This window comes from Chloroflexus sp., from assembly GCF_056331925.1.
On sequence record NZ_JBWGQH010000002.1, the window covers coordinates 1 to 56,710 of the forward strand.

At 55.6% G+C, this 56,710-nt stretch carries 58 protein-coding genes, 1 pseudogene and 1 riboswitch (1 of these 60 cut by a window edge); of the genes and pseudogenes, 30 read left to right on the forward strand and 29 right to left on the reverse strand.

The annotated features are described in order from the left end of the window. The first annotated feature begins 428 nt into the window (after positions 1 to 428). The 14 genes from AC01ZF_RS01410 (at position 429) to AC01ZF_RS01475 (ending at position 15,553) form a co-directional block, all read left to right on the forward strand. Complete coding sequence (locus tag AC01ZF_RS01410) at positions 429 to 788, forward strand: response regulator (RefSeq protein WP_424676751.1); 360 nt, start codon at positions 429 to 431, stop codon at positions 786 to 788. 349 nt (positions 789 to 1,137) lie between these two features. Then, positions 1,138 to 2,577, forward strand: coding sequence for an ATP phosphoribosyltransferase regulatory subunit (gene hisZ, locus AC01ZF_RS01415; RefSeq protein ID WP_424676750.1), 1,440 nt, complete (start codon positions 1,138 to 1,140; stop codon positions 2,575 to 2,577). Further along, complete coding sequence (locus tag AC01ZF_RS01420) at positions 2,574 to 3,260, forward strand: hypothetical protein (RefSeq protein ID WP_424676749.1); 687 nt, start codon at positions 2,574 to 2,576, stop codon at positions 3,258 to 3,260. The genes hisZ and AC01ZF_RS01420 overlap by 4 nt, the downstream gene beginning before the upstream one ends. Continuing rightward, positions 3,257 to 4,270, forward strand: coding sequence for an ATP phosphoribosyltransferase (hisG, locus tag AC01ZF_RS01425; RefSeq protein ID WP_424676748.1), 1,014 nt, complete (start codon positions 3,257 to 3,259; stop codon positions 4,268 to 4,270). The genes AC01ZF_RS01420 and hisG overlap by 4 nt, the downstream gene beginning before the upstream one ends. Next, positions 4,267 to 5,292, forward strand: coding sequence for a phosphoribosylformylglycinamidine cyclo-ligase (purM, locus tag AC01ZF_RS01430; protein ID WP_476575058.1), 1,026 nt, complete (start codon positions 4,267 to 4,269; stop codon positions 5,290 to 5,292). Before hisG ends, purM begins: the two co-directional genes overlap by 4 nt. 32 nt (positions 5,293 to 5,324) lie before the next feature. Beyond that, on the forward strand, positions 5,325 to 6,068 hold the full coding sequence (locus AC01ZF_RS01435) for a phosphoribosylaminoimidazolesuccinocarboxamide synthase (RefSeq protein ID WP_424676770.1): 744 nt from the start codon (positions 5,325 to 5,327) through the stop codon (positions 6,066 to 6,068). A 113-nt stretch (positions 6,069 to 6,181) separates the two neighbouring features. Then, entirely contained in the window at positions 6,182 to 6,442 is a 261-nt protein-coding gene (locus AC01ZF_RS01440; protein ID WP_424676746.1) for a GlsB/YeaQ/YmgE family stress response membrane protein, read from the forward strand. Positions 6,443 to 6,589: 147 nt separating this feature from the next. Next, positions 6,590 to 7,636, forward strand: coding sequence for a [LysW]-lysine hydrolase (locus AC01ZF_RS01445; protein WP_424676745.1), 1,047 nt, complete (start codon positions 6,590 to 6,592; stop codon positions 7,634 to 7,636). Between the two features lie 173 nt (positions 7,637 to 7,809). After that, positions 7,810 to 7,950, forward strand: a riboswitch (cobalamin riboswitch). A gap of 171 nt (positions 7,951 to 8,121) precedes the next feature. Beyond that, complete coding sequence (locus tag AC01ZF_RS01450; RefSeq protein WP_424676744.1) at positions 8,122 to 9,183, forward strand: cell wall anchor protein; 1,062 nt, start codon at positions 8,122 to 8,124, stop codon at positions 9,181 to 9,183. Between the two features lie 31 nt (positions 9,184 to 9,214). Continuing rightward, entirely contained in the window at positions 9,215 to 10,024 is an 810-nt protein-coding gene (locus AC01ZF_RS01455; protein WP_428113251.1) for a hypothetical protein, read from the forward strand. Positions 10,025 to 10,112: 88 nt separating this feature from the next. Continuing rightward, positions 10,113 to 10,724 (forward strand): histidine phosphatase family protein, encoded by a 612-nt coding sequence (locus tag AC01ZF_RS01460; protein WP_424674528.1) that lies wholly within the window; start codon positions 10,113 to 10,115, stop codon positions 10,722 to 10,724. Positions 10,725 to 10,739: 15 nt separating this feature from the next. After that, complete coding sequence (cobS, locus tag AC01ZF_RS01465; RefSeq protein WP_476575059.1) at positions 10,740 to 11,495, forward strand: adenosylcobinamide-GDP ribazoletransferase; 756 nt, start codon at positions 10,740 to 10,742, stop codon at positions 11,493 to 11,495. A gap of 85 nt (positions 11,496 to 11,580) precedes the next feature. After that, a complete protein-coding gene (locus tag AC01ZF_RS01470) occupies positions 11,581 to 12,705 on the forward strand; it encodes an energy-coupling factor transporter transmembrane component T (RefSeq protein ID WP_428113255.1) in 1,125 nt (374 codons plus the stop codon). A 160-nt stretch (positions 12,706 to 12,865) separates the two neighbouring features. Beyond that, positions 12,866 to 15,553, forward strand: coding sequence for a cation-translocating P-type ATPase (locus tag AC01ZF_RS01475; protein WP_424674531.1), 2,688 nt, complete (start codon positions 12,866 to 12,868; stop codon positions 15,551 to 15,553). A gap of 133 nt (positions 15,554 to 15,686) precedes the next feature. On the opposite strand, the gene AC01ZF_RS01480 is transcribed toward AC01ZF_RS01475, so the two are convergent. The 10 genes from AC01ZF_RS01480 to AC01ZF_RS01525 form a co-directional block, all read right to left on the reverse strand. After that, entirely contained in the window at positions 15,687 to 16,499 is an 813-nt protein-coding gene (locus AC01ZF_RS01480) for a hypothetical protein (RefSeq protein ID WP_424674532.1), read from the reverse strand. 128 nt (positions 16,500 to 16,627) lie between these two features. Next, the gene (locus tag AC01ZF_RS01485; RefSeq protein WP_424674533.1) at positions 16,628 to 17,755 is read right to left on the reverse strand and encodes a glycosyltransferase family 4 protein; all 1,128 of its coding nucleotides are present in this window, start codon (positions 17,753 to 17,755) and stop codon (positions 16,628 to 16,630) included. Between the two features lie 62 nt (positions 17,756 to 17,817). Then, positions 17,818 to 18,447, reverse strand: coding sequence for a uracil phosphoribosyltransferase (upp, locus tag AC01ZF_RS01490; protein WP_015940910.1), 630 nt, complete (start codon positions 18,445 to 18,447; stop codon positions 17,818 to 17,820). A 135-nt stretch (positions 18,448 to 18,582) separates the two neighbouring features. Continuing rightward, the gene (locus AC01ZF_RS01495) at positions 18,583 to 19,320 is read right to left on the reverse strand and encodes a response regulator transcription factor (protein WP_424674534.1); all 738 of its coding nucleotides are present in this window, start codon (positions 19,318 to 19,320) and stop codon (positions 18,583 to 18,585) included. A 62-nt stretch (positions 19,321 to 19,382) separates the two neighbouring features. After that, complete coding sequence (gene clpX, locus AC01ZF_RS01500) at positions 19,383 to 20,672, reverse strand: ATP-dependent Clp protease ATP-binding subunit ClpX (protein WP_424674535.1); 1,290 nt, start codon at positions 20,670 to 20,672, stop codon at positions 19,383 to 19,385. 56 nt (positions 20,673 to 20,728) lie between these two features. Then, positions 20,729 to 21,394, reverse strand: a complete 666-nt coding sequence (locus AC01ZF_RS01505) for an ATP-dependent Clp protease proteolytic subunit (protein WP_424674536.1) — start codon at positions 21,392 to 21,394, stop codon at positions 20,729 to 20,731. A gap of 9 nt (positions 21,395 to 21,403) precedes the next feature. Beyond that, positions 21,404 to 22,858 carry a trigger factor gene (gene tig / locus AC01ZF_RS01510; protein WP_428113260.1) on the reverse strand — a complete coding sequence of 485 codons (1,455 nt, stop codon included), beginning with the start codon at positions 22,856 to 22,858 and terminating at the stop codon, positions 21,404 to 21,406. Between the two features lie 168 nt (positions 22,859 to 23,026). After that, positions 23,027 to 23,458 (reverse strand): NUDIX hydrolase, encoded by a 432-nt coding sequence (locus AC01ZF_RS01515; RefSeq protein WP_424674538.1) that lies wholly within the window; start codon positions 23,456 to 23,458, stop codon positions 23,027 to 23,029. 7 nt (positions 23,459 to 23,465) lie between these two features. After that, complete coding sequence (locus tag AC01ZF_RS01520) at positions 23,466 to 24,386, reverse strand: cytochrome c biogenesis CcdA family protein (RefSeq protein ID WP_424674539.1); 921 nt, start codon at positions 24,384 to 24,386, stop codon at positions 23,466 to 23,468. Then, positions 24,383 to 24,688, reverse strand: coding sequence for a hypothetical protein (locus tag AC01ZF_RS01525; protein WP_476575060.1), 306 nt, complete (start codon positions 24,686 to 24,688; stop codon positions 24,383 to 24,385). The genes AC01ZF_RS01520 and AC01ZF_RS01525 overlap by 4 nt, the downstream gene beginning before the upstream one ends. A 220-nt stretch (positions 24,689 to 24,908) precedes the next feature. Here AC01ZF_RS01525 and AC01ZF_RS01530 point away from each other — a divergent pair, with 220 nt between their 5' ends. After that, positions 24,909 to 26,042, forward strand: a complete 1,134-nt coding sequence (locus AC01ZF_RS01530; RefSeq protein WP_424674541.1) for a glycosyltransferase family 4 protein — start codon at positions 24,909 to 24,911, stop codon at positions 26,040 to 26,042. A 31-nt stretch (positions 26,043 to 26,073) separates the two neighbouring features. On the opposite strand, the gene AC01ZF_RS01535 is transcribed toward AC01ZF_RS01530, so the two are convergent. The 4 genes from AC01ZF_RS01535 to AC01ZF_RS01550 all read right to left on the reverse strand — a co-directional run bounded on the left by AC01ZF_RS01535 (position 26,074) and on the right by AC01ZF_RS01550 (position 28,464). After that, positions 26,074 to 26,646 (reverse strand): hypothetical protein, encoded by a 573-nt coding sequence (locus tag AC01ZF_RS01535; RefSeq protein WP_424674542.1) that lies wholly within the window; start codon positions 26,644 to 26,646, stop codon positions 26,074 to 26,076. A gap of 437 nt (positions 26,647 to 27,083) precedes the next feature. Continuing rightward, positions 27,084 to 27,494 carry a hypothetical protein gene (locus AC01ZF_RS01540; RefSeq protein WP_476575061.1) on the reverse strand — a complete coding sequence of 137 codons (411 nt, stop codon included), beginning with the start codon at positions 27,492 to 27,494 and terminating at the stop codon, positions 27,084 to 27,086. Between the two features lie 193 nt (positions 27,495 to 27,687). Next, positions 27,688 to 27,786: a helix-turn-helix domain-containing protein gene (locus tag AC01ZF_RS01545; RefSeq protein WP_428113270.1), complete on the reverse strand. Its 99-nt coding sequence runs from the start codon at positions 27,784 to 27,786 to the stop codon at positions 27,688 to 27,690. Between the two features lie 96 nt (positions 27,787 to 27,882). After that, positions 27,883 to 28,464: a PH domain-containing protein gene (locus AC01ZF_RS01550; protein ID WP_424674544.1), complete on the reverse strand. Its 582-nt coding sequence runs from the start codon at positions 28,462 to 28,464 to the stop codon at positions 27,883 to 27,885. A gap of 262 nt (positions 28,465 to 28,726) precedes the next feature. Between AC01ZF_RS01550 and AC01ZF_RS01555 the strand changes: the two genes are divergently transcribed. The 3 genes from AC01ZF_RS01555 to AC01ZF_RS01565 all read left to right on the forward strand — a co-directional run bounded on the left by AC01ZF_RS01555 (position 28,727) and on the right by AC01ZF_RS01565 (position 34,115). Beyond that, positions 28,727 to 29,608: an alpha/beta fold hydrolase gene (locus AC01ZF_RS01555; RefSeq protein ID WP_424674545.1), complete on the forward strand. Its 882-nt coding sequence runs from the start codon at positions 28,727 to 28,729 to the stop codon at positions 29,606 to 29,608. Between the two features lie 80 nt (positions 29,609 to 29,688). Further along, complete coding sequence (locus AC01ZF_RS01560; protein WP_424674546.1) at positions 29,689 to 32,505, forward strand: helicase C-terminal domain-containing protein; 2,817 nt, start codon at positions 29,689 to 29,691, stop codon at positions 32,503 to 32,505. 314 nt (positions 32,506 to 32,819) lie between these two features. Then, positions 32,820 to 34,115 (forward strand): PQQ-dependent sugar dehydrogenase, encoded by a 1,296-nt coding sequence (locus AC01ZF_RS01565; RefSeq protein ID WP_424674547.1) that lies wholly within the window; start codon positions 32,820 to 32,822, stop codon positions 34,113 to 34,115. Between the two features lie 26 nt (positions 34,116 to 34,141). On the opposite strand, the gene AC01ZF_RS01570 is transcribed toward AC01ZF_RS01565, so the two are convergent. Then, positions 34,142 to 34,915, reverse strand: coding sequence for an alpha/beta fold hydrolase (locus AC01ZF_RS01570; protein ID WP_424674548.1), 774 nt, complete (start codon positions 34,913 to 34,915; stop codon positions 34,142 to 34,144). Positions 34,916 to 35,014: 99 nt separating this feature from the next. Between AC01ZF_RS01570 and AC01ZF_RS01575 the strand changes: the two genes are divergently transcribed. Next, complete coding sequence (locus AC01ZF_RS01575) at positions 35,015 to 35,665, forward strand: Crp/Fnr family transcriptional regulator (RefSeq protein ID WP_424674549.1); 651 nt, start codon at positions 35,015 to 35,017, stop codon at positions 35,663 to 35,665. 20 nt (positions 35,666 to 35,685) lie between these two features. On the opposite strand, the pseudogene AC01ZF_RS01580 reads toward AC01ZF_RS01575, so the two are convergent. Further along, positions 35,686 to 36,475, reverse strand: a pseudogene (locus AC01ZF_RS01580) (IS5 family transposase). Between the two features lie 162 nt (positions 36,476 to 36,637). Beyond that, positions 36,638 to 36,820, reverse strand: a complete 183-nt coding sequence (locus AC01ZF_RS01585) for a Flp family type IVb pilin (protein WP_424674550.1) — start codon at positions 36,818 to 36,820, stop codon at positions 36,638 to 36,640. Positions 36,821 to 37,003: 183 nt separating this feature from the next. Here AC01ZF_RS01585 and AC01ZF_RS01590 point away from each other — a divergent pair, with 183 nt between their 5' ends. The 8 genes from AC01ZF_RS01590 (at position 37,004) to AC01ZF_RS01625 (ending at position 45,296) form a co-directional block, all read left to right on the forward strand. After that, complete coding sequence (locus AC01ZF_RS01590; protein WP_424674551.1) at positions 37,004 to 38,137, forward strand: DegT/DnrJ/EryC1/StrS family aminotransferase; 1,134 nt, start codon at positions 37,004 to 37,006, stop codon at positions 38,135 to 38,137. After that, positions 38,134 to 39,147 carry an NAD-dependent epimerase/dehydratase family protein gene (locus AC01ZF_RS01595; protein ID WP_424674552.1) on the forward strand — a complete coding sequence of 338 codons (1,014 nt, stop codon included), beginning with the start codon at positions 38,134 to 38,136 and terminating at the stop codon, positions 39,145 to 39,147. Before AC01ZF_RS01590 ends, AC01ZF_RS01595 begins: the two co-directional genes overlap by 4 nt. 82 nt (positions 39,148 to 39,229) lie before the next feature. Beyond that, complete coding sequence (locus tag AC01ZF_RS01600) at positions 39,230 to 40,180, forward strand: UDP-glucuronic acid decarboxylase family protein (protein ID WP_424674553.1); 951 nt, start codon at positions 39,230 to 39,232, stop codon at positions 40,178 to 40,180. A 29-nt stretch (positions 40,181 to 40,209) separates the two neighbouring features. After that, entirely contained in the window at positions 40,210 to 40,983 is a 774-nt protein-coding gene (gene rfbF / locus AC01ZF_RS01605; RefSeq protein WP_424674554.1) for a glucose-1-phosphate cytidylyltransferase, read from the forward strand. Positions 40,984 to 41,041: 58 nt separating this feature from the next. Continuing rightward, a complete protein-coding gene (locus tag AC01ZF_RS01610) occupies positions 41,042 to 42,070 on the forward strand; it encodes an NAD-dependent epimerase/dehydratase family protein (RefSeq protein WP_424674555.1) in 1,029 nt (342 codons plus the stop codon). Between the two features lie 3 nt (positions 42,071 to 42,073). Next, positions 42,074 to 42,604 (forward strand): dTDP-4-dehydrorhamnose 3,5-epimerase, encoded by a 531-nt coding sequence (gene rfbC, locus AC01ZF_RS01615; RefSeq protein WP_424674556.1) that lies wholly within the window; start codon positions 42,074 to 42,076, stop codon positions 42,602 to 42,604. 114 nt (positions 42,605 to 42,718) lie between these two features. After that, positions 42,719 to 44,080, forward strand: a complete 1,362-nt coding sequence (locus tag AC01ZF_RS01620) for an NAD(P)H-dependent oxidoreductase (RefSeq protein WP_424674557.1) — start codon at positions 42,719 to 42,721, stop codon at positions 44,078 to 44,080. Between the two features lie 430 nt (positions 44,081 to 44,510). Beyond that, positions 44,511 to 45,296 (forward strand): DUF4397 domain-containing protein, encoded by a 786-nt coding sequence (locus AC01ZF_RS01625; protein WP_287905978.1) that lies wholly within the window; start codon positions 44,511 to 44,513, stop codon positions 45,294 to 45,296. Between the two features lie 78 nt (positions 45,297 to 45,374). On the opposite strand, the gene AC01ZF_RS01630 is transcribed toward AC01ZF_RS01625, so the two are convergent. The 7 genes from AC01ZF_RS01630 to AC01ZF_RS01660 all read right to left on the reverse strand — a co-directional run bounded on the left by AC01ZF_RS01630 (position 45,375) and on the right by AC01ZF_RS01660 (position 51,292). After that, on the reverse strand, positions 45,375 to 45,812 hold the full coding sequence (locus AC01ZF_RS01630) for a hypothetical protein (protein ID WP_424674558.1): 438 nt from the start codon (positions 45,810 to 45,812) through the stop codon (positions 45,375 to 45,377). Between the two features lie 104 nt (positions 45,813 to 45,916). Next, complete coding sequence (gatC, locus tag AC01ZF_RS01635; protein ID WP_424674559.1) at positions 45,917 to 46,207, reverse strand: Asp-tRNA(Asn)/Glu-tRNA(Gln) amidotransferase subunit GatC; 291 nt, start codon at positions 46,205 to 46,207, stop codon at positions 45,917 to 45,919. Positions 46,208 to 46,229: 22 nt separating this feature from the next. Next, positions 46,230 to 46,868: a CDP-alcohol phosphatidyltransferase family protein gene (locus AC01ZF_RS01640; protein WP_424674560.1), complete on the reverse strand. Its 639-nt coding sequence runs from the start codon at positions 46,866 to 46,868 to the stop codon at positions 46,230 to 46,232. A 57-nt stretch (positions 46,869 to 46,925) separates the two neighbouring features. Then, on the reverse strand, positions 46,926 to 47,834 hold the full coding sequence (locus AC01ZF_RS01645) for a PfkB family carbohydrate kinase (RefSeq protein ID WP_424674561.1): 909 nt from the start codon (positions 47,832 to 47,834) through the stop codon (positions 46,926 to 46,928). A 3-nt stretch (positions 47,835 to 47,837) separates the two neighbouring features. Further along, positions 47,838 to 48,941, reverse strand: coding sequence for a ParB/RepB/Spo0J family partition protein (locus AC01ZF_RS01650; RefSeq protein ID WP_424674562.1), 1,104 nt, complete (start codon positions 48,939 to 48,941; stop codon positions 47,838 to 47,840). Then, entirely contained in the window at positions 48,938 to 49,735 is a 798-nt protein-coding gene (locus AC01ZF_RS01655; RefSeq protein ID WP_424674563.1) for a ParA family protein, read from the reverse strand. Before AC01ZF_RS01655 ends, AC01ZF_RS01650 begins: the two co-directional genes overlap by 4 nt. Positions 49,736 to 49,891: 156 nt before the next feature. Next, the gene (locus AC01ZF_RS01660; RefSeq protein ID WP_424674564.1) at positions 49,892 to 51,292 is read right to left on the reverse strand and encodes a peptidoglycan DD-metalloendopeptidase family protein; all 1,401 of its coding nucleotides are present in this window, start codon (positions 51,290 to 51,292) and stop codon (positions 49,892 to 49,894) included. A gap of 165 nt (positions 51,293 to 51,457) precedes the next feature. Between AC01ZF_RS01660 and AC01ZF_RS01665 the strand changes: the two genes are divergently transcribed. Then, positions 51,458 to 52,033: a bifunctional nuclease family protein gene (locus AC01ZF_RS01665; protein WP_424674565.1), complete on the forward strand. Its 576-nt coding sequence runs from the start codon at positions 51,458 to 51,460 to the stop codon at positions 52,031 to 52,033. A gap of 352 nt (positions 52,034 to 52,385) precedes the next feature. Beyond that, positions 52,386 to 53,000 carry a phosphoribosyltransferase family protein gene (locus AC01ZF_RS01670; protein ID WP_424674566.1) on the forward strand — a complete coding sequence of 205 codons (615 nt, stop codon included), beginning with the start codon at positions 52,386 to 52,388 and terminating at the stop codon, positions 52,998 to 53,000. A gap of 37 nt (positions 53,001 to 53,037) precedes the next feature. Here AC01ZF_RS01670 and ruvA read toward each other — a convergent pair whose 3' ends face one another. Beyond that, complete coding sequence (gene ruvA, locus AC01ZF_RS01675) at positions 53,038 to 53,625, reverse strand: Holliday junction branch migration protein RuvA (protein ID WP_476575062.1); 588 nt, start codon at positions 53,623 to 53,625, stop codon at positions 53,038 to 53,040. A 41-nt stretch (positions 53,626 to 53,666) separates the two neighbouring features. On the opposite strand from ruvA, the gene AC01ZF_RS01680 reads away from it, so the two are divergent. Next, positions 53,667 to 54,113, forward strand: a complete 447-nt coding sequence (locus AC01ZF_RS01680) for a methyltransferase family protein (protein WP_424674568.1) — start codon at positions 53,667 to 53,669, stop codon at positions 54,111 to 54,113. 16 nt (positions 54,114 to 54,129) lie between these two features. Here the strand turns inward: AC01ZF_RS01680 and AC01ZF_RS01685 are convergent, their stop codons facing one another. From AC01ZF_RS01685 to AC01ZF_RS01700, 4 genes are all read right to left on the reverse strand, one after another. After that, on the reverse strand, positions 54,130 to 55,401 hold the full coding sequence (locus tag AC01ZF_RS01685) for an MgtC/SapB family protein (RefSeq protein ID WP_424674569.1): 1,272 nt from the start codon (positions 55,399 to 55,401) through the stop codon (positions 54,130 to 54,132). Between the two features lie 145 nt (positions 55,402 to 55,546). Next, positions 55,547 to 55,966, reverse strand: a complete 420-nt coding sequence (locus tag AC01ZF_RS01690; RefSeq protein ID WP_424674570.1) for a CPBP family intramembrane glutamic endopeptidase — start codon at positions 55,964 to 55,966, stop codon at positions 55,547 to 55,549. After that, positions 55,967 to 56,170, reverse strand: a complete 204-nt coding sequence (locus AC01ZF_RS01695) for a hypothetical protein (RefSeq protein WP_428113414.1) — start codon at positions 56,168 to 56,170, stop codon at positions 55,967 to 55,969. Positions 56,171 to 56,438: 268 nt separating this feature from the next. Next, positions 56,439 to 56,710 carry the 3' end of a DUF429 domain-containing protein gene (locus AC01ZF_RS01700; RefSeq protein ID WP_424674572.1) on the reverse strand. 514 nt of this gene lie beyond the right edge of the window, so only the last 272 of its 786 coding nucleotides appear in the window; its start codon lies off the right edge, out of view — the gene reads right to left on this strand; the stop codon is at positions 56,439 to 56,441.

Below are 56,710 nucleotides of genomic sequence, written 5' to 3' on the forward strand. Positions count from 1 at the left end.
TCAGTTGCAACACACCCGCACCATGCCAACGACTACCGGCTACACCAAGCGCAACCCTGGCAGATCGAGGTCATAGCAAGCGCAACACCCTCTGTCATGTCGAGCGCAGCGAGACATCTTGCAGCCTACTCAGTCGCAACACACCCGCACCATGCCAACGACTACCGGCTACACCAAGCGCAACCCTGGCAGATCGAGGTCATAGCGAGCGCAACACCCTCTGTCATGTCGAGCGCAGCGAGACATCTTGCAGCCTACTCAGTCGCAACACACCCGCACCATGCCAACGACTACCGGCTACACCAAGCGCAACCCTGGCAGATCGAGGTCATAGCGCACACAACACCCTCGGTCATGGCGAGCGCAGCGAGATATCTTCTCTACGTTTTACCATCGGCGGTATGAGATTAGCGAAGGAGCCTGGAACGATGGCCAAAGTCTTACTTGTCGATGACGTTTATACAGCCCGTTCGATGTTTGAACGTGTGCTTCGTCATGTTGGACGACACGAAGTGCTCTCGGTCAGTAGCGGTGCTGAAGCACTGGCAAAAGTTCACGAATTTGCTCCTGATGTGATCGTCCTTGATATTAGCATGGCCGACCGCGATGGTCTGATGGTGTTGCGCGATCTGCGTGCACAAGGGATTACATGCCCGATTATTGCCCACACCGCACGTACCGAAAAGACACCGGGAGAGTTTGTCGCCCAAGGGTTTGATGCGTATGTTCCCAAGACGGGGAATCTGACCAATCTACTGAGTACGGTGCGCGATTTGGCAAAGCGATGACCTCCCGTGAGGTAGCAGCGATGCCTGCCTCCCCCCGTAACGCATACCGACGTCGGCGGATTGAAGATCACGTGAGCGTATCCTAATGATGTCGCGCACGGTCGTATTCTTTCCGCCGGCAAGACGTCTCTCCCCCCCAGCTCGAACTGTAACCTCCTGCTGAATAGCTCGCCTGCCGTTGTACGCACACCGAGCTACAAAAGACTGTTGTTTCGCGCGTCGCGCTTCCGCTTGTTATAAAGTAGAGTGAAGCCGAGCGGTAGACTGCGACCTTCGGCGCGCCAATCAATTCTTGTTCATATCTGAATCGGTTACAATAAACGCAGGAACGGCCAACCGAGGAGGAGCTGTGACCGTTGATCTTGTACGCGGTATGCGAGACGTGATGCCGGCGGAATATCTCACCAGCCGGCATATACAAACGATATTAGAGCGAACGATAGCCAGCTTTGGTTATCAAATGATCGATGCTCCGATCATCGAGCATCGTGAATTGTATCTGCGCAAATTAGGTGAAGATCTCGTCGGCAAAGTGTATGAATTTAGCTTTGGTGGGCGTGATTTAGCGTTGCGTCCCGAATGGACAGCATCGGTGCTACGGGCCTACGTGGCCAGGATGCAAGACCAACCGCTCCCGCTGCGGCTGAGCTATGCCGGACCGGTATTCCGCTACGAACGGCCTCAACGTCACACCTACCGGCAGTTTACCCAAGTCGGTGGCGAGATCATCGGTGGACTGCCACCACGGGCCGATGCTGAGGTGATAGCCCTTGCCTGTGCCGGGCTTAACGCAGCCGGAGTAACCGATTACACAGTACGGATCGGTCATATTGGGCTGGCCCGCGAGCTGCTCAGCCGGTTTGACTTACCCGAACGAACCCGCGGGTTATTGGTTTGGAGCCTCGAACGGTTACGCGCCGAAGGCCTCGCACCAGTACGCGAGCGTGTCTTGACCAATCTTGGTACACCACCGGAGGGTCTAGAATTGCCGGCCGGGCTTGATGACGCGCAGGCCGCACTCTGGCTTGAACGGGTGTTAGCCGCAATGGGGATCGATTTACGCACCGGTACGCGCAGTCCGGCTGAAGTTATCCAACGGCTGTTACGGACTCTCCGCCGCGCCGATGAACAACCGTTGGTCGAAGCAGCATTGGCACAATTGGCCCGCTTAGCCGCCATCACCGGTACGCCGCACCACACCTTGCCGGCCCTTACCGATTTACTCGGTACCGAATCAGCAGCGTTTCGCGAATTGCAAGCGATCCTCGATCTGCTCATCGCCCACGGCGTATCCCCCCAACAGGTGATCATCGATGGTGCCTTGGGCCGTGGTCTACATTACTACACCGGCTTGATCTTTGAAGTCTACGACAGCGAAGGTAATCAACTCTGCGGTGGCGGGCGCTACGATGATCTGGTCGGCGCACTCGGTGGGCGGCAATCTGTACCGGCGGTAGGTTTTGCCTATGGACTGGAGCGGGTGGTTGCAGCCGCAACACCCCCAGAGCCAACCGATCCGCCCACCGTCTTGGTGGCCGCCGTGAGTGATGAAGACTACCCGTATGCCGTGCTGGTTGCCAACCTCCTGCGAATGAGTGGTCATACAGTCGTGCTCGATGTGCGCAAACGCAGCATCAAAGACAACTTGCGTGATGCCACGCGCCGTGGCTTCGCCGCAGCGGTGATCGCCGGAGCTGCCGAACGCGAAGGGGAGTATGTCGTGTGGCGCGATTTAGCGACCCGTACTGAGCGGCGCATTACCCTTGCTGAGCTAGGAGAGGGGCTATGAGTACAACACTAGCATGGGGGCGTTACACCGAGCTGCTGCCGCTCCAGCAACAACAGCTCGTGCAGAAGTACCCCATTGCATGGTTGCCATGGGCAACGTTGGTAGCGCGCGGGTTGCATCTCGCCCAAGGCGCCGCCGGCTTGATCGCCGAAACTGTGGCTGAACGAGCAATGCACCGTCTAGGCGGCGTGCTGTATCCCGTTTTGTGGCGCGATCCTAGCCTAGATATACCTCTGTTTCGCCAATTGCTAACGGCACGGCTGCAATCGATCGCCGATCAAGGGTTTCAAATAGCCGTTGTAATCGGCTTCCCCGACAACGCCGAGGTTGATCTGATGTTGATCGAAACCGCTGAAGCGATGCTACGTCAGCACCATCTGCTCACACTCGCCGTATCCCCCCTCGAACTGGTCGATACCACGATGCAAGACCGCGGTGCACTCTGGGAAACATCGCTCTTGCTGGCAATTCGACCAACGCTGGTCAACTTGCATCAACTTGACACCAACGACGAACGGAATGTCCGCGATCTCGCCAGTCCATCGCTTGGTCAACAAGTGCTCGTGCTAGCCGGCGAACGGTTAGCCACCGCCGTGCATGACGTTTACACACGGCAGAATGTCGCCGCAGTAACCGCACTCTACCAACAACGCCGTGTACAGTATCAGAGGTCGATACCATGACGCTGCGCTTTGCCATTCCCTCAAAGGGTTCCGGGTACGATGCCACCATTGCTTTACTTGAAAGTTGCGGTTTGCGTGTCACCCGTGCCAACCCGCGCCAGTATACGGCTATCCTCCGCGGCCTGCCCAACACCGAGGTCTTGCTCCACCGCCCTGCCGATATTGTCGCCAAAGTAGCCGAAGGAGCAATTGATCTTGGTATCACCGGCTACGACTTGTTGCACGAACAGTACGGCGACGACGACAATGATGTGCTCATCATCATTGATGATCTTGGCTTCTGGCGGGTGGAGCTTGTCTTTGCTGTGCCGCAAAGTTGGATCGACGTCACCTCGTGGGCCGATCTAGCCGATCTCGCGGTTGAGTTTCAAGCCCAAGGCCGCCGACTACGGATCGCAACGAAATACCCGAATACGGTGCGGCGGTTCTGCTACACCCAAGGGATCAACGTCTTCGAGCTGGTTGAGTCGCAAGGCGCTACCGAAGCAGCTCCCAGCCTTGGCTATGCCGACATTATTGCCGACATTACCGAAACCGGTACGGCCATTCGCGAGAATCAACTCAAAATCGTCGGGGGACCGATCCTCCGATCACAAGCGATCCTGATCGGTTCACGCCGCTCACTCCGTGGCAATCCGGCCCGACTCGAATTGGTCCGACAGCTTTGCGACCTGATCGAAGCGCGCCGACGTGGGCGCCAGTTCTATTCGCTGACGGCCAATCTGCCCGGCACCTCCGTAGAAGAGGTGGGACGCAAGGTTACGGCACGCCACGAGCTAGCCGGTTTGCAGGGACCAACGATTGCACCGGTATGGAGCAAGTTCGCCGGTGCGAGTGGTTGGTACGCCGTCAATATTGTCGTGCCACAAGAGGAATTGTTACCGGCCATCGATTATCTGCGCAGCATTAGCGCTAGTAGCATTACAACCGTTCAAGTACAACATGTCTTCCAAGCCGAAAGCGAGGCGTTTGCGCGGCTCAGCGCTCGCCTTAGTGAGGAGCGATCATGAAATATAGTGCCGCCGGAGTTGATATTGCCGCCGCCACCCGGGCCAAAGAACTTATGACTACCGCCGTGCGCAGCACCCATGGGCCGGCCGTCTTAGCCGGAATGGGAGCGTTCGGTGGTTGTTTTGATGCCGCACTCGCTCTCGCCGGTATGCAGGCCCCGGTGCTCGTGAGCAGCACCGATGGTGTCGGGACCAAAACCTTAGTCGCCGCTGCTTTAGAACGCTACGATACGGTTGGGCAGGATTTAGTCAACCATGCCGTAAACGATATTTTGGTGCAGGGTGCGCGACCCCTCTTCTTTCTTGATTACATTGCCGTCGCCAAGCTTGATCCAGTCCAGATCGCAGCTATTGTCAACGGTGTGGCTGAAGGATGTCGCGCCGTCAGTTGTGCGCTGATCGGTGGTGAAACGGCTGAAATGCCCGATGTCTACGCACCCGGTGCCTTCGATCTGGCCGGTACAATTGTCGGTGTGGTCGAACGGGCCGATCTCTTGCCGCGCCCTGATGTGACTGTCGGAGATGCGATCTTGGCCCTCCCTAGCACCGGTCTACATACCAATGGCTACTCCCTGGCCCGTCGGATCGTCGCCCAACACTTCGCTACCGAAGGCTACCACGCGCGTCCGTCATTGCTCGGCGGACAAACCATCGGCGAGGCGCTCCTGGCTATTCACCGCTGTTATCTCTCTGAAGTGAACGCACTGCGCGCAGTTGTCCCGGTGAAAGCTCTCTGTCACATCACCGGCGGCGGGATTTACGACAATCTCCCCCGTGTGCTTCCCAAAGGAATGGGCGCAGAAATCGTGCGCGATAGTTGGACCGTTCCTCCGATCTGTCAGCTGCTTGTAGAAGTCGGTGGACTCGCCGAGCACGAGGCGTTTCACGCACTCAATATGGGGTTAGGCATGCTGGTGATCATCCCCGTCGAGTCGGTTGCCGCCGCTCAAAAGGTCGTTGCCGAAGCACAACTGGTCGGTAGAGTAACGGCCACACCAACAGTGCGCTTGGTCGACGGATAACATCTGAACATTCAGAGGAAAGAGAGACGATGATGGAGCTTGGTCACGTCCTTAGCGAAGGCAAAACAAAGATCGTCTACGCTCACCCAACCGATCCCGATCTCGCGATCCTCTTTCACAAAGACGGCATTACCGCCGGCGATGGTGCTCGCCGACACGTGATCGCCGGTAAAGGAGCCTTGGCAGGGCAAACGACGGCGAACGTCTTTCGCTTACTCAACCGGGCTGGAATTGCTACCCACTTCGTAGATGCGCCGGAACCGACGCTGACGGTAGTGCGGCGCTGTGTCATGATTCCACTCGAAGTGGTTATGCGTCGCGTACCGGCAGGATCGTATCTGCGCCGCCACCCGGAAGCTGCCGGACAACGGTTTGATCCGCCATTGGTCGAGTTTTTTCTGAAAGACGACGCACGTCACGACCCGCAGATCACACCCGACGAGATAGTAACTCAAGGCATCGCCACGCCCGCTGAAGTCGAACAGATGATAACGACCGGACAAGAGGTGTTTACGACGCTCGAAGCAGCATGGGCAACACTTGACGTAACGCTCGTCGATCTCAAGATCGAGTTTGGTCGGGCAAGCGACGGTACATTGCTGGTCGCCGATGTAATCGATAACGATTCGTGGCGGATCTGGCCGGGTGGTGATCCCAACCGTATGCTCGACAAGCAGGTATATCGGAACGCGCAGGTTGTTGATGAAGATGTATTGGCCGACGTATACGCACGCTACGCGCAAGTCGCCGAACTGACCGGACGATGGGAGGTTTGAATCAGAACAATTGATGCAACAGCCAATTGCCTTACAGTGCCGGGCCATGCTATAGTGTGGTTGTATGAGTCATCAGAGTTGCCAATGCAAGACGACAAGAAGGAGGATAAGTGATGACGCTCGATCCCGGCGGTATCATCGCATGGCTTTTAGTCGGGCTTATTGCCGGTTGGCTGGCCGGAAAGGTCACGGGCAGCTCGCGTGGGTTGGTCAGCGATCTTGTACTCGGTTTGATCGGAGCATTTGTGGGTGGTTTCATCTTCGGTCTGCTCGGTATTAGCGGGAATGCCGGTTTTTTCGGCAGTATAGTAGTCGCTACGATTGGCGCGGTCATTTTAATTTCGCTGAGCCGTGTCATATACGGCAAACGCTAAGTGACAGCGAACCAACTGCGTAGTCGTATAACCCCTTCACCGGTAGCGGTGAGGGGGATTTTGATATTTACAAACAGTTCCTGCTACTATAGGAACTGAGGATACACACTTGCCTCACAGGTTACAAAACACCGGTCAGGAGGTGGTATGAATGACGCAATCGAGTTTCTGATGCGACTATTACGCACACCGTCGGTCTCCGGACAAGAAGCGGCAGCAGTGCAGGTCATGGTCGAGCAAATGGCGGCGTTTGGCTGGGAAGCTTTCGTCGATGAGTCGGGCAGTGCAGTTGGGTGTGTGGGAACAGACGGGCCATTGGTCGTACTCCTCGGACACATCGACACTGTACCCGGCGAGATACCGGTACGGATCGTCGACGATAAGCTGTATGGACGAGGAGCGGTCGATGCCAAAGGGCCGTTGGCAACATTTGTGTGGGCGGCACGGCAAGCCGAGTTAGCCGGAACCTTACGTTGTCGCTTAATCATTATCGGCGCTACCGAAGAAGAGGCAGCCAGTTCACGTGGGGCACATGCAGCCCGCGATCGTTACCGTCCCGATTTTTGCATCATTGGGGAACCGAGCGGCTGGGATCGGGTTACGCTCGGTTATAAGGGACGGTTACTCGCTCACTACCACTACCACCAACCGGCAGCGCATAGCGCCGGTGAACAACGAGCTGCGCCGGAAGTGATGGTCGACTTCTGGCGTGCAGTTGAGAACTATTGCCAAACGGTCAATGCCGGACGTGAGCGATTGTTCGATCAACTCATCCCCTCACTGCGCCGGGTGAGCAGCGGTAGCGATGGAATAACGGAATGGGTAGAAGCAACCATCGGCCTACGTTTACCACCCGGTCTTGACCCAACAGTACTCGCCGAGACTCTCCGTCACTTGGCCGGCTCAGCCGACATCTCTTTTGAAGGTGCATGTCCCGCATTTCAAAGCTCACGCACCACGCCACTCGCCGGCGCTTTTGTCCGCGCCATCCGGCAACATGGTGGTCAACCGGCCTTTCTGCATAAAACCGGTACCGCCGATATGAACGTCGTCGGACCGGTGTGGCAATGTCCAATTGTTGCCTATGGACCGGGTGATTCACGACTCGATCACACTCCCGACGAACATATCGTGTTATCCGAGTATGGACGGGCCATTGCCGTGTTAGCCGATGTCTTGACGCAACTGCGCTGAGTATATTTTGGGAAAACACCTAATAGCAAGCAATTATCGAACACTTATTGTTGATAACGGTAATATACAGTTTATTTAGACTTGCAAATTCACAACAATATCTATTCGTCGTTGACGAACAGATGCATGTGTGGTACTATTGCCACAATTGAATATAAGCAACTGCGGGGTGTGTATCACCCCGCCGGTAGGGAGCCCGGAGGAAGCGAAGGGCTTAATTGGGGGAAGTCCGGTCAAAGGCCGGCGCAGTCCACGCTACTGTAGGTCGCCATTGGCGACGAGCCAGAATGCCCGTCCCTACTCGTTCGCTATCACACCCGCGTTGGTAAGGGAGTGAGGCGGTCGCAAGATTGGCATGCATTCTTGCCTTCGTCGATTCACACCCTCCACACGGCGTGGAGGGTATTTTGTTGCGATCAACGGGCGTGATCTGCGCGTGAGATGGAAGGGTAGGTTCGATCTGCAACGAAAGGACATGATTTGCTATGCGCCGCATATATGCCCTGCTCGTCACACTCATTGTGAGTCTCGTCGTCTGGCAACCGGTAATTGCCCAGACCAACGCCATTGAGGCGGCATTAACATGGGTTGCCGGTCAACAACAAGCTGATGGCAGTTTTGCCGGTTTTGGTCCCGGTGATACCGCCGATGCAATCGTTGCCTTTGTCGCCGGCGGGCAACAACCACCGGCGAACGCCGTTACCTATCTCGCCGGACAAGCGGCCACGTATGGAACCTCTTCGGCCGGCGCGACTGCGAAGGTCATTTTGGCTGCCGTCGCCGCCCAGCGCGATCCACTCACCTTCGGTGGCGTGAATTTAGCCCATCAACTCGGCACCTTCTACGATCCGGCAACCGGCCAATACGGGAGTGATGTCTACGGGCACGCCTTGGCATTGCTCGCCATCAAAGCGATGGGGGTTGAACCACCGGCAGCCGCCATCAATCGGTTGATCGCGTTGCAATTGCGCGACGGTGGTTGGAGCTTTGATGGGGCAGCAGCAACCGGCAGCGACACCAACACCACGAGCCTGGCGGTGATGGCATTGAGTGGCTATGCCCGCACCGCCGATGCACTGACGGCAGCACGATCCTATCTGCGCGGTCAGCAAAACCCCGATGGTGGGTTCCCCTACTCACAAACGTCGGCGTTCGGTAACGCCAGTGACGCCAATTCGACAGCAGCGGTCGTTCAGGCCATTCTTGCACTGGGCGAAAACCCGGACGACGCAGCGTGGAAGCAAGGTGATGCCACTCCGTTGAGCGCTTTAGCCGCATTTCAGAATAGTAGTGGCGCGTTCCGCTATCAAGATGCAATGCCCGACGACAACGCACTTGCCACCTATCAAGCCATTCCGGCGCTGGCCCGTCGGACGTTGCCGGTCGCAACCACGACGATCCCGACCGCGCAGAGCTTGATCGCACCTGCCGGCACGTTACCACGCACCGGTGGCGAACCGATTATACCCCTACCGTTGTTGGTTGTCGGCGGGTTGGGATTACTGGTTGCCGGGGTAGCGCTGCGACGCACATCGGCCCAAGTATGAATTTGTGACCGAAAGCTCTTACCAGTTACCTATGCGATCACTGCGATTTCTGTTGATTTTGTTCGCCGTCGCCCTCCTCTCCGGCGTAGCCGCCGCGCAACCGGCGGTCAACCGCGCCGGGATAGTAGTTCGCTTTGGTAACGGTGAAGTCTTTACAGCATGCGTGACGTTTAGCGAACCGAGTATCAGCGGTCTCGAACTCCTTGAACGCAGTGGCTTGCCGGTGATTAGTCAGCAGAGCAGGATTGGCGCTGCGGTTTGCAAAATCGGGGACGAAGGGTGTGACTACCCGGCTACAAGCTGCTTCTGTGCCCGCGAGCAGGGTCGAGTAGTTTACTGGGCTTTTTACCTGCGTGATCAAGATGGGTGGCGCTATTCTAACCTCGGTGCGAGTAATGTGCGGGTCGGTGATGGTGATTTACATGGTTGGGCATGGGGTCCAGGTGACACCAGTGGTGGGGCCGTTCCACCCGATCTTACCTTCGCCGACGTTTGTCTGCGGGAGACGGTAGCAGACTCGACGACAGCACCGACGGTTACGCCCAAACCGACCGCGAAGGCAACTGTCGGGCCAACGCTGACACCACCGCCAACCGCGACGGCACCGGTCATGCCCACGTCCACGCCCGTACCATCACCATCGGCAACTGCGACGGCACCGGTCATGCCCACGTCCACGCCCGTACCATCGGCAACTGCAACTGTGCTGCCGGCAGGCGGAGTTTCTCAAGAGACATCGACTACTTCAGGCGATAGCAGCCAGTGGTGGGGTTTTGTAGCATTAGTAGCCCTCTTGCTCGGAGCAATCGTCGTGACGCTCAGACGAAGGGGTGCCACTTGATCACACAGATGAACGGGTGCAGATGGTGTAGTTGGGGTAGCACGATCTCGTCATCTACCTAACCGTACCGACCTGGAAGAGCTTACTTATGCGCACCAGCATTTGGCTTGTTCGCCACGGCCAAACCGTTGCCAATCGCGCCCGTCGCTATCTAGGTCACGGTGACAGCCCGCTGACTACCTACGGTCAGCGACAGCACGAAGCTGTCGTCTGTCGCTTGCGAGCATTGCCATTCACCCACGCCATCGTTAGTCCGACCGAACGCACCCGCGCGCTGGCGGTTGCCATCACCAAACACCGCCCATCGATTGCTATCGCCGAAGACCCGCGTTGGCGCGAGATCGATCAGGGACAATGGGAAGGATTAACGTACCGTGAGGTACTTCAACGCTTTCCCGGCGATGCCCAAGCGCGCTGGACCGATGGGATCAACGGCAAACCGACCGGTGGCGAGAGTCTGGCCGACGTAGCGACTCGCGTTGGTGAAGCCTGGCACGAACTACGCTCACACTATGTCGGCGAACGAGTGATCGTTATCACTCATGCTACCCCTATCCAATTGGTACTCTGTTTCTGTTGTCAGACACCGGTAGCCGAACATTGGCGTTGGCGGATCGATCTGGGCAGCCTGACTGCCCTTGACATATACGGCTCATCGATCATTATCCGCATGGTTAACAACGTACCACCGATACGCTAGCGCATGGAGCTTTCTATGAACGAAATGCCGGTCCGCTCGGTCAATGGCTTCATCGAAGCGATCCGCTTTTTGACCATTATCCCCCTACCCGGCATACCGCCAATGAATGAACAGAGTGTGGTACGGGCCATCCCGTGGTTTCCGATAGTCGGATTGGTCATTGGCGGTGCGCTGGTAGCTACCGATCGCATAGTCCGCCCACTGTGGGGTGATCTAACGGCGGCAGTGATGGTGATGGCGATCTGGGGCATCATTACCGGTGGTCTCCATCTCGATGGTCTGAGTGACACCTTCGATGCGGTGATGAGTTGGCGGTCGCGTGAACGTAAACTCGAAATCATGAAAGATAGTCGGATCGGGGCGATGGGTGCATTAGCGCTGATCGTACTGATTATGTTCAAAGTAGCACTCATCGCAGAAGCGACAAACGTGTGGCCGGCGTTGCTGTTGGCCCCGATGCTAGGGCGATGGGCCGATTGCTATGGGATCTATCGCTTTCCCGCTGCCCGCGAAGGTGGACTGGGCCGGACCTTTAACGCGCAAGTACGTCAACAAGATCTGTGGTTGTCTTCGGCTATGATGCTCGGTGCGGCATGGCTTGTCGCCGGTATCACCGGAATCGTGGCTGCTGTATTCGTGTTAGGAGTTGCGCATCTGCTGGCAAGCTGGTGGGTACGCGATCTGGGCGGTCTCACCGGCGACACCTATGGTGCGCTCTGTGAAATCGGTGAAGTTGTGGCGCTGGCCGTACTGACGGCAAACCTGTCATAGGAGGTAGTGGATCGGAGACGGTACGTACCGACGATGTAGGCTATCACCCGCCCCGCGCCCAAAAGACAACGAAGAAGGATTGCGCATGCATACCCGCACGTGGCTGGTGTGGTTGGCTGCTACTACAGCGATCGCAATACTGGCCCCACACCCACTTTACCACCTGTTGATCATGTTAGCGGTCGGCTATGTATTCGTAGCGCGCCGTGATGATCGCCCACTGGCACGTAGTTTCCCACTGTTTGCCCGTGCCGGAGCAGTGATCTGGCTCAGTTACATTGTTTTTGCGGTGATCACAGTGGGTGGGCCACGCGGGGCCACAGTTTTGTTCAACGCACCGACATACCAATTACCGGTATGGTTAGGCGGAATTGTCTTGGGTGGACCGATCACCGCCGAAGCATTAGCGTGGGGAGCGACGCGCGGATTGAGCTTATGGACGCTTCTGCTGATCTTCGGTACGTTCAATGCCTTAGTTGATCACCATCGGTTGCTGCGTCTCGTGCCACGCTCACTCTTTCACGCCGGATTAGCCGTCACGATTGCCATCGCTTTCGCACCGGGACTAGTGCGCAGTGGGCAAGAAATTATCGCCGCGCAACGCGCACGCGGCCACCGCTTTGGCAGCATCCGGAGCTGGTGGGCGCTCGTCGGACCACTGTTAGCCGGGAGCCTCGAACGCGCATTGCAGCTCGCCGAAGCATTAGAGGCCCGCGGATACGGACGCACGCTCACCAAACCAAGTACTGGTCGTATGATCGGCCTGCTGCTTGGGCTTAGTATACTCGCTACCACATTGATAAGCTGGCTCTGGGCTGGCCCCACCGTTCTACCGATTATGGCTCCACTTGGCGGCATCGGGCTAGCACTCGTCTGGTGGTCGTCCCACCAACTCAGTCGGACCGTATCCCGAACGACGTATCGCCGTGAAAGGTGGCACCACCACGATACCATCACCTGTCTTACCGCTGTCAGTGCAGCCATCGTGATCGCCACGTTGCGGCTCCTCGAACCAACAGCTCTCGTCTACTACCCGTTTCCTCAAATCATACCCCCCACCTTCGATCTGCGCATCGGCGCTACCATCTTGGCCCTCGCCGTACCGGCCATACCGGCGCGCACATCAGCCCTGCGTCGCGCCCACCGGATCGTCGCCGACCGTCGTGCTGCGCGTCGCGCGGTCCAACAGCAGAGCGCATTTGCCGATTAGAGGCAGATAACCCTCTAACCGCCGGTTAGCAAACCGATCCATACGTATGGGTTGTATCACCACCCCCAACGTGCTATGCTCACAGTAAGGCGTGGCCTACCCTCACGCTGATACGTTTCCAATCGATAGCTCTCTGGCGGAAACACGAGGAGTGTTGATAATGGCAACATCTACCCTTAGGCGTGATGAAACACGCCCAGCTTGGCACAGCACCGATCTTCTTGAAGTGTACACACAACTCAACAGCTCACCAAACGGCCTAAGTAGCGCTGAAGCGGCTGAACGCTTAGCTCGCTACGGCCCGAATGAGTTGCAAGCTGCTATCCGCATCTCGCCATGGAAAATCCTGCTGGCCCAATTCCAAAACGTCCTGATCATCATCCTGTTGATCGCCACCGGACTCTCACTCTTGCTCGGTCACGGGATCGAATCGGTTGCGATTATCGTTATCGTGTTATTTGCCGTCCTTCTTGGCTTTATCCAAGAATATCGCGCCGAACGGGCAATCGAAGCCTTGCGCCGGATGGCGGCACCGAATGCAACCGTCCTACGTGACGGCAGCGAGCAGGCTATTCCGGCGCGCGAGCTGGTGCCCGGCGATGTTGTGCTCTTGCGAGCCGGGGATCGGGTGCCCGCCGATCTCCGGCTCATCGAAGCGGTCAATTTACAGATCGAGGAAGCAGCCCTTACCGGCGAATCGGTGCCGGTTGAAAAGAACGCAGCAGTGATCCTACCACCGACCGCACCGGTGGCTGACCGCAAAAACATGGTCTACGCCGGTACGTCAGTCAGTTATGGCCGTGGCCGCGGGATTGTCGTCGCCACCGGTATGCATACCGAGTTTGGCACTATTGCCACAATGCTCCAAACCATCGAGACCGGACGCACACCCTTGCAAGAAAATCTCGACCGAGTCGGGCACATGCTGGCTCGAGCAGCACTGGTCATTGTGGCAATCATCACCGTGCTCGGCCTTTGGCGCGGCCAGCCGCTGGTCGAGATGATCATCTTCGGGATCGCCTTGGCCGTTGCCGTTGTACCGGAAGCGTTACCTGCCGTTGTTACCATCTCGCTGGCTATCGGCGTCCAGCGTATGGCAAAGCGTAACGCCTTGATGCGCCGCTTGCCGGCAGTCGAGACACTGGGTAGCACATCGGTTATCTGCACCGATAAAACCGGAACCCTTACCAAAGACGAAATGACCGTCCGACGCTTGTTTGTGGCCGGGCGCTGGTGGGAGCTAAGCGGATCAGGGTACGCCCCCGACGGCAAGTTCTACTTTGCCGATCAACCGACTCCCCCTGATCCCGCGGTACAGCAACTGTTGCGGGGTGCCGCCCTCGCCTCCGACGCGCGCGTCGTTTATCGCGATGGACGTTGGCAAGCCCAAGGAGACCCGACTGAAGCGGCGCTCGTCGTAGCAGCAGCCAAAGCCGGTCTTGTCGTCGACGAATTGGTTCGTCAGGCACCGCGTATTGCCGAAATTCCGTTTTCGTCGGAAACTAAGCGCATGATCACGCTGCACACCGAGCAGGGCGTTACCGTCGCGTATGCGAAAGGAGCCCCAGAGGTCATCATCAATGCGTGCAGCCACTGGCTCTCGCCGACCGGCCTCGCCCCGCTCACTGCAGAAGATCGGGTAAGCATACTTGACGCAGCGCAAACGATGGCTAGTACAGCGCTGCGTGTCCTGGCAATCGCCGGCAAGACGCCAGCCACCTTAGACACTGCCGAACACGAATTGACCCTGTTCGGTCTCGTCGGTATGATCGACCCGCCCCGTCCTGAAGCGAAGACGGCCATCCAGACCTGCCAGCGCGCCGGCATTCGCGTGGTGATGATTACCGGTGACCATCCCCTCACGGCAGCCGCCATTGCTCGTGAACTCGGTTTGCTTGTGCATGGTCAGGTGATGACCGGGAGTGAACTCGATGCCATCAGTGATGAAGACTTTGCCAACATCGTCGAAACGGTCGATGTCTATGCACGGGTAGCACCGATCCATAAACTGCGCGTTGTCACTGCATTGCAACAGAAAGGGTATGTGGTCGCAATGACCGGCGATGGTGTCAATGATGCGCCGGCATTGAAGAAGGCCGACATTGGTATTGCAATGGGGATCACCGGGACCGATGTGACCAAAGAAGCATCAGCGATGACCATCACCGACGACAATTTTGCTTCGATTGTTGCGGCAGTGGAAGAGGGAAGGCGCATCTTTGGCAACATTAAAAAGTATTTGATGTATCTGCTCTCATCGAACATTGGCGAGATCACGCTTATGGCCGGCGCAACCTTTGCCGGATTGCCGTTACCCCTCACGGCCACTCAAATTCTTTATGTCAATCTTGCTACCGACGGCCTACCCGCACTCGCCTTAGCGGTTGATCCACCCGACGATGATCTCATGCAACAGCCACCACGCGACCCACGCCGTGGCATTTTCACCCGTCCTGTCGTCGGACTGATGATGGTAGGCGGGCTGTGGTCAGCACTGGTCAACATTGCGCTCTTTGTGTGGGCGATGCAGAGCGGGCGGAGTATGGTTGAGGCGATGACCATGACGTTTGTATCGCTCGTGCTCATTCAATTCTTCAAAGCCTACAACTTCCGCTCCGACCACCTATCGGTCTTTCACCGGCCCTTTGCCAATCACTGGCTGAACCTTGCTATCATCTGGGAATTGCTCTTACTATTGGCAGTGGTGTATCTCCCGTTTCTGCACGAACCGTTTAGTACCTTCCCACTGTCACCGATCGATTGGCTGATCATTACGCTCGTCGCGCTAACGGTGGTACCGGTGTTGGAGATGACGAAATGGGTGTTACGGCGACAAACCAACGGCTAACCACGATGCCCTGCCTAAGCGTACTACAGGCCGGTGAGGTGCTATTCGGGAATGTCGTAACTCAGTACCCGATTGAGAAGGCGGGCCGCCACGCGGGCGGCCCATTCACCCTACCGCTTCACTTGTCCAACACTCACAAAGCGCTCATTTCGGCAGGGTCTGTGGTTGCAAATAACATACGTGCCACCGGCAAATAAGCCGCAGCCCGGCGCACATAGTCGCGTGCTGTTGGATTCGCCCGAATAGCAACTGGATCGACGATGCCCTGATTGTGCCAGGCAGCCAGCGTGCGCCACGAGATAGGCTGACCTTCGATCGCCGCACGCCACACCCCACGTTCAAGGTTGGCGGCAAGATAGTTGATCGCGAGTTCGTCGTGGCTAATTTCGGTCGTAATCGCAGCGAAAAGTGCTCGTTGGTCGTGATATTGTCGCAGATCGATCTGGCTGCCTTCGACTCGTAGCGGTATGTGCAATATGCTGCCATCGGCGAGAGGCACCTCACCGGCCAAAATTTCAGCAGCAACTGAAGGGCGTAGGTTAGCCGGCCAGACACTGAAGTTTGCGCCTATCCCGCTGTTTACCTGTTGTTGCGCCTCTTGATACAACGGCGTCACCATCCGTAACGGCGGCGCCAGCTCTTCAGCCCAACCAAAGTTTTCGTTATAGAGAATGGTCGCCATGACAATGGCAAATTCGCGGTCACTCATCCCCGATAACTGCGGATGATTATGTCGTGCTGCGGCGGCCAGGATCGTACTGCGTGAGCGACGCATACGGGCAGCAAACTCGGGTCGCACATACGCTTCGATAGTGGGACCGGGTCGAGTGGGTGGAGCCGGGCGGACATACAGACCATCCTGGTCGGTATGGGCAGTTGGGGCACTCACGACTCGATCCACACCGATCAGGCAGAGCACAACGACGATCATCAACAAGCGTCGCATAGGTATTGCCTGTTGCTGAGCAATCCGATGTGTAGGACGTAACCCCTCTCATGATATGAGAGGGGTAAGACATACACAACAGTCTGTAGACGGAAGGCTCTATCGCTGCGATGGCAACAGCACTGCTGTTACAGTCGTGCCGCGTGCGTTGTCGGCTTTGGTTGTAAGACGATCAATATCACGAGGACAACCAAGCCCAACAGCACCAACGCAATGAGCTTCATGAGAGGGGTAAAAAAGTCGAGCAAACCAATGGCGCCAAAAGCGATGCTCAACCCGTAATAGCAGGCCACTACCTGCCGCTGACTCAGACCGAGATCGAGGAGTCGGTGATGGAGATGATCACGTCCGGCTTGCGCTGCCGAGCGCCCCCGTAAGGTCCGGGTTAAGATCAGCCAGGTCATATCAACCAGCGGCACCCCAAGCACAAGGAGGACGGTCGCCAATTTAGCTCCACCGATGAGGGCACAAATACCTAGCGTATAACCGATCGTCATCGCCCCAACATCACCCATAAAAATGCGAGCAGGGTGCGAGTTATAGAGGAGGAACGCTGCGCAGACACCGCTTAGCGCCAGCGGGAGCAATGCCACCGTGATTTGTGGTGGTTCGAGGGTGAGGGTATGCAAAGCCAAGACCACACCGGCAATCAACGTCACACCGGCAGCCAACCCATCAAGCCCATCGAGCCAGTTGACCATATTCTGCATCCCCACAATCCAGAACACAGTTGCGGCAATCGCCAACCACGGACTAAGGTTATGGAGATGGATTTGATACACGAAGGGAAAATTGAAGGCCGTAAGAATAATCCCGCGCGCTTCTGTTGGTTGGTCAAGTGCGTCAGAGTAGAGCGTATGATCCCACAAATACGGGCCAATGGCGACGAGCGCCGCAATGATATGGACCCCTAAGCGAGGCAACACCGGCAAGTCATAGAGATCATCGAGCAAACTGACACCGGCAATAATGGCAATACCGATCAGAAGCAAGCCGATCCGTAAGTGTTCAAACGGCGAACGGTGCAATACCGGCGTCAGCAGCTCAAACCCAAGACTGGCGATCAATGCGACGACCAACCCGGCTATCATCGCCAAACCGCCAACAACCGGTGTAGGTTCGCGATGCACGTGGCGTGGGCCGGGCTTTGCTACCCATCCTTCTCGTCGGGCCAAGGTAATCAGCGGTGGGGTGAGCAAGGCCGTAACGACGAAGGCGATCAGCGGTACACTAATCAGAGCCAGAATAACAGGCATGTGATCATCGCTTCACGTTCAAAGTGCGCCATCGGCAACGTATTCCAATACCGGCCAAGCAACTACCCCGTTCCAAACTGTCGGTCACCGGCATCACCCAAACCGGGCACGATGTAACCCCGTTCGTTGAGATGACTATCGATTGCCGCAAGATGGATCGCCACATCGGGATGGGATTCGCTCAGGGCTTTTACCCCTTCCGGTGCGGCAATCAAGCCAAGAAACTTGATCCGCTGCGCACCCCAACGTTTGAGAATATCAACCGCCGCGACAGCCGAGCCACCGGTTGCCAACATCGGATCGACAATGATTGTCAAATCGATATCAGGCTTACTCGGCAACTTATTGTAATAGGTCACCGGCTGTAACGTCTCGTGATCCCGGTAAAGGCCGAGATGCCAGACATGCACTGTCGGCAAAATATCAACAATCGCCTCAGCCATCCCCAAGCCGGCACGCAAGATCGGAATGATACCGATTCGTTCGGCTACCTCGAAACCTTCACAAGCAGCCAGGGGGGTCTCGATGGTAAGGGGTGCCAAGGCGAGGTCCTGGGTCGCCTCGTAAAACAACAACTGAGCAATCTCGCGCACCAATTCACGAAACTTCTTCGGCTCAGTCCGTTTACTACGCAGCAGCGCCAGCTTATGTTGAACTAACGGATGTCGTGAAACAAAGACTTGTGGTGACATATTCAATCCCACGTGCTGAATCTACCAAAAAACGCACAGACGCAACGAAATGGAAGCGAGGCGGCCTGGTATAGCCGCCTGCCACCGGTGATCGGCATTGCATCTCTGCGTTCGCAACATTATATTTACTCTTGGCTACGCGCGTTCGAGCTTATACCCAACTCCACGGACGGTGACAATGATCTTGGGCTTTGAGGGTTCGACTTCAACCTTTTCGCGCAACCGCCGGACACACACATCGACCAGATTCGTTTCCCCGACGTATTCGTAGCCCCAAACTTCACGGAACAGCACCTCACGGGTAAAGACCTGTCCGGCATTTGCAGCAAGAAAATAGAGTAACTCAAACTCCATCGGTGTCAGTTTGACTTCGGCGCCGCGCACCGACACCTTATGCGCGGTCGCATCAATGACCAGATCACCGACATGCACCAACGGCGGCGCAGTCCGCGCCTTTTGCATATCAACCCGACGTAAAATCGCTTCGACGCGCGCCACAAACTCGGCCACACGAAATGGCTTCGTGATATACTCATCGGCGCCACGCCGGAATCCCTGCACAATATCATCGGTGCCATCGCGGGCAGTGATGATAACAATCGGCACATCACTCTTGGCGCGGATTCGCTCGCAAGCGTCAAATCCATCAACGAACGGCATCATCACGTCGAGAAAGACCAGATCGAATTGTCCGCGATCGAACGCTTCGAGCGCTTCCATCCCATTAGCGACCACAACCGTCTCGTATTGCTGAGCTGGTAATGCCGTCTGGATCAGACGGCCAATCGAGGGATCATCATCGGCCACCAAAATCCGTCGTTTTGGCGGTGGCTGATCGGCAGCACGCTGAGTTGTACGATGGAAGAGTGGCATAGTCATTATCTATCGACGCCAACACTGATGGGCACCCGCAGGCATAGCTTACCCGTTCGGCGCTATACCGCCTCATCGAGCCGACGGCGATACTCGGACCGCGGCACCAGAATCGGGCGTCCACGCCCTTGAATCACTTCAGCATTCACGATACAGCGTCCGATATGCTCTTGTGAAGGCAGCTCAAACATCACATCAAGCAACACTTCTTCGACGATACTGCGCAATGCACGGGCACCGGTGCGCGCACTCATTGCCCGATCAACGATCGCCTCGAGACTATCGGGGGTAAACTCCAGCTCGCAATGATCGAGGGCAAACAATTTTTGGTATTGCTTAATAATCGCATTGCGCGGTTCGGTGAGGATACGAAGCATTGCCTCACGACTCAGCGGTTCGAGCGCCACGATCACCGGCAACCGACCGACAAATTCAGGAATAAAACCGAAATGCATCAAGTCATCGGGGATGATTTGGGCCAACAGAGCGCCCTCTTCTTCCAGCGGACTGACCGGATTGGTGCCAAAACCGATCAACTGTTTCCCACGCAGCCGCTTGGCGATGATCTTGGTAATACCCTCGAACGCACCACCGCAGATAAACAGCACATTGGTGGTATCAAACGGAATATACTCTTGCTGAGGGTGTTTACGACCGGGCAACGGGGGCACGTGGGCAACACCACCTTCGAGTATCTTGAGTAACGCCTGCTGCACACCCTCACCCGACACATCACGAGTAATCGAGGGATTATCGGACTTACGTGCAATCTTATCAATCTCGTCGATGTAAATAATGCCGGTCTGAGCGCGCTCCACATCGCCATCGGCAGCTTGAATCAGACGCAGCAAGATATTCTCGACATCTTCACCCACATACCCAGCTTCGGTCAGGGCGGTTGCATCAGCAATGGCAAACGGCACATCGAGGATGCGAGCCATTGTCTGGGCCAACAGCGTTTTACCGCTACCGGTCGGCCCAATGAGCAAGATATTACTCTTGCTAATCTCTACATCATCGATGCGGGCACCGGCCCGCACCCGTTTATAGTGATTATAGACTGCCACCGCGAGTGCGACCTTTGCTCGATCCTGCCCGATCACATACTGATCGAGGCGTTCACGCAGCTTGCGTGGCGTGGGCAAGCGCGCTGGGCCGGGCGGAGGCGTGCGACGGGCCGCCGGTACCCTCTGATCGTTTTCTTCGGCGATGATCTGACTGCACATCGCCACGCACCCATCGCAGATAAACACATTACCGGGACCGGCGATCAAGCGTTGCACTTCATCCTGTCCACGCCCGCAGAACGAGCAAACATACGGATCACGACCGGGATTACGGGTACGAGTCATGGGGAGTTCTCCAGACGAGCGGGTGGACGCCACAACCTGCGCCCACCCGGGCGTCATTACTTCTTCACATCCTCACGAATGAGGATTTCATCGATAATACCGTACTCTTTCGCCTGTTCCGGCGTCATGAACAAGTCGCGGTCGAAGTCTTTGGCAATCCGTTCAATCGGTTGGCCGGTATCTTTAGCCAGCAGCTCCCGCACCAATTGTTGGAGGCGGAGCAACTCACGTGCCATAATCTCGACATCTGGCGCATAGCCGCGTGCACCACCGCCTGCCGGGTGCATATGGATCGTTGAGTGCGGCAGGCTGTAGCGCTTACCCTTAGCACCACCGGCCAAAATTGGGGTTGCCATACTCCCGGCCATCCCAACACAAACTGTCGCCACATCAGGACGGATGTGGTGCATTGTATCGTAGATGCCGAGGCCGGCTGTGACCGACCCACCCGGACTATTGATGTAGAGCCAAATATCGCGATCGGGGTCTTCACTCTCAAGGAACAGCAACTGTGCAACGATCAGATTAGCAATCTGATCGTCGATCGGTGTTCCCAGTATAACGATCCGCTCCTTTAACAACCGTGAATAGATATCAAAAGCGCGTTCGCCGCGGCTGGTACTCTCAACAACCATCGGAATAAGCAATTCCGGTCGTTGCGAGAGCCATTCCGGACTCGGCATACTGCGCCATTCGTGGCTATAGCGCGTTGACCAATGCATAGGTACTCCTCACGTTTCATTCGTAGGACGGCTGGATGATTCCGCTGCCGTAACCGCGTCAACAGTAGATTCCAACGCATCCGACTGGGCAGCCTCGGTGGTCATCTCGGTCTGCTCACCACGAGCGATGGCCGAAATCAGCGCCCGCAACTTTTTATCGAGCACAATATTGGCAACCGAAGAGAGCAACTGGGTTGTTAGCGTTTCGCGGATCTGTGGACGACGCTCCTCCTCGTAGTCGGCCAAAATCCGCTCAATTTCGGCATCGATCTCTTCAGGAGTAACGGCCAAACCTTCCCGCTTGATCACCTCACTCAGCGCCAGCGTCACTTTTGTCTGCCGTTCAGCTTCAGGCATCAATTCGGCAACCGCCTGATCGTGACTAATCCCACGATACTGCAACACCTGTTCAAGCGTAATGCCGTAGCGGGCGAACTGCTGCTCCTGATCGTGCAACAGCGAATGAGCCAGCTCGTGGATCATCACATCAGGAATATCGAAGGTCGTCTGCTCAACCAGTTGCTCGATGTAAGCATTGAGCAGCGCCTGTTCGGCCCGTCGCCGCTCGGCTTCTTCGAGATCGGCACGTACCTTGGCGCGCAGATCATCGAGCGTGCCCTCAAAATTGACTAGCGACGGCAGTTCTTCCCACGCCGGCACAATGCGCCGCTTGATCCCGAGCAGTTCGACCTTGAACGTCACCTTCTTACCGCGGATCGATTCCTCGGCGTGATCGTCAGGCATGACGGCAACGATCTCTTTCTTCTCGCCGATATTCATTCCGATCAGGCCTTCATACAGCTCATCGACGAGATGCCCCGGTTCGAGATCAAGCGTCTCTTCCGATCCGGTAGGTTCGCCGTCTTCCTGCGCTTGAGCCGCTTCGCTCTCACCGCTCGCATCATCCTCAGCGGCCTCGTCCTCAGTCGTCGCGTCTTCGTCCTCAACCCGTGTGCTGAGCAACACCCGCACCTGATCACCTTGCTGCGCCGGACGTGGCTCGTCCAACTCTTGCAAGGTGACGTGCTCTTCGCGCATACGTCTGAGTTCGGCCTCAACCATCTCCTCGGTGATCGGCTCAACCGACATCGGAACGCGGATGCTGCGATAATCGCCGAGCGTCACCGTTGGTGGGACGGGGACTTTGACGGTGAAGACAAACGGCTCAACCGAGTCGATCCGTTCGAGTTGTGGCGGACCGACAACCTCGATTTGTTCTTGTTGGATTGCCTTTTTGTAGGCATTATTGATCAAATCTTCTGTTGCCTCTTCGATCAGCGCGGCTCGCCCGAAGGTGCGTTCAATTAGAAAGCGCGGTGCTTTCCCGGGCCGAAAGCCGTGGATTGGAAATTTTTGTGACAAACGGCGCGCTGCCTGATCGAGGCTGCGCTCGAATTGGTCTCGATCGACTTCAATCTGCAATGAGACGAGACTCTTTGGCAGTCTTTCGGTCGTAACTTTCACGGTAGTATCCTTACCACAATGCACTTGCAACACAACGAAGGCGCAGGCTCGGTTCAGACGCTTGCCACCAGCATAGCGGTGCGCCGTATGCTGCATTATAGCACGTCTGCTTGTCATATGTAACGGAGTAATGATGAATAGGCCGCTCACCTTGGTTGTCGGTGCAGATCACCGTCTTCCCCGCTCGATCCGATATGCGACACGCTGGAGCAGGGTACGCAACTGACGATAGCCGATCTGACGAATAGCATCGGAAAGCGGGACCCATGCCGCCGAGCGGATGCCTTCAGCCACTGCCGGCACCGGTGGTTCGGGCGAGGCACTGGCGAGAAAAAAGGTCACCTGTTTATCGCGCCAGTGTCCAAGTCGATAGATCGGATATGTGATCCGGTCAAGCCGTTCGGCAAGGGTGCAGACGATCCCCGTCTCTTCCGCCACTTCACGAACTGCTGCATCCTCATCACTCTCGCCATCGTCAATGTGTCCTTTGGGAAGTGTCCAAACTCCTTGCCGATCCTGTATCAACAAGACCAGAGGCCGCCCGGTCGCATCACGGGCTAGCACGACACAACCGGCAGCGCGAATGGGAGAATCCGTCATAGTACCTCTATAGTCCAAACAGTCGACCAATTGCCGATTCGATCTCCACCCACCATTGCGCCATCGGTGTTGCGTTTGCTTGTTGTGAAATCCATTCAAGTCGTCCGGTCGCCAGGAGCACTCCCATCACAACCATTAATGCGCCACTAAGCAGGCTGGTCGTATGGAGAAACAACTCGCGCCCGAACACATTGACCGTAAAACCACGCCCACGCAAGAAGCGCCAGGCCCGCGAGCCGGTGCCGAGTCGGTGGAAGAAGGTTGCAATTAAGATCAGCGGTAAACCCAACCCTAGCGAATAAATGAATGCCAACACAGCGCCTTGCACAACGGCGATGTCGCTGGTAGCCGCTAACAGGGTCAACAACGCTCCCAAAATCGGCCCGACACATGCCGTCCAGCCAAGGGCGAAGGTTGCCCCATAGAGGTACGATCCGGCAAATGTGGCCGCTGGCCGCTCTTGCAGTTGCGGCCCGGCAAAACCTTTACCGAGCATGCCCATCACGCCGAAACCGATAATGATCAAGCCGCCCCAAAATGTGAGTGCGCTCCGGTTGGCAAAGAGCAGGCTACTCAGCGCAGTCGCACTTGCCCCTAGCAAGGTCATCGTAGTGGCGAGACCGAGAAAAAACGCGATTCCCATCAAGGCAATCCGCGCCCGCCCGTGCCCGCTGGCTTGGAAGGTAAAGGCGAAATAGGCCGGCAAGATCGGTAACGTACACGGCGAAAGAAAACTAAGCACGCCGGCCAAAAAAGCCGGAAGCGCCAATACCAGCACACTACCGCTGCCGGTGAGAAAGCGGGTTTGCTCACCCGCATCAATACTGAGCGCGACCAAGATCAAAACGAGCAATATTCCCACTACTGCCAAGGCTATTAGACTACGCTTGCCAAACCGGCGCGGTGAATCAATCGGTTGCAGTGTCATGCACTCCTCGCTTGCAAGGTTCGACCAGTAGTGAAGCGAGGAGCAGTCCGCCGAATTCGGACTGCTTCCTCATCACGTACCGGCGTCATGCCGGTGAAATGAAGGATATCGGCTACTACGTCGTAACGATACCGAAAGCGCTCCCATTGACCAGATGTATTCCGGTGGAGCAAGGTTACGCGCCAACACATATTCTCGGCGTCATACTCTTCAGACTCAATCCAAACTAGCGCTCCGGTAGGAAAGATCGTTGCTAATCGCTGATAGCACGCATTGCGACCGGTCGCCAGTTCATCAGCCATATGTACTACCTCCCAAAAACGAAACAACATTGCGCGTACCAATTTTGACAGCTATCTACATTATTTATTATACCGAGTCTGCACAACGATGGTAGGGCGACCCGGCAACATTTAGCCAACAGTTAGCCAATACTTAACTAACCCTGCATACCCCCTTAATACGATCATTGTATCGTAATGGTAATAATCATACATGCCTTACGCGTCTGGAGTTGATGCCATGCGTGTGGCGCTCATTGCCGAGACGTTTCTCCCCGATGTCAATGGGGTAACGACAACACTTTGTCGCCTCCTGGAGTATTTACAGCGCACCGGTCACGAAGCTGTGCTATTCGCACCCCAAGGTGCGCCGGCAAGTTATGCCGGTACAGAAGTCGTACCGCTCAGCGGCATACCGTTACCGCTCTACCCTGAAGTCAAACTCACCCCACCACAACCCGGCCTAACGGCCCGCTTGCGTAGTTTTCAACCCGACGTCGTGCATTTAGTCGGACCGGTAGTGTTAGGGGCAATTGTCCCCGGTATCGTCCGTCGGCTCGGACTACCTCTGATCGCCTCGTACCACACCGACTTTGGAGCATACAGCCGACATTACGGTTTCGGTTTTTTACAACACGGCGTCAATGCCTGGCTGCGCTGGATTCACAATCGTTGCCGGATGAATCTTTGTCCTTCGAGTTTTACCCTCAACGTCCTCCGTGCCGCCGGTTTTCGCCGCTTGCGGATTTGGGGACGCGGCGTTGATATCGAACGGTTCCACCCGCGCTATCGTAGTGAAGCGTGGCGGGCCGCTATCGGGACACAACCGGGTGAGCGGGTCGTGCTCTATGTAGGTCGGGTAGCCGCCGAAAAGCGGGTTGATCTGTTACCGGAAGCCATCCGCGGCCTACCGAACGTCCGCCTCGTGATTGTCGGCGATGGTCCCTTCCGTGCCGAGTTGCAGCGGCGTTGCGTTGGTCTGCCGGTGCGTTTTACCGGTTATCTTAAGGGAGAGGCTTTGGCGGTAGCTTATGCGAGCGCCGATGCGTTTGTCTTCCCCTCCGATACCGACACCTTCGGACAAGTTATTCAAGAAGCGATGGCATCCGGTTTGCCGGTCGTGGCTGCACGGGCCGGTGGTGCGATCGATCTGGTACGCCACGGCTACAACGGGTATCTGTTTACTCCCGGCGTTGTTACCGATCTGCGCGCCCGCCTCCGCGAACTACTCGCCAACGACAGCCGTCGGATCACACAGGGGCTGGCCGGACGCGTTGCTGCCGAACGACGATCGTGGCCGAGTGTGATGGATGAACTCATGGGGTATTACACGCGAGCAATGTCGCATCGCCGCTTGGGAAGACGACCAGGTTAGCGCCACTACGCTATGAATAACTGCACTCGACCTAGGGTGACGTTGAGACGAGATCGGCTTCGAGGGCCAAAATATCGATCCGCGAACGGCGCACTTCGATCCAATCACCGGGTGTGAGTCGCTCACAGCCGATCAGATCGGCAATGCGCGGCGCACTGAGCGTGGTGCGCAAGCCAATTGTTACCTCATCTGCCAGCCCGATGACTAACTCGGTGTAGAGCGTCTCGAACGGGAGATGTGAGCGCTGCACTTCCCATGCTTCTGTCTCCATCACTTGACCATAAACCACCGGTTCACTGAGCGGCATCGTCGGTGGATTCGTTGACGATACGAAACCGGCCCGTATCGGTGGCGTTTGGAGATGAATGGTACTCAGCGCGCAGAGCAGCCGTACAATGACTACCTGACCGACCAGCCGCGGATCGACGCGGTGGTGGCGATCAACCAGACAAAGCTGCGTACCCGGTACAGTATCCGGCCCAACCTCCAGCAGCGTTACGACAATCTGCGGCAAATAGCGTTGGCCGTCAGGGTGTAGCGCACCGGGAATAAACTGCTCGTAACGGCAGCGGAGGGCAAGACGATTCAAAGCGCGAAACCGCATTATTAACCTGCTTTCCAGAATATACACGAATGTGCGCACGGTTCTGTTCCTGCCTCGATTGCACCACGCAATCGTACCTGACAGGCGTCACTTTCGCGTCCCTAACATCATCGGTCAAGTTCTCGCCATTACCGGCCGAACTCGCCACGGGTAGAGTAGTTTCGGTTGCCAACCGTGCAAGGTTATCCACTGCATGGTAATCGCGGTTGTGTCCGGTATGCAGTATCGGACACGTCCATCTGCGATCTGACGATGCAAATACTTCATGGTTTGCGACGCACGCTGCACAGGTGGCTAATCGGATCAAAGCGATCTGCGATAGTGAGTTGAAAACCGTAGCACTGCACCTTGTATACACGTTGCGTGCGAAACTTCCCAAAACCAATGCCAATACATGCATACAGTCGGGCAATCGTCGGTGTCGCTTGGACACGGTTTTAGCAGATGGGCACATTTGTCCCCTTAGGCAACGACGCATGTGGTTTTAATGCAAGATTTACGTTAGCTGCGGCGATGTTGCGACTCAAGCGGCGACAGCGAATGTGAGGACGGCGCAGTGCGGCTGTCTGTGATTTCGGCGCGTGGAAGATCTCACCTATTGAAAGCGTTGCTGCTGCCTTCACACCGAGATCAACGCCGACAATGCCGTTCTTTGTGCGTGTTCTGTCGTGGGTGTGATCCAGTAGGGCAACCGGCAGAGTGGCAAACCGGCGGTCAGCAGTACGTGAAACCATTGCACCGAGGATTTTTCCTGCAAAGCGTAACGTCTCGTCCATTGCTCCCTCGCCGATGTTCGGCAGCCGAATCAAAAATTGCCAACCGGTCATCGGCAACGTAGAGACTATCACGACACTTACATTTTTTCTTGAAACGCGGGGCATACACTTGTTTAGCCACCTTACTATCGGTAACGTACCGCCACCAAACCTTTATAAGATGTGCATCCGCAAGCCATAGGAATTGTCGATCCTTGATGGTGTTACATTGCTTTTTCAACGCCATCACATTCGGTCTTAACCCTGCTGCATATTGTCCCAATGCTCAATTCCAGACAAACCTGGCTGGACCACAGGCGCGTTTGAAGTACTCTGCCTGTTGAAGTGTTGGAGATAGGGCAATTCGATGAGACAGGCACGGCATCTTCGGTTGCTCAGACAAGCACAACGACACGTTGTTGTCTATATATCGCAAGGGTTGTAATTTGCGATGTTTCTAAATACACGAAAGACCACACTTTCAAACATTAGAGTTTACCTCCGTCAATGCCTGCATACGGCTTGTAGCCGCAGCCAGTCGCTGTTCGTTGAGTGCAGTTATAAAGTCACGCGGTCGATCTGGGCTAATGATCACGACCGAAGCATCATACCGGGCAATAGCTACGAGCCGGCGCCGGTTCGTGGCAAATAGCGTGACTTTACCGTAAGGATCAAGGTGAAATGGTCCTTGATAGCCGAATACACCGGGGTTGAAGGCAAAACGCAACCCGAATCGGGGCATATCGGCCAACACTGTCGCCAGAGATACACCACTGATCTGATCGAACGAGATACGCACTGCCGGCGCCCAGCGCCGTTCAATCACCAGCGTATCGGCGTCGATCCGATACGCTTTGGGCTGAAACGCATAACTCAAGAGGAGAAACAGTGCAAGTGCTCCAGCTAATCCCAACGGTACCTGTAAGCCGTTCCAGCGAAGATTGGCCAGATAGGCGAAGAGCTGTGGTAACACGAGCAGACCGCCGGTGTAGGCCAAGCCATACGTTACTTTGACGGCATATTCATCGAGTGGCGCCGGGATAAAACGGTTTGGTGACGACATAATGACTTCCAGTAGCGGCAGAAACGTCGTAGCTCTGCCAAGCACAGGTACGTGCGATCCGATAGCCGAAGCCACGCTTCGAGTGTTGATCGACTCCTGTAGAGCATTATACCCTGTCAGTGGCCGATACGGATTCTTTGCATATAAAACATATCATTGCATTTTATTTAACGGTATCGCATAATAGCATCACATCCGACATTCTCGCCGGCATCCTCAAGCATTATTGGCGCAACGATTATCAACAGGAATATATACAGCGATGACGTACAAATCGCTATTACCACTCCTACCGGTTCAACCAACCTTTTTTACATGGCGAGATGAAGAGGTTGCCATGTACCAGGCCGGCACCGGTCAACCGGTATTGCTCATCCACAGCATCAATGCTGCTGCATCGGTTTTCGAGATGCGTGAACCATTTCAACGGTTAAGCCAGCACTTTCAGGTGCATGCCTGCGACCTGTTGGGCTACGGAAACTCGAGCCGCCCACAATGGCGTTACCGCGCTACGATCTACGTCGATCTGATCCAGGCATTGATCGAACGTATCGGCACTCCAACTGCCCCAATTGCCGTGATCGCCAGTTCACTCGGCGCCGCTTACGCGGTTGTAGCCGCAGAACATCGGCCTGAATTGGTCAGTCGGCTGGTCCTGATCTGTCCAACCGGGATCGGTCAACTCGACCGTAGTCCCGATATTGGTGCGTATACGATCTACCAATACCTTCGCAGCCCAATCGGCAGGATTCTCTATCGGCTCCTCACTACGCGCACCAGCATTCGTCTTTTCCTCACCAGACAGGCCTACGCCAATCCGGCAAACGTCACCCGTGAACGTATCGAGACATACTACCGCACCTGTCGTCAACCCGGAGCTTACTATGCTCCGATCTGTTTTCTTAGTGGGCTGCTCAACTGCAACATTGCCCAAGCATTTGCCCGGTTGACAATACCAACCCTCCTGGTCTGGGGCAGCGATGCAACCATCAGTCCGTTACGGCTGGTCAGTAATTTTGTTCGTAGCCGTACCGGGGTCAAGGTGGTCACGATCGCACAAGCTAGTCTGCTGGTGCAAGACGAGCAACCGGAAGCATTCATCGCACAGGTTACGCCTTTCTTGGTCGGTAACACGTCACGTTGACGCACAACACCGGCTGGGGCGTGGTACAATTGGGCCACGCCAATCGGCACGCAAGCTCCTAGCCCAACAGCGATCTGTGCATGAACAACCGTATTTACGTTGCGATTGATGTTGAAACGACCGGTCTGCAAAGCGGTCTTGATGAAATTATCGAAGTAGCTGCCGTTACCTTTCGTGGACGCGACATTCTCGACCGCTTCGAGCGGCTGGTTCGCCCACGACAATCGGTGCCACTCAAAATTATGCGCTTGACCGGCATTGATCCGGCGGCGCTGGCGCAGGCTCCTCGTTTCAACGAAATTGGCGCCGATCTGGCCCGCTTTATCGGTAATCGTCCGATTGTTGGCCATTCAATTGGGTTTGATCTGATGATGCTGCGGGCGCAGGGTATGAATTTCAACCAGCCTATCTATGACACGTTTGAGCTGGCGACCCTCCTCTTACCGCAAGCAACAAGCTATAAGTTATCGGCATTGGCCGCCCAACTCGGTATTCCTCATCCTGATGCCCATCGTGCCCTTAATGATGCTGAGGTCGCGGCCCAGCTCTTTGCGGTGCTGAGTGAGCGTATGCTCCAACTCGATCTGACGACGTTGGGTGAGATGGTGCGATTGATGAGCAAGATCGGGTTGCCATTACGCGATCTCTTTGAAGAAACCTTGCGCCAAAAGGCGCGGAATGCTTTTCTCGAACCAATCGCTGCGCCACCGGAACCAGTCGATGCGCTGACTCCTGAACCACCGCCTTTACGGCCAACCGGTGATCAGCGTCCGCTCGATCTCGACGCCATCGGTGCATTCTTTAGCCCCGATGGCCCGTTCGGTCGGACCTTCCCCGGCTACGAAGCGCGTCCGCCCCAAGTCGAGATGGCTCGCGCAGTAGCCGCAGCATTCAACAGTAGTGAGCCATTAATGGTAGAAGCGGGTACCGGTACCGGGAAAAGTATGGCCTATCTTGTGCCGGCCACGTTGTACGCAACCCAACGTGGCGAGCGCGTGGTGATTTCGACCAACACGATCAATCTGCAAGATCAACTTTACAATAAAGATATTCCCGACTTGCAACGAATCTTTGCCGCTGCCGGTTTGCCACCGTTCCGGGCTGCTCTGCTCAAGGGGCGGAGCAATTACCTCTGCCTCAAACGCTACCATGAATTACGTCGTAGTGAGAACCTTACGGTCGAAGAGGTTCGCGCGCTGCTCAAGATTCAACTCTGGCTCCCCACCACCACTAGTGGTGATCGCACCGAATTACCGTTGATCGACCGTGAACAGGTGGTTTGGAATAAGCTGAACGTGACAGTGGAAACATGCACCGGTAGTCGTTGCCCGCATTTTCGTGAGTGCTATTTCTTCCGCGCCCGCCGGGCCGCCGAGGCAGCCCACTTGGTGGTGGTGAATCATGCGCTCTTGATTGCGGATTTGGCAGCAGCGTCGCAAGTGTTACCACCTTACGATCACCTGATTATCGATGAAGCGCATAACTTAGAGGATGTGGCAACCGATCAGCTCAGCTTTAATCTCGACCAAGCCGGCTTGCTGAAGTTTCTCGATGATCTGTTCCAGACCGGTGGCGTGCAGGTGGTAAGTGGCTTGCTGAGCGAGTTGCCGACGGTGTTGAATGAAATCGGTGGCGGTGGTGCGGCTGGTGAACGGATCAATGCAGCGATTGAACGGATGCGTCCGACGTTAATTCGAGCCCGTACTGCGGTCTACGATTGTTTTAACCTGCTTACCCGCTTCGTCCAGCTTGATACCGAGACTGGTCAATACGATCCGCGCTTGCGGTTGACGAAGAGCGTGCGGCAGCGGCCGGAATGGCAAACGATTACGCAGGCTTGGCAGAATTTGAACGATATACTGGCCACGATTGGCAACGAACTGGCCGTGATTGAAGAGCAGGTGCGTGAGTTGAACGAGACAACCGGCGAACTTAACGATATTCTGGTACGTACCGAGGTGCTACGCCGGTTTGCGACTGATGTTCGGGTACGTAGCGGTCACATCATCTTCGGCGATGATGATAGTATCTGCTGGTTGACGTATGATCGTCAACGCGATACGCTTACGCTAACGGCAGCCCCACTGAGTGTAGCAGAGATTTTGCAGAGCCAACTGTTCGCACAAAAGCAGACGAGTATTCTCGCTTCGGCTACCTTGAGCATTACCGGCAATTTCAGCTTCGTCAAGAGCCGGATCGGGCTTGACGAATGCACCGAGCTGATGCTCGATTCGCCGTTCGATTATACTCAGCAAGCGCTGGTCTATATTCCCAATGATATTCCTGAACCGAATCAGCGTGGATATCAGCAGATGATCGAGCAGGCCATCGTCGATCTAGCCGTGGCTGCCGAGGGGCGGATGTTGGCATTGTTTACCGCATCAAACGCATTACGCCAAACCTACACAGCTATTCAAGAGCCGCTTGAAGACCACGGGATCGGGGTTATGGCCCAGGGGATTGACGGCTCGCGACGGGCATTGGTTGATCGCCTTAAGGAGTTTCCTCGTTCGGTGCTGCTCGGTACGAACAGCTTCTGGGAAGGGGTAGACATTGTTGGCAACGCGCTATCGGTGCTTGTGATTACGAAGCTCCCCTTCGCTGTACCAACCGATCCGGTGGTGGCAGCGCGGAGCGAGCAATTCGCCGATCCGTTTAACGAGTACAGTGTACCACAGAGTATTCTGCGGTTTAAGCAGGGTTTTGGGCGTTTGATCCGCTCGCGTGACGATCGTGGGATTGTCGTAGTGCTCGACCGACGCCTGCTTACGAAGAAGTATGGGCAGCAATTCCTCGATTCATTGCCACATACGCGGGTACGGACCGGGCCGTTGGCACATCTGCCAGGATTGGTAGCGCGATTTTTGCAACGCAATGGCGCAGAGGATGTAAAGTAGGGGCGCGGTGTGCTGTGCCCTCGCCTGCCCAGATTGGTTGTGCAACGCAACGGCGCAGAGGATGTAAAGGAGGGGCGCGGTGTGCTGTGCCCTCGCCTGCCCGGATTGGTTGTGCAACGCAACGGCGCAGAGAAAGGAGGGGCGCGGTGTGCTGTGCCCTCGCCTGCCCGGATTGGTTGTGCAACGCAACGGCGCAGAGAAAGGAGGGGCGCGGTGTGCTGTGCCCTCGTGTATCGTGCTTTTTGAAAAGCACCGTTCGCATGTGGTATGAATAACGTAGGAAGATCGTTATCAATCCATAAGATAGGAACCACATGCGCTACACAATTTGGTTAATCGTTCTTGGTACTATCGCTCTAACGGCTTGTACCGTCGCCTCCAACAACCCAACTGCACAACCCACCTGGCCGCCCACGGCATCGGTCGTCACGCCAACCGTTCCTACCCCAACTCCTACCCCAACCGTGCTAGCAACCCTGGCACCTATACAGCCATCGGTAGCTCCACCCACATCCGCACCGATAGCGGCCATCGATCCGACCACCCTCACCTATTCGCTAGAGATGATTGCCGATAACTTTCGTCGCCCAACCCACCTCACGAACGCTGGTGATGGTAGTCGACGTTTATTCGTAGTTGAGCAGGAAGGGCAGATTTGGGCTATCCACGATGGACAACGGCTCAGCGAACCGTTTCTCGATCTGCGCGCGCAAGTGGGATCGCGCGGAAACGAGCAGGGCTTACTGAGTATCGCCTTCCATCCTCAATTTGCCAACAATGGTCGCTTTTTTGTCAATTATACCGACCGAAATGGTGATACGGTCGTTGCTGAATACCGAGTCAGTACCGACCCCAATCGGGCCGATCCGGCGAGTGCCCGCGAATTGCTACGGATCGACCAGCCGGCAGCCAATCACAACGGCGGTTTACTCTTGTTTGGCCCAGATGGTTATCTCTACATCGGTACAGGTGATGGTGGCGGCGCCGGCGATCCACTCGATGCCGGACAACGGCTCGATACGCTGTTGGGTAAACTCTTACGGATCGATGTTGATAATGGCCAACCGTATGCTATTCCTACCGATAACCCCTTCCTCAACCGCAACGGTGCTTTACCGGAGATTTGGGCTTACGGCTTACGTAACCCATGGCGTTTTACCTTCGACGCGGTCGATAACATCCTCTTTATCGCCGATGTTGGTCAAAATGCGTGGGAAGAAGTCAATGCTGTACCGGCGAATGTTGCCGGCCTCAATTATGGTTGGCGATTGATGGAAGGTGAACAATGCTACCGACCGGCGACGTGTGATCAGAGCGGGTTGGTCATGCCGGTCGCCGTCTATCCACACGACAGCGCCATCGGTGGTTGTTCGGTAACCGGCGGTGAAGTCTATCGCGGTATACGCCAACCGGCACTCACCGGCATCTACTTCTATGCCGATTTTTGTACCGGTAATCTGTGGGCCTTGTGGAGGAATACGGACGAATGGCAACACGCACTGGTAGCGCGCCTGAACCTTCAGACGACCTCGTTTGGGTTAGATGAAGATGGCGAGATCTATCTGCTCGACCGTGCCGGCGGTGTGTACCGACTCGTAGCGGTTGACTGAACCGGCACGTTAGTCGCTACCGAACACTACAGCGCTAGCTGGGCGAGAAACTGTCGGATCAGCCGGATCAGTGCTTCCGGTTGATCCTCTTGGATCGCATGGCCGCTATTAGTTACAAACTCAAGCCGACAATTGGGGATAGCTGCGGCCAATCGCTGCACATCAGAAGGTAGATTGTTCCGTTCACCATCACCGTTGATCAGCAGTACCGGACAACGAATACGAGACGCTGTCTGGAAGCAAATATCACCGCCGGCTGCGGCAATTGCCTGTGCAGCATGGACCCAACCCTCGATAATCGCTTCAAACTGTTCGGAGCCGTGCAGTTCTATAATCTCTTGTCGCCAACTTGGGCGCCGTTCGACCCACGCCGTTGCCGGTAGCCAATCTTGCACGGCATTGACCATCGCTTGACTCATCACACCAGACACGCCCCACGCAACCACGCCGCGAAGCACATCAGGCCGGCTTGCCGCCAAGATCAGAGCACTCTCCCCACCATCACTAAAGCCCATTACAACTACCGGTCCTGGCTGAATGAGATCGAGCAGTTCAGCCATATCGGCAGCATCACGTTGGTAAAAATCAGGCGGGAAGGTACGGTTGGGTGGCCGGCTCGCGCCGTAACCGCGCAGATCGGGAGCAATGACGCGATGATCGCGACTCAGATCATCGATCAGTAATCCCATATGGGTGCGAGCAGTACCAACAAAGCCATGTATGAGTAACACCGGCGGCCCACTCCCAAGATCGTGATACGCGATTTCTGCGCCGTCATGAAGCGTAACGCGATGCTGCATAAACATGCCTATAATGATGCAAAGTAGCTTATGGCTAAACGATATACCCAAAATGCGAGTGTTGTAAATAATACACTACCTCAGACTGTGAGCACGATAATGACAATTGAGAACCTGCGCTCGATCCCATTATTTTCTAGCCTCGATGAAGCAACTCTGGCCGACACCGCACAGCGAGCCCAGATTTGCCACTATCGCCCCGGTCAGCATATCATACACGAAGATCAACCGGCTCACGCGATTTTCTTTGTCCTGCGCGGTCGGGTACGGTTATCGCGCACGGCGCCTGACGGTCGTGAACAGGTACTGGCGATGGTTGGGCCGGGCGCATACTTTAACGCTGTACCAATCTTCGACAGAGGGCTTAGTCCGGCGACAGCACGAGCAATGAGTCATGTGACCTGTGTGCTTCTTGCCCGTGATGATCTGTTAGCCCTCATCCGCAAACATCCCGACTTAGCGCTGGCAGCCCTCGCCGATCTTGCCGGTCAATTGCGTGAGTTGGTGACGTTAGTCGAAGATCTCGCCTTTCGTTCAGTACGCGCACGCCTAGCCCGCCTCTTACTCGCTGAAGCGACAAGTGGTACTGCTGAGGTGACCCAACAGGAATTGGCCGAACGCACCGGTACGGTTCGCGAAATTGCCGGTCGTGCGTTACGCCGGATGGCCGAAGAACGCCTCGTGAAACTCGAGCGGGGCCGGGTGATCGTACTAGACCGAGCGCGCTTGGCCCAGGTCGCTGAGGAGTAGGAGCGATCGTCTAGAGTCTGTTATGTCCTTTCGAGCATAAAGGTAATGAACCGCTTCAGCATGCGCATCGCAAAGGCCAGAACATGCAATCCCGCCAAGACCTCTGGCAACCGCTCATCATCTCGCTCCAGCCGACGAAAGCGCGCCATCCAGGCGAAGCCGCGCTCAACGACCCAGCGGTGCGGCAGCAGGCGTGTGGCTTCCGACCGCTTAGCGATCGCCGGCCGGATGCCGTGGGCGTCGACCGCCGGTTGTTCCCCCGTATCGCCCTGGTCGACGAACGCCACTTCAACCGACTCGCCCGTGACGGCTTGGACCTGTTTCGCCAACGTGGCGACCTGCGCGCGTTCCTGTTCGTTGGCAGGCGTGAAGACCACGGTCAGCAACTGGCCCAGCAGATCAACCGCCACGTAGACCTTGCTGCCCTGGCGTCATTTCTACCCGTCAGCGCCGGCGCGTGCCGCTTTCCGGGGGTCGCTTGTATCGTGCGCGCGTCAACGATCGCCGCGCGCGGCGCAGGCGCACGCCCTTCGACGTCACGCAACAGCGCGCGCCGATCATGGACGAGCATCTCAAAGTCCCTGGCCTTCAGTCAGCGCTGGGGTTGCCGAGAGACGGTGTACCACTGCGGCAGATCGTTGGCATCATGCGCCAGGGTACTCCTGTGCGGACGATCCAGCGCAAGCCGTTAAAGACCGCGCGCAGCGAGTGGCCGTGCTACGGAGCGTCTTCGGTCATTAAGGTCAGGTAGAGAGGGCCGAAGACCCACTCCTCATCGCTCACATCGCCTGGATAGAGTGTACGTGTCATGCTGACATCCTACCATGTTTAGCTGAAGTGTATAACAGGCGCTAGAGGACTGCGATCCCTTTGGACACTGACAAAAATAAACATAAAGGTGGGTTACAAATCTTCAACAGATTTGAACCCACCAGGATCACCTATACGCTCATACCTTATCTGTCGCCGGACTTACTGGAAAATTGCGGCGACAGTGTTATACATATCAGACAGCGAATCACCAATTGTGATCATGGCCAACACACAAACTAGTGCGATTAATGTAATAATCAAACCATATTCGGCCAACCCTTGGCCACGTTCGCGCCGTTGTCCGATTGCCAACACTATCGCCAAAAAATGATGGAGACTCATCGGGATCACCTCCTTTCTACCTCAAATAGATAGCTCTACTGTACCGTGCTGTCTAAACAGATGCAAGCCGCATCAAGTACTATTGCCCTATAGTACCGAGACCGATGTAAAATGATCTAGTCTATCATCGTCGCAGCATGTCGTTTCGTAGCTCGGCTACCATACCCAACCAGGAGTACATGCATGAGTACATCGTGGCGCGTTCCGTTTGGCGATCTGCAACGCAGTCATCAGGCGTTGCAGGCAGACCTCATCGCTGCCGCCAAACGTGTGATTGAAAGTGGATGGTACATTTTAGGTACTGAAGTGACTGCATTTGAGCAAGAGTTTGCTGCGGCTTGTGGCGTAGCACACTGTATCAGTGTTGCCAGTGGCGCCGATGCACTCTATTTGGCACTGGTTGCAGCCGGCATCGGGCCGGGTGATGAAGTTATCACCGTCGCCAACGCTTGTATGTACGATGTTGCCGCTATCGTGCAGTCCGGTGCGCAACCGGTATTGGTCGATGTTGATCCAACGACGCAGAATATGGATCCGGCAGCATTGGCTGCCGCTATCACACCACGCACCAGAGCAGTGATCCCAGTACATTTGTTTGGTCGTTTGGCCGATATGCCGGCAATTATGGAAATTGCTGAGCGGCACGGTCTGATCGTGATCGAAGATGCAGCACAAGCCCATAGCGCGTGGCGACTTGATGACACCGGTCGGCCACGACCGGCTGGGCAGTGGGGCCATCTGGCCGCGTTTAGTTTTTATCCGAGCAAGAATTTGGGTGCGTTAGGTGATGGTGGTGCAGTAACGACCAATCACCGCGAGTGGGCCGACCGATTGCGACAGTTACGAATGTATGGTTGGGAGCGCAAGTACTATACTATTGAACCGGGTGGACGCAACTCACGCCTCGATGAGTTACAAGCGGCGCTGCTACGGGTAAAGCTACCCCATCTCGCTGCGGCAAACGCTGCCCGGCGAGAACGGGCCGGCTGGTATACGACAGCACTGGCCGATCTACCGGTTGAAGTGCCCAGCGATGAACCGGGGCATGTGTACCACCTGTTTGTGATAATCCTACCCGACCATACAACCCGCGACCGGTTGCGCAACCATCTGTTGGCTCATGGTATTGGCTGTGATATTCACTATCCGGTTCCGACTCACCTGCAACCGGCTTATGCCGATTTGGGCTATCGTCCGGGTAGCCTGCCGATAACGGAAGATTTAGCCGGACGCATCCTTTCACTGCCGATGTACCCGGAATTGAGCTACGATGAAGTGATGTTAGTTGCTGAAACTATCAGAGCGGGTATCATATGATCGATCTGCAAACCCTGTCCGGCGCACGAGTCTTGATTACCGGTGGGCTTGGCTTTATCGGCTCCAATCTGGCGCACAGGCTGGTTGAACTCGGTGCACAGATCACCCTCGTCGACTCGTTGATCCCTGAATACGGTGGTAATCTCTACAACATTGCCGGCATCGAGGATCGAGTGCGCGTCAATATTGCCGACGTGCGCGATGAGTATTCCATGAACTATCTGGTACAAGGGCACGACATCCTGTTTAACCTCGCCGGACAGACCAGCCATCTCGACTCGATGCGTAACCCCTACATCGACCTCGATATTAACTGTCGTGCCCAATTATCAATCCTCGAAGCCTGTCGTAAGCACAATCCGCGAATCACGGTAGTTTACGCTTCAACCCGCCAAATTTATGGCAAGCCCGATTATCTGCCGGTCGATGAACGCCATCTGTTGCATCCGGTTGATGTCAACGGTATCAACAAAATGGCCGGTGAATGGTACCACATTCTCTACAACAATGTGTACGGCATTCGGGCATGTGCCTTACGCCTAACGAACACCTACGGCCCACGCATGCGGGTGAAGGACGCGCGCCAAACCTTCCTCGGCGTCTGGATCAGGAATGTGATCGAGGGCAAACCGATCCAAGTGTGGGGTGACGGCAAACAACTGCGTGACTTCACTTACATCGACGATTGTGTGGATGCACTGTTGTTGGCAGCTCTGCATCCGGCTGCAACCGGACAAATTTTTAATCTGGGCGGTTTAGAGGTGATTAATCTGCGCGATCTGGCAGCCTTAACGGTAGAAGTGGCCGGTGGAGGCAGTTTCGAGATTATTCCCTACCCACCCGACCGCAAGTCAATCGATATTGGTGATTACTACGCCGATGATCGTCGTATTCGACAGATGTTGGGCTGGCAACCACGTATCGATCTCCGTACCGGCTTAGCCCGCACAATTGCCTTCTATCGCGAACATCACCAACATTATTGGGATTCGGTCATGGAAGGAGTTTAATTCCATTATCGGTCAATGTTCATTAAACCTTCACCAATACTCAGTAGCATGCAAACCGATAGTACAGAGGAGAACGACAGCTATGCGCATACTCATCACCGGGGGAGCAGGTTTTCTCGGTTCACACTTGTGTGACCGCTTTCTGGCAGAAGGGCATACAGTGATTGCGATGGACAATCTCATTACCGGTAGCACCGATAATATTGCCCATCTGGCCGGACACCCCCGCTTTCTCTTTATCCACCACGATGTGACCAACTATATCTATATTGAAGGTTCCATCGATGCAGTACTCCACTTTGCCTCACCGGCGTCACCGATTGATTATCTCGAACTGCCGATCCAAACCCTTAAAGTCGGTGCGCTCGGCACGCATAAAGCGCTCGGCTTAGCCCGAGCCAAAGGAGCACGCTTCCTTCTCGCGTCCACGTCAGAGGTCTACGGTGATCCGCAAGTCCACCCCCAACCGGAAAGCTACTACGGGCATGTCAACCCGGTTGGACCTCGCGGTGTCTACGATGAAGCGAAGCGCTTCGCCGAAGCGATGACGATGGCCTACCATACCTATCACGGTGTCGAAACACGAATCGTTCGCATCTTCAACACCTATGGCCCACGTATGCGTCTCCGCGATGGCCGCGTTGTTCCCAACTTTATCTCACAGGCACTGCGCGGTGAGCCGTTGACGATCTATGGCGACGGTACTCAGACCCGTTCGTTTCAGTATGTGTCAGATTTGGTTGAAGGTGTCTACCGACTGCTGTTCAGCGATGAAGTCGAACCGGTCAATATTGGTAATCCGGGCGAATTTACCATTGCCGAATTCGCACAGATCGTCAACGAGATTACCGGCAATAAAGCCGGCGTGATCTATCGCGATCTACGCACCAAAGACGATCCACAGGTGCGCCAACCTGACATCAGCAAGGCGCGCCGGATTTTGCAATGGGAACCGAAGGTATCGCTGCGCGAAGGTCTCGAGCTGACGATCCCGTGGTTCCGCCAAGAATTGCAGCGACGCGGCGAACTGTAATCATTCCACACGAAGGCAGGTTGCAGTGTATGAAAGCGGTCATTCTAGCTGGCGGTTACGGTACCCGCATCAGTGAAGAAAGCGCCATTCGGCCTAAACCGATGGTCGAGATCGGTGGAAAGCCGATACTCTGGCACATTATGAAGATCTACTCAGCCCACGGTATCAACGAATTCATCATCTGTTGCGGCTATAAAGGTCATATAATCAAGGAATATTTCGCCAACTACTACTTGCATCACGCCGATGTAACCTTTGATATGCAGGCCAATCGGATGACCGTCCATCACACCCAGATCGAACCGTGGCAGGTAACCCTGGTCGATACGGGTGAGCAGACGATGACCGGTGGGCGGATCAAACGGATCCGCCCCTACGTTGGTGACGAAACATTCTGCCTCACTTACGGTGACGGTGTGAGCGATGTTGATATTCGGGCCTTGATCGCCTATCACCGCGAGCAGGGCGCGACGGTAACACTCACGGCGGTGCAGCCACCGGGTCGATTTGGGGCCTTTACCCTGGCCGAAGACCAAACCCGCATCGAGAGCTTCAAAGAGAAGCCTAGTGGTGATGGTGCCTATATTAACGGTGGGTTCTTTGTGGTCGAGCCGGCTGCCTTTGATCTGATCGCCGGCGACGACACGGTCTGGGAGCGTGAGCCACTCGAGCAGTTGGCTCAGCGCGGTGAGTTGGCAGCCTACCGTCACCACGGCTTTTGGCACCCGATGGATACGTTGCGTGACAAGAATTATCTCGAAGGTTTGTGGCAAAGTGGTCACGCACCGTGGAAGATCTGGTAAGGCCAGCGTTACCATTCCATAGTATCGGATCGCCTATTCCATGCGCTAGGAGTTTCCCATGAGAATCCTGCTCACCGGCAGCGGCGGCTATATCGGCATTGTCACCGCCCCATATCTGATGGAACGTGGTCACGAGGTGGTTGGTGTAGATACCGGCTACTACGAAAGTGGGTGGCTCTATCACAGTGGCCTGCCTCAACCACAATTGATCGTCAAAGACATCCGTCGGCTGACTACAGCCGACCTCGTTGGGTTTGATGCCGTTGTGCATATGGCCGAACTCTCGAACGATCCACTCGGTCAACTTAATCGGGAACTGACCTTTCAGATCAACCATCAGGGTAGCGTCAACTTGGCGAAGGCTGCCAAAGCTGCCGGTATCACCCGCTTCGTCTATATGTCATCGTGCTCGGTCTACGGCATTGGCGAAGAGGGTGAAATCAAGACAGAAGAGTCACCGGTTAATCCTCAGACCGCCTACGCCGAGTGTAAAGTGTTGGTCGAGCATGATCTGGCGCAGATGGCCGACGATAACTTTTCACCGGTCTTCTTGCGTAATGCCACCGCATTTGGTCCTTCACCACGACAACGGTTTGATGTTGTGCTCAACAACCTGTCGGGCCTTGCGTGGACGACCGGTAAGATTGCAATGACCAGCGATGGAATGCCGTGGCGACCTTTAGTGCATATCCTCGATATTGCCCACGCAGTGGCTTGTGCGTTGGAAGCACCACGAGAAGCGATCCACAACCAGATTTTCAATGTTGGCGATAGCCGGTACAATTATCGGGTACGCGAAATTGCCGAGATCGTTGCCGAGGTGTTTCCCGGCTGCGAACTTACGTTTGGGCGTAACGATGCAGATAACCGGAGCTACCGAGTGGATTTTACGAAGATTGCCACCCGCTTACCCGGATTCGCCTGCCGGTACGATGCCAGCGCCGGTGCTCGGCAATTACGCGCGGTGTTTGAGCGGATCGGTATGACGCGCGAGATCTTCGAGGCCCCACCATACACGCGGCTGAAGATGTTGCGTCATCTGATCGCGACCAACCAGCTTGATGCTGAACTGTTTTGGAGGAGCTAGGGTATGCGCTTCATTCCAACCGAGCTAAAAGACGCACACATTATTGAACTTGAGCCGCGGGAAGACAATCGTGGGTTCTTTGCACGAGTGTGGTCGAAGGATGAGTTTGCCGAACACGGATTGGTGGATCGGGTCGTGCAGATGAATCTCTCGTACAACCGGCTCGCCGGGACGTTGCGGGGTATGCACTTTCAGCACGCACCGTATGCTGAAACAAAGTTGGTACGCTGTATTCGCGGTGCGATCTACGATGTGATTATCGACTTGCGCCCCGATTCTCCCACCTACAAGCGCTGGATCGGCGTGACCCTCACGGCGGCCAACCGGCTGGCACTCTATGTCCCTGAAGGATTCGCCCACGGCTTCCAGACGCTCGAAGACGACACTGAGGTTTTCTATCAGGTCTCGCAATACTACACACCGAGCGCTGAAGGCGGTGTGCGTTTTGACGATCCGGCCTTTAGTATTAAATGGCCGTTACCGGTTACCGAAATGAGTGAGAAGGATAAGCGCTGGCCATTGTTTAACGGATAGTGTGTTCGACAGCTTGCCGTGTGCGCGAAGGCTATCCCACTACGCACACGGCAAATCCTCCAACCGTTCTGCCCATTCCCTTATTGCTATTCCATCACTACTCGAAGGTGCTCTATGATCCTTGTTGACACTGCTCTCGCCCGTGCTGAAACCGAAGGACGCCCAATCCGGGTGGGCATGATCGGTGCCGGTTTTATGGCGCGCGGTATTGCGCTCCAGATTATTCGCTACACTCGTGGGATGCGTTTGGTGGCGATTGCAAACCGTACTATTGAGCGCGCTATCCAAGCCTATACTGAAGCTGACGTGCCTGCCGAGGCGATTCGGCGAGCTACCACGGCAACTGACCTCACTGAGACGCTGGCAGCCGGCGCACCGGCTGTCACCGATGACGCACTCCTGCTCTGCACTGCTGATGGTATCGATGTCATTCTCGAAGTCACCGGTGCGGTGGAGTTTGGGGCGCGCGTGGCACTAGCCGCCATGCAACACGGTAAACACGTCGTGACCATGAATGCCGAACTCGATGGCACCCTCGGCGCGATTCTGCAAGTCTATGCCCGTCGTTACGGCGTTATCTTCACGCTGTCCGATGGCGATCAGCCCGGGGTCACGATGAATCTCTACCGGTTTGTTCGTGGATTGGGGGTCAAACCGGTGCTGTGCGGTAACATCAAGGGCTTGCACGATCCGTACCGGAATCCAACCACCCAAGCCAACTTTGCCAGGCAGTGGGGACAAAATCCGTACATGGTGACGAGCTTTGCCGATGGCACGAAGATTTCGTTTGAGCAGGCGGTTGTGGCTAATGCAACCGGTATGCGGGTAGCACGACGCGGTATGTTCGGCCCGACCGTTCCCTCAGGAACACCACTCGCCGATGTTGTACACAACCTGTACCCGCTAGAGGCACTGATCGAAGGGCCGGGGATTGTCGATTATGTCGTTGGGGCGACACCGGGACCGGGTGTGTTTGTGCTGGGTACCCACGATCATCCACGTATGCAGCACTATCTCAACTTGTACAAGTTGGGGAAGGGTCCTCTTTACCTCTTCTATACGCCGTACCATCTTTGCCACTTTGAAGTGCCCAATTCAATCGCGCGTGTGGCACTGTTCGGCGATCAGGTGTTAGCCGCTGCCGGCCGACCAATGGTTGAGGTTATTGCAGCAGCCAAGACCGACCTACATGCCGGTCAGATTCTTGATGGGTTGGGCGGCTACATGACGTATGGTTTAGCCGAGAATGCTGATGTAGTTTATGCAGAACGTTTGTTGCCGATCGGATTAGCCGAAGGGTGTACCTTGCGACGTGATATTCCCAAAGATGGTGTCATCACCTACGACGATGTGGAGTTCCCGACCGATCGGCTGAGTGATCGTTTGCGTGCCGAGCAAGATGCGTTGTTTTGGGGGACACCGGCTGCTGCTGACGCATCCGAAGGACAATACCAGCGCATAGCACACACAGAGTGATTGACTGCAATGACCGGAGAGGGTTTTGCTCGGCTCCCGTTCCTGTTTGACGAGCGATGGAGCGCTACCAACATCGCAACGGACAAACTACCGGTGAACCTGAGTCGAGCATAACAAACTATCTATACACCCATACCCCATACCACTGCACCGCACCGGCCATCTCGACCGCACCTCAATAACATATAAGGAAAACAACAACCTGTTCCGACCAACCGATGTCGGCTACGCACTGCGCCGGTCACAGACACGAGACGGTCGGAGCATGCTCCCCTCTGCCACCTTCTTGCCAACATTGGCCGAATCTCACACATCCGATTTAGCCACTGCTGCGTAGTAAGGAGTGAAGCCGGAAATTGTGCAAAAACCGTTCAAGAAGGGCGCATTCCCGGTATGGTAAAGCCTTATTGTTAGATAGGGAGGAACGTTCATGATCCGAAAGCTGTCGATCGCCTTGACCACGGCCCTGTTGTTTGCATTGCTGGCAGTACCGGCCTTTGCCCAGAGTGGCACAGCCAAAGTACGAGTTATTCACGCTTCACCCGATGCACCGGCGGTAGATGTATTCGTTAATGGCAATGCAGTGCTGACCAATGTTGGTTTCTTTGCCGCCAGCCCTTACCTTGATCTACCTGCCGGTACCTATCGCGTACAGGTGGCTCCAACGGGTGCAGGAGCCGGCTCGGCGGTAATTGATGCGAATGTCACCATCGAGGCTGGTCGTGCGTATACAATCGCTGCTGTTGGCCCGGTCGCGAGCATTAAGCCGCAAGTAATCGTCGACAACCTGAGCGCACCGGCTGCCGGTCAAGCGAAAGTGCGTGTCTACCACTTCTCGCCTGATGCACCGGCGGTTGACGTGAAGTTGGCCAACGGTACAACACTCATCAGTAATCTGGCATTTCCAGACGCGAGCGATTATCTTGAAGTGCCGGCCGGGACCTACGATCTGCAAGTCACACCAGCCGGTGGTGATGCAGTGGTAATCAATTTGGCGGGTACGCGGGTTGAGGCAGGACAGATTTACAGCGTCTTCGCAACGAACTTTGTTGCCAACATTACGCCACAGCTTGCAGTAACTGCACCGGTGACGACGGCAGCTCCGGCAACGTTACCGCGAACCGGCGGTGAGACACTCCCATTGGCAGCAGCAGCTCTGATGGCGCTGGCGCTGATGGCAGTGGGTGGTCTGGTGATGCGTCGCAGTATGCGATAGGCGATTAGCCAATCGTAAGAAATGAAAAAGGGGATCGGTTTCTCACCGATCCCCTTGCTATTGATGACGACTATGCTGTTACCGTACCAATGTACGCCGCACTCGATCGATCGCTTGCTGAGCCATAGTGAGATACACGGTATAGACGCCCGAACGGTTCAAAACCAGTGGGGTAGCGACACCGACAGCCAGCAACGCCGGCAGCCAAAAGAGGACGAAGAACTGAGCCAACCACGCGCAGATCAGACCGGCGCCAAGCAGGACATTCAGCAGAGCGGTGCTCTCACGCTGGGTATAGCCGGTCCCGAGCAGTTCGCGCAGATTCGCGATCAAGAGAAGGACGCCGGCAAACGCACTAAAGTGCATGGTGAGACCGATGTTGAAGAAGCGCAGCAACAGGTAGATTAACAAGCCAAAGACGATCACCCCGAAGATAACGAGGTAGATCGGCTTAACCGGATACCCCCCGATCAAGACATACGATTGGCGTGAACCATTACCATTATTCCCGTACATCGTCGTATCCTTTCACTGCATTACGTTATATCGCTGCCGGTACGACGTTGCTACCACGCCAAAAGTTGCATGGCCCATACACGAGGAGTGACAGATGACAACGTCTATTCTTCAAACACTGCCCGTACACGGAACATACCATCCTGCTGATCGGGAGCATTGGCCAGTGCCTGTTCTTGAGTGAGCATTTCACCGACCACATCAGGTCGCCAGACGGTCGTCAGACCGGTAACTTGGGCCGTTGGCGGAACATTACTAACATCAATCTCTTGCAACATGGCAATGTAGTCAAGAATTGCCGAAAGTTGGGCTCGCATCACATTCACTTCTTCATCGGAAAGGGCAATACGGGCAAGGCGGGCAACGTGGCGGACTTCGGCTTCTGAGAGCGACATAACAACCTCGTATCCTAATTACTTACACAACCCCTGATTCCTTGTGCAGTTTATGATCGTGTGCCGAACCAACCAACATTTGGCGCGTATACAACAACCGCTGCACAGCCGTCACGTGGGAGGCAACACCTACTGCAATCACGGCCCATTCAAGGATCGGTAAATCAGGCAAGAGGGGCATCAACACCAAACCGATCAAGAGCAGGCCCAGCTTTTCTTGCCGACCGGCGAAGCCAACATTGCACGAAGTCAATTTACCGGTTGCTTCTGCGCGGGCACGAACGTAGCTTGCCATCACCATACCAAAGATCGCAAACAACGTCCACACCGGAGAAACCAAACCGGAGATCATCAAGCCCCCCATCACAAACGCCTCAGCGTAGCGATCGGTAACGTGGTCAAGGACTGTACCATAGTCACTTGCTTTACCACTAGCCCGTGCTGTAGCACCATCAAGTACATCAGCTAACCCCATCAGCAAGATGGTGACCACTCCCCAGAGGAAGGCGCGTTGTGCGAGCAAATAACCGGCTAACATGCTAAACACAAGGCTCAGATAGGTAAGCATATTGGGATGGATCCCAAGACGGGTACAGAAATGCCCAAGCGGCAACGAAACCTGCTCGTAGACTTGGCGAAAGCGGGCAAGCAACGGTATCATTGATGTTTATCCTTTAGCTAGGGCACTGCTGAAACGCACACATCAGACCGTGCCACATTATCGATCCTGTTGCACAAGAAAGGCGGTACGTCGCTCTACCTCAGCCAGGGTAATCGGTGCATCCGGGCCGGTATATTCAATCCAGATCGAGGCTGTCGCGGCACCGGTGCATCCAGCCCGAAAAAGATCGCTCGGATTGGCGAGATAGGCATGCAAGAAACCGGCCATATACGTATCTCCAGCCCCGGTCGGATCGCGCGCATCGGTGGGGAAGGCTGGAATTGCAATTGAACGATCACCATCATCGATCTGAGAGCCGGCTTCGGCAATTGTCACAATCGCAATGGCACACCCAGTCTCTCGCAGCCGCCGCGCCGCTAACACCGGGTCACTACGCGGGTCAATACCGGTGATAACTTTCGCTTCAACTTCGTTTGCCTTGATCACATGACACAGCGGTGCGATCGCTGCAAACTCGACCGGTAGAAAGTGTTCGATCCGTCCATCGGCGCCAATCCGGCGCAACAGCCCCTGCGGATCGAGGAAGATCGGTGCTTGGGTACGAGTACGGATGGTGTAAATGAATTCCAATGACGTTTCTTGCAGAATTGGCCCCACAACAACGGCTGCGGCGGTTGTGACAACATCCGGCACCATTGTTATTGGTTCGGCCACACCCAAGACGTCGAGCGTGCGATCACCACGACTATCATACACCAACTTAAAGCCACCGGTTTGGGAAGCCCTCTCAACGAACGGTGTGATACCGTAACGCATAAGGTCAGATTGGAATCGGTCGGCGTAATCAGGACCTACCCGTCCAACCAGCGCAGTCGTGCGCCCCAACCGGCCCAGTGCCAGACAGGCATTCGTCGAGCACCCGGAGAGGACTCGTCCCTCGGTACGCACTACCGGCGTGATAATTTCATCATAGACCGGATTACCAAAAGCAATAACTTCTACCATGGCTTAGCCATTCCCCAATAAACGATCGTACAACCCTTGTAACTGCTCTTCATCGTACAGCGTAATAGTTACTCTGATAGTGCGTCCACTGCGAACAATATGAACTGGAGTTTGCAATAGTTCTTCAAACATCTGCTGAGCCATCTGATCTTCAGGCGAGCGCCGTACTGTGCGGGTTTGTTCAGCGTTCAAGCGTGGTGTTGCCTCCGAGGTGGGCTTCCCCCCCAGTGGCTGATGCAGCGCAGCCAGTGCAGTACGCTGATCGGTACCGGCAGCCAGAGCCATGCAGAATTGTTCAGTCTCAAGTACATTGAGGCGATGATGGATCACCGCCTCACATGCTTCCGTTTGGACCTGTGGATCGGATATGCGGAGTAGTGCCAGCGCCTGTGTCGGTTCGATCTGACCGGTGCAGAGGGCCTGACGAGTACGTGCCGTCAGGCCAGGTTGACTCGCCAGCTCGGTGAGGTGTTCCACATCACGCACAGTTAAGCCACGCTCGCCGATCAAGGTCAGGGCTGCGGCTTGGTCGGCAGGATCGTCAAGACGCAACAGGGCACGCCCGTGACCAGCACTGATCGCACCGTCGAGGAGCGCTTGGCGCACGACTGGTGCGAGGCGGAGGAGACGACGGCTATTGACAATAGCTACCCGGCTCTTACCAACCCGACGTGCAATTTCTTCATCGCTCATCCCGAACTCACGTCGCAGAGTTTCGTAAGCTTGCGCTTCTTCGATGGGGTTAAGATCGGCGCGCTGGATATTTTCGACGAGAGCGAATTCAAGGAATTGCTGAGGAGTTGCGTTCTTAACAATCGCCGGTACTGTTGTCAGGCCAGCCATCCGTGCGGCACGCAAGCGCCGTTCACCGGCGATCAGTTCATAGCCACCTTCCGGATCTTCGCTCACGATCAGCGGTTGAAGGATACCGTGCTCTTGGATCGAAGCTACTAATTCGGCCAATGTTGCTTCGTCGAAGGAGGTACGCGGCTGGGCCCGATTCGCCCGAATTGCCGCTACCGGCAACGAGCGCACAACCGTTTGGTCGGTGGTGGTTGCCGGAATGAGTGCATCTAATCCACTCCCTAGCCCACGTTTTCGGCTCATACCGTTCGCTCCTCCCGTCCTATTACTTCTTCGGTCAGCAGGGCGTAAGCTTGAGCACCACGCCCGTGGGGGTCATACTCATAGGCAATGCGACCGTGGCTTGGCGCTTCGCTCAGCCGTACACTGCGTGGGATGAGGGTACGGCAGATGAGACGGGGGAAGTAGCGTTGCACTTCATCAACGACTTGTTGCGCCAGATTGGTACGGCCATCGTACATCGTCATCACGACACCAAGAATCCGGAGCGTTGGGTTCAGACTCTCCCGCACTCGTTCGAGGGTCGTTTTGAGTTGAGCCAACCCTTCGAGGGCGAGGTATTCACACTGAAGCGGGATCAGCACCGCATTTGCTGCACAGAGAGCATTAAGTGTCAGCAATCCAAGTGAGGGTGGACAATCGATAATAATCCAATCGTAACGCGGCAATAGTGGGATCAAGCCATCGTGCAGGCGCCATTCACGCCGTTCAACGCCGACCAGCTCCACAGCCGCCCCGGCAAGTTCTTGATCGGCGGGGATCAGATCGAGCCGCTCTCGTCCGGTGGCGAGGGGGAGCGTTTCCGGCGATGCACTACCGAGCAATAAATCGTAGGTGGTGACGTTCAGTGAAGCCTTCGCGATACCGAGGCTGGTGGTGGCATTTCCTTGTGGATCAATATCGACCAACAGAACACGCCGGCCACGCCGAGCCAATTCGCCGGCTACATTGACGGCGGTTGTCGTCTTCCCGACACCGCCTTTCTGGTTAGCAATCGCTACGATACGTGGTTGCGGGCCTGTAGGTTGCTGTTTCACGTGAAACACCTGCACTACGCAGTCACTCCGCTCGCTATTGTACCATACGGTGACAGGGCCGCGTGAAACGCTACGGTATCAAACAACCGTAGGTAGAATGACCGATGAACGAGACGCAGCACGGGTGACACGACACAAGCGCAAAAGCTTTGGGCATCACGGTAGGTAACGGAGTGGATTCACTGCACGTCCGTTGACGAGGATAGTAAAGTGGAGATGCACGCCGGTCGAGTATCCACCGCCGGCACGATCGTAGGTACTTCCCATATAACCGATTAGTTGGCCAGTACTGACTTCCTGACCAACCTGCACAATCGGGCGGGTAACTAAATGACCGTAAATCGTCTCAATCCCGCCGGGATGGCGAATCTTCACACAGTAGCCGTAACCACTACACCAGCCGGCTTCGTACACCCAACCACGACTCGCAGCAACAATCGGAGTCCAAGCCACATTCGCAATGTCGATACCATTATGAAAGCCGCCCCAACGTGGGCCAAACCCTGAAGTTAACACCCCCTGCGCCGGCCAAACCCAACGCGGCGGTGGGGGAGGGAAGTTGCGCACTTCCGGCAGTGCGGCAACCTGTTCCGGATCCAACTCGAGCAGATCGCTGCGAATCCAACCGGTCATTTCCCCAAGAGCAACCAACACCCAATCGCCATACCGCCCACGCAACGCAACTTGCCGACCAGCGGTTAATTGGGCAAGACGTTGGTGATCGGTGCTTGGACCAGAACGAACATTTGTTTCATTGGTAAGGACAATCCCAACCGGCTCGGCCTTACGCTGAGCAAAGGCCGCTTCCTGTTCGGATGACCATGCCAAGCGCCCGCCAGGAATAAAAATCTCTTGGCCAACGATTAACTGTTCGTTACGCAATCGATTCGGTGCAAAGGTTGCAATCGCTTCCGGTGCCACCCCGTACCGCTCGGCCAAAGCGGCTAACGTCTCTCCAGCCCCCACGGTGTGGGCTACACCGGCCAAACGGGCAATCCGCAACGGTTGCCCCACCCGCAAGGCATCGCCACGATCAAGGCCGTTTGTCCATACTAATGTGCTCAGCGGAATCTGATAGCGAGCCGCCACCTCAGCCAGGGTCTCCCCCTCCGTGAGCAGGTGCGTTGTTCGATATGCCGTCACTACCGGTACCGGCGCACGTAACGCCGGTGCAATCGGCTCAGGTTCACGAGCTACCGATGCGGTCACCCGTACTGCCCTCGCCACACCTACCGCTTGCTCGGCCGACGTTGCCACCACTGTCGCCACACTCGGTGTATGCACCTGTTGCCGACCCGCAATCAGTTGCTGCCAAGGGAAACTATAATCAACCGCGAGCATGACGATAACGGCGAGGAGGAGAAATCCATGACCAACCTGACGTGACAGGCGGAGACGCCACTGCACCACCGGAAGGGGAGCAACGGCAGGTGGTCGTAGTACCGATACAATCGTCTGATTACGCAACCGACGCACGGTATAACGCGCCGTAGCAAGCCGTCGCCGACTGCGCATCCATCGCTCAAACCATGGAGGATGATGAAAAATAACCTGCATGATCGATCCTGCTCAGCTCTGCCGAGAGAATACACCGAATAGAATAGTTTGTCAATCTTGACGGCATCTTTCATCGCATGATAAGATATTAGCACTTGATACTCTCGCTGCCCGATCCGGCCTTCCCCAATGACCGGTGATGGGCGTTTCACGAAAGGCCGGCCGATGATACGAGTCGTTGTCGATAGTATCCGTGTCAGCCTATTGACGCAGAGCCGGGTCGTCGTTCTCCGCGAAACTGAAGGCAATCGTTACTTGCCCATCTGGATCGGCCAGTTTGAAGCCGACGCCATTGCGTCAGCTATTCAAGGTCACGAACCACAACGTCCGATGACCCACGATCTGCTCAAGGCTGCTATTAGCGAGTTAGACGGTTTGGTTCGCCAGATCTATATCAACGATATCCGTGACAATACATTCTTTGCGCGGATTATCATTGATCAGGCAGGGCGTACCCTCGAATTGGATGCTCGTCCAAGTGACGCTATCGCCCTTGCTGAGCGGGTCCAAGCACCCATCTTCGTGGCTGACCATGTGCTTGAACAAGCTGGTGTCCTCTTTGATGAAGAGGAACAGTCTGATGCGACCCTCCCCACTCCTCCAAGCCGCAGCGAAGAACCGAAACCTGAGGCCGAAACCGAATCGGAACCCGAGCTTAACGAGGATTCGCTGTCGATCTTCCGCAATTTTATCAACACGCTTGACCTGGACGACCGCGATCGCTCCAGTGAGAAGTCGTAAGTACCTCAGATACATCGTGTAACGGGGCGGTTAACCGCCCCGTTTCTTTATATCCTGCTCTTGTGGATAACTTACGATATTATGTGGAAAACTCGCCACCTATGTGGATAACGTGCGGAATAGTTCGTGTACAGCGCGTGGAAGATGTGCGAACAGGTACGCGCACCCGAAACACGATCATCGCTATGTGGAAAACTATACCCATGTCGTCCACATCCTGCGCAGCGCATTAGAAAGCATGATTTGAAGCTTTATCCACATCTTCCACCTGACTACGATCATGACGGTTCATTTCTTTCTGTTAATATTGTTTATCTGATAAAGAACAATCTATTAGACCTGTGGAATATCTATGAACCTCTTGCCTACTACATTCTGTGAACCATTCCCACCACTCGTTCAGCGTATCAATGCCGAAGCTGTCGTGATCAATGATCGCATCCTCAAAATCGATCATCTGCTCAATCATCGTATTGATACCGATTTGATGCAGGCTATCGGTGCTGAACTCGCAAACCGCCTTGCACCATTTCAGCCAGATCTTATCCTGACGGCAGAGGCGAGCGGTATTCCACCGGCGTTGTCAACAGCGTTTGCCTGTCGCATACCGCTGGTATATGCCAAAAAATACCATCCCGATGTGCCGATGCCGGCTCTTACACGCCTAATCTCTTCGCCTACGAAAGGAGGAGAGGTGCTATTGGCAATCACCGCTCGCTTTATTCCTGCTAAAGCACGGGTGGCAATTGTCGACGATTTCTTGGCCAATGGACGGACAGCCCTCGCGTTGGCCGAGATGGCGCAAGAGGCTGGTGCCAGCGTTGTGGCAGCGGCGTTCGTGGTGGAGAAGGTGTTTCAACAGGGTCGTGAACCGTTGCTTGCGTTAGGGATACCGGTGATCGCCTTGGCCCAAATCGAACGATTTGCCGATGGCCGGCCGGTCATCAGCGGTTGGTCATCATCGTAGAGAGAGTGCCGCAAAGACCCTACGATGACCTTGACGGTTATGCGCTGCCGAAATAGCGTAACGCCAACCGTAATCGTTCCTCTAACGTCGGTGGTGCGTCACTGGGTAACGATGCGATCGCTGCGGCTGCCTCGGCGGCGCTGTAGCCCAAACTGACTAAAATCTCGCTGAGTTCGCGATCAAGAGTGCTGACACTCGTACTGCCACTCGCCGTGAGCTGGCGGAAATCGATCTTGCCGCGCAACTCAAGCACAATCCGCTCGGCCGTCTTCTTGCCGATCCCCGGTACCCGCGCCAATCGGGCTACGTCTCCACCGGCGATCATGCTCCGCACTTCATCCGGTGTCCCGCTTGATAGCAAACTCAGCGCCAATTTTGGCCCAACTCCACTAACTCCGATCAGTTGTTCAAAGAGATTACGCTGAGCGTTGTCACTGAAACCGTAGAGGGTGAGCGCATCTTCTCGCACAATTAAGACGGTGTGAAGAAAGATGTCGCTACCAACCGTACCGACAGCACTGAGTGTTGAGCGTGGTGCATAGATCAGAAAGCCAATACCGCCGGTTTCAACAATCAGATAGTCATTGCCAATGCTCTGGATCATGCCGCGAATTGATGCAATCATGAGATATAGACCTTACGCTGATGTACGTTGGGAGATGACCAATGATGATCCGTTCGCCATGTCGTTCCTTTGGCTTGGTGTTTGGCCAGTTTGCCTGTTTGGGTGCCATCGCCTTCAGCGGGCCACTCCTGCCGTCCTCTCCGCTCTTGCTGGGATTGCTGGCCGCCGGGCTTGGCCTTGGCTTGTGGGCTCTCCTCACGATGCGTCTGCATCGGCTCTCGGTATTGCCCGATCCGTTGCCACAGGTCGAGCTGGTCAGTACTGGACCGTACCGTCTGATCCGCCATCCGATGTATGCTAGCCTGCTTATTGTAGCATTGGCGTGGGTGCTGACCATGCCGACATTGTGGCGCTGGGCCTTGTGGCTAGCCTTACTGGTGGTATTGGTAACTAAGCTAAGCTATGAAGAACGCATGCTCGTGGCAACTATTCCCGGCTATCGTGTGTATCAGCAGCGATCGTGGCGGTTAGTGCCGTTTGTCTGGTAGCCAGCGCAATGAGATATTACCACGGCCAGAAGAGTGTGCCTAGTATTGATCCGGTGATCAGCAGTAACCCTGGTGTGATTGAACGGCGCAACCGGCTACTCCCGCCGGCCAGCGCGATTCCCCCTTTTACCAGTGTGTTGGTCAAAACGGCGACCCCAATAGCGCTGGCCGCTAACCGATTGGATAGCCCACCAGAGGTGATTGCTAGCTCGCTGAGCGATAACGTGATTGCATCCACGTCGACAAGTCCGCCGAAGATACTGGTAATGAAGAGTCCGGCCTCACCAAACTGGGTACGGGCGAAATTGGCGCCGACGAGGATAGTAGTGTAAAGGAGACTGAACCCGATTGCTGAACGCAATTCGAGCGGGTTGCCAAAATTCAACGGTATTACCTCATGCCGGCGTGACTGGCGCGCCAGCCATCCTCCCCAGATGAGGCAGCCGCTGCCTCCCGCCAGTAACACCGGCCATAATCTCTGTAAGACCTCCGGCGCAATCGCGCTGGTGAGTAGCCCGACACGCACAAACATCACCGCCCACGACAGCAACATGGCCAGCGTGTATTCCTGACTCAATTCCGGTGTGATCCGGCTGCGTTGGGTATTACTGAGGGTGACCGCAGTTGAAGAAACGATACCGCCAATCAGACCGGTGAGCGCAATGCCGCGAGTAGTGCCGATAATTTTATGCAGTATGTAGCCACTGAAACTCAGCGTCGAGATTAGGACAACGAGCAGCCATATCTTCTGCGGATTAATCACGTCCAATGGTGCTGGCCCAATCGGCGTATTTGGCAACACCGGCAAAACAATGAGACTGATACCGGCCAGCGTGAGCGAAGCTTGCATATCTTGCGGGCTGAGTTGGCGCGCTAAGCCGTGTAGACGGGCTTTCAGGGCTAGCAGAATAGCAATTGCCACCCCGATTGCCGTTGCCACCGTTCCGTAGCCCCACGCGACCATGCCTCCACACAGGAACGTGATGAGCACAGCCATTTCGCTGGTGAGACCGGGGCCATCGTGTCCGTGACTGAGAACGTATGCGGCAATCAGTAATCCACCTATTACCAGGGCCATCGCCGCGAAGATTTCCGGCGCTTGCAGTGTGATTGCGGCCAAACCGGCTGCACAGCCGATCACACCGATGATCGCGTATGTGCGTACACCGGCGAAAAGATCACTGCTAGCACCGTGAGCATACTCGCGTTGTAGGCCAATGAGCGCGCCGATGAGCAGGGCAAGGCCGAATTGGTAAAAGAGTTCAGGACTAGCGATGTTATTGAGCATAGTGGTACAGTGATTCGATTAGTGTGTGGCGAAACGGACTGTTTGGACCGTCATGATTCTAACAACGGTAGTGAGAACCACTATCATATACCCTATCGTGATGAGGTCAATCTGCATTGATGGCATCACCGGACAGATCGACAATTCATCGTGGTGTGCAACAACAGGCACGCCGGGATGCTGCCGTTGGTGTGTTGGTAGACCCAATGTGAAGATGAAGGACGTAAGGGTGATAACAATGGTTAGTGCGCCAAAAGAGAAGATCATTCGTCATAAACCGGCCCGGAATGAAGACGGCCGGTGCATGCCATAACCACCACGCCACGCCAACGATCAGGCTCGCGATGGCAGAACCATAGTGTGCTTGTAAGCGCGGTAAGGCATAGCCGCGCCAACCAAATTCTTCTTGTAGCGGCCCACCGGTGAACAAGATGACGAAGAACGCGATCAGGGCGAAGGGTGGATCGCTGATAACCGAAAGGTCGATGGCACCTCTGCTCATAATCGTCGCGACGATGATCGATCCGCCAAAGATCATCATTGGCCCAATCAGAATGATGATCAACTAGCGCCAACCGAAACGAAAGTCAAGTCCCCGGCGTAATAACGCCGGCGCACCACGCCATCCCTCGTGTTGCCACGTGAGTACCAGCGCCGCCAGCGATGGACCAAAAGCGGCTGGGTTGAGCGGCCCGCTGAAAACATCGATAAACGGTGATGGGAATGTGATGCCGCGATCGATGAGTACGGCAGGAAGCCAAAAATCCATGAGAACCCATAAGTGACGGCAAAGAACATCCATACCTGTCGCAGCGGATGGTGAGAAGTTGCCATCACACATTTCCTTCCTCGGTTTCGGCTTCGTTGCCGTCAGCCCCGACTCGTTGTGGGCTGTTGTGCTCTAGCATATCGCTCGGAAAGTAGTGCCGCAAGCGCACCGGCGTGGAGAGTTATGCACCTACATCGGTTTCTGCACCGGTAGCTGTTAATCCAAACATTGTGTTGGAAGTAACGGTAGAGCAACCAAGGTGCTAGTACTAGTTGGACGCACTCCAATCCGGTGTAAAGATGGCTCCTCCCTCCAACGTACCATAGCTTCGGCAGCGTGTTGCCCCCCAGCGATGACCGTAGAGGGCAATATATGCACAGAGCAAAGCGTCAGCTTCGTCTTCGACGGCCTTCAACGAACGTGGGCTGAGTTGATCGAGGTCAATTCCATGCCATAGTTCATCACTCCCAAACAATGGTGGATCGCCGCCGGATAATCCGCGCAACAAACTCAGGTAACGCCCTAATTCGCGCCGACGTT

Excerpts from the sequence above, each read along its gene's own strand:
- cobS (WP_476575059.1), top strand. The coding sequence starts at position 10,740 with ATGAACGAAATGCCGGTCCGCTCGGTCAATGGCTTCATCGAAGCGATC.
- AC01ZF_RS01585 (WP_424674550.1), bottom strand. The coding sequence starts at position 36,820 with ATGAGTCTCCATCATTTTTTGGCGATAGTGTTGGCAATCGGACAACGG.
- AC01ZF_RS01470 (WP_428113255.1), top strand. The coding sequence starts at position 11,581 with ATGCATACCCGCACGTGGCTGGTGTGGTTGGCTGCTACTACAGCGATC.
- AC01ZF_RS01610 (WP_424674555.1), top strand. The coding sequence starts at position 41,042 with ATGAGAATCCTGCTCACCGGCAGCGGCGGCTATATCGGCATTGTCACC.
- AC01ZF_RS01645 (WP_424674561.1), bottom strand. The coding sequence starts at position 47,834 with ATGGTAGAAGTTATTGCTTTTGGTAATCCGGTCTATGATGAAATTATC.
- AC01ZF_RS01590 (WP_424674551.1), top strand. The coding sequence starts at position 37,004 with ATGAGTACATCGTGGCGCGTTCCGTTTGGCGATCTGCAACGCAGTCAT.
- AC01ZF_RS01460 (WP_424674528.1), top strand. The coding sequence starts at position 10,113 with ATGCGCACCAGCATTTGGCTTGTTCGCCACGGCCAAACCGTTGCCAAT.
- purM (WP_476575058.1), top strand. The coding sequence starts at position 4,267 with ATGAAATATAGTGCCGCCGGAGTTGATATTGCCGCCGCCACCCGGGCC.
- AC01ZF_RS01625 (WP_287905978.1), top strand. The coding sequence starts at position 44,511 with ATGATCCGAAAGCTGTCGATCGCCTTGACCACGGCCCTGTTGTTTGCA.
- AC01ZF_RS01560 (WP_424674546.1), top strand. The coding sequence starts at position 29,689 with ATGAACAACCGTATTTACGTTGCGATTGATGTTGAAACGACCGGTCTG.
- AC01ZF_RS01435 (WP_424676770.1), top strand. The coding sequence starts at position 5,325 with ATGGAGCTTGGTCACGTCCTTAGCGAAGGCAAAACAAAGATCGTCTAC.
- AC01ZF_RS01670 (WP_424674566.1), top strand. The coding sequence starts at position 52,386 with ATGAACCTCTTGCCTACTACATTCTGTGAACCATTCCCACCACTCGTT.
- AC01ZF_RS01660 (WP_424674564.1), bottom strand. The coding sequence starts at position 51,292 with ATGCAGGTTATTTTTCATCATCCTCCATGGTTTGAGCGATGGATGCGC.
- AC01ZF_RS01495 (WP_424674534.1), bottom strand. The coding sequence starts at position 19,320 with ATGCCACTCTTCCATCGTACAACTCAGCGTGCTGCCGATCAGCCACCG.
- AC01ZF_RS01665 (WP_424674565.1), top strand. The coding sequence starts at position 51,458 with ATGATACGAGTCGTTGTCGATAGTATCCGTGTCAGCCTATTGACGCAG.
- AC01ZF_RS01545 (WP_428113270.1), bottom strand. The coding sequence starts at position 27,786 with ATGCCGTGCCTGTCTCATCGAATTGCCCTATCTCCAACACTTCAACAG.
- AC01ZF_RS01480 (WP_424674532.1), bottom strand. The coding sequence starts at position 16,499 with ATGCGACGCTTGTTGATGATCGTCGTTGTGCTCTGCCTGATCGGTGTG.
- AC01ZF_RS01445 (WP_424676745.1), top strand. The coding sequence starts at position 6,590 with ATGAATGACGCAATCGAGTTTCTGATGCGACTATTACGCACACCGTCG.
- hisG (WP_424676748.1), top strand. The coding sequence starts at position 3,257 with ATGACGCTGCGCTTTGCCATTCCCTCAAAGGGTTCCGGGTACGATGCC.
- AC01ZF_RS01550 (WP_424674544.1), bottom strand. The coding sequence starts at position 28,464 with ATGTCGTCACCAAACCGTTTTATCCCGGCGCCACTCGATGAATATGCC.
- AC01ZF_RS01455 (WP_428113251.1), top strand. The coding sequence starts at position 9,215 with ATGCGATCACTGCGATTTCTGTTGATTTTGTTCGCCGTCGCCCTCCTC.
- AC01ZF_RS01520 (WP_424674539.1), bottom strand. The coding sequence starts at position 24,386 with ATGACACTGCAACCGATTGATTCACCGCGCCGGTTTGGCAAGCGTAGT.
- AC01ZF_RS01650 (WP_424674562.1), bottom strand. The coding sequence starts at position 48,941 with ATGAGCCGAAAACGTGGGCTAGGGAGTGGATTAGATGCACTCATTCCG.
- AC01ZF_RS01695 (WP_428113414.1), bottom strand. The coding sequence starts at position 56,170 with ATGGATTTTTGGCTTCCTGCCGTACTCATCGATCGCGGCATCACATTC.
- AC01ZF_RS01555 (WP_424674545.1), top strand. The coding sequence starts at position 28,727 with ATGACGTACAAATCGCTATTACCACTCCTACCGGTTCAACCAACCTTT.
- AC01ZF_RS01575 (WP_424674549.1), top strand. The coding sequence starts at position 35,015 with ATGACAATTGAGAACCTGCGCTCGATCCCATTATTTTCTAGCCTCGAT.
- AC01ZF_RS01600 (WP_424674553.1), top strand. The coding sequence starts at position 39,230 with ATGCGCATACTCATCACCGGGGGAGCAGGTTTTCTCGGTTCACACTTG.
- upp (WP_015940910.1), bottom strand. The coding sequence starts at position 18,447 with ATGTCACCACAAGTCTTTGTTTCACGACATCCGTTAGTTCAACATAAG.
- AC01ZF_RS01485 (WP_424674533.1), bottom strand. The coding sequence starts at position 17,755 with ATGCCTGTTATTCTGGCTCTGATTAGTGTACCGCTGATCGCCTTCGTC.
- AC01ZF_RS01570 (WP_424674548.1), bottom strand. The coding sequence starts at position 34,915 with ATGCAGCATCGCGTTACGCTTCATGACGGCGCAGAAATCGCGTATCAC.
- clpX (WP_424674535.1), bottom strand. The coding sequence starts at position 20,672 with ATGACTCGTACCCGTAATCCCGGTCGTGATCCGTATGTTTGCTCGTTC.
- AC01ZF_RS01515 (WP_424674538.1), bottom strand. The coding sequence starts at position 23,458 with ATGACGGATTCTCCCATTCGCGCTGCCGGTTGTGTCGTGCTAGCCCGT.
- AC01ZF_RS01440 (WP_424676746.1), top strand. The coding sequence starts at position 6,182 with ATGACGCTCGATCCCGGCGGTATCATCGCATGGCTTTTAGTCGGGCTT.
- AC01ZF_RS01685 (WP_424674569.1), bottom strand. The coding sequence starts at position 55,401 with ATGCTCAATAACATCGCTAGTCCTGAACTCTTTTACCAATTCGGCCTT.
- AC01ZF_RS01420 (WP_424676749.1), top strand. The coding sequence starts at position 2,574 with ATGAGTACAACACTAGCATGGGGGCGTTACACCGAGCTGCTGCCGCTC.
- AC01ZF_RS01565 (WP_424674547.1), top strand. The coding sequence starts at position 32,820 with ATGCGCTACACAATTTGGTTAATCGTTCTTGGTACTATCGCTCTAACG.
- AC01ZF_RS01535 (WP_424674542.1), bottom strand. The coding sequence starts at position 26,646 with ATGCGGTTTCGCGCTTTGAATCGTCTTGCCCTCCGCTGCCGTTACGAG.
- ruvA (WP_476575062.1), bottom strand. The coding sequence starts at position 53,625 with ATGATTGCATCAATTCGCGGCATGATCCAGAGCATTGGCAATGACTAT.
- gatC (WP_424674559.1), bottom strand. The coding sequence starts at position 46,207 with ATGTCGCTCTCAGAAGCCGAAGTCCGCCACGTTGCCCGCCTTGCCCGT.
- AC01ZF_RS01630 (WP_424674558.1), bottom strand. The coding sequence starts at position 45,812 with ATGTACGGGAATAATGGTAATGGTTCACGCCAATCGTATGTCTTGATC.
- AC01ZF_RS01680 (WP_424674568.1), top strand. The coding sequence starts at position 53,667 with ATGATGATCCGTTCGCCATGTCGTTCCTTTGGCTTGGTGTTTGGCCAG.
- rfbC (WP_424674556.1), top strand. The coding sequence starts at position 42,074 with ATGCGCTTCATTCCAACCGAGCTAAAAGACGCACACATTATTGAACTT.
- rfbF (WP_424674554.1), top strand. The coding sequence starts at position 40,210 with ATGAAAGCGGTCATTCTAGCTGGCGGTTACGGTACCCGCATCAGTGAA.
- AC01ZF_RS01595 (WP_424674552.1), top strand. The coding sequence starts at position 38,134 with ATGATCGATCTGCAAACCCTGTCCGGCGCACGAGTCTTGATTACCGGT.
- AC01ZF_RS01505 (WP_424674536.1), bottom strand. The coding sequence starts at position 21,394 with ATGCATTGGTCAACGCGCTATAGCCACGAATGGCGCAGTATGCCGAGT.
- AC01ZF_RS01530 (WP_424674541.1), top strand. The coding sequence starts at position 24,909 with ATGCGTGTGGCGCTCATTGCCGAGACGTTTCTCCCCGATGTCAATGGG.
- AC01ZF_RS01640 (WP_424674560.1), bottom strand. The coding sequence starts at position 46,868 with ATGATACCGTTGCTTGCCCGCTTTCGCCAAGTCTACGAGCAGGTTTCG.
- AC01ZF_RS01450 (WP_424676744.1), top strand. The coding sequence starts at position 8,122 with ATGCGCCGCATATATGCCCTGCTCGTCACACTCATTGTGAGTCTCGTC.
- AC01ZF_RS01475 (WP_424674531.1), top strand. The coding sequence starts at position 12,866 with ATGGCAACATCTACCCTTAGGCGTGATGAAACACGCCCAGCTTGGCAC.
- AC01ZF_RS01525 (WP_476575060.1), bottom strand. The coding sequence starts at position 24,688 with ATGGCTGATGAACTGGCGACCGGTCGCAATGCGTGCTATCAGCGATTA.
- AC01ZF_RS01620 (WP_424674557.1), top strand. The coding sequence starts at position 42,719 with ATGATCCTTGTTGACACTGCTCTCGCCCGTGCTGAAACCGAAGGACGC.
- AC01ZF_RS01410 (WP_424676751.1), top strand. The coding sequence starts at position 429 with ATGGCCAAAGTCTTACTTGTCGATGACGTTTATACAGCCCGTTCGATG.